The sequence below is a fragment of the Xanthobacter sp. DMC47 genome, from assembly GCF_056313845.1.
On the sequence record NZ_JBQUZM010000005.1, the window covers coordinates 331746 to 389416 of the forward strand.

Here is a 57671-nt window from a genome sequence, read left to right on the forward strand (position 1 = left end):
ATCTCGGCCAGCGGGATGCCCTGGAACAGGGTGCGCATGTCGCCGAGATGGGAAATGGGGACGCCCACCTTGCCCACCTCGCCGCGGGCGAGGGCGTGGTCGCTGTCGTAGCCGGTCTGGGTCGGCAGGTCGAAGGCGACGGAGAGGCCGGTCTGGCCCTTGGCGAGGTTGGAGCGGTAGAGCTTGTTGGATTCCGCGGCGGTGGAATGACCCGCATAGGTGCGGAAGAGCCAGGGTTTGTCGCGGACCACCATTTCCTAATCCCCATCCATCGCTTTTGGATATTTGCCGCGATTGTGCGTCGCAATGCGCGCGCCGTCGATGGGAAATTTATCCAATACCGGGCGGCCCCCGGCCGGCGCAGGACGCCGCCACCGGCCGCCATTCGCCCACGATTCGACCGCCTCCGCAGCCCCAGCGCCGATCATTATGATTGCATTATTAAATATATTCTCTTTTTAGTTGTATTGATGCTAGCCTTCCCCTGTTTCGGAACCGGCGGCAGGGAACGGGGGGCGCGGTGCGGACGGTGGTGGTCTCATGGCGGCGCTGGCGGCTGCCGCATGCGCGAAAACCGCTGACAAGGTCTCGGCGGCCTATGTCTCGCCGATGCAGTTCCAGAGCTACAGCTGCCAGCAGCTCGCACAGGAGGCCGAGCGCATCTCGGCCCGCGCCATCGCCCTCACCGGCGCCCAGAACAACCGGGCGACCAGCGACGCGGTGGCGACCACGGTGGCCGTGGTCATCTTCTGGCCCGCCGCCTTCCTGGTGGGCGGCGACGATGCGCAGACGGCGGAGCTGGCGCGGCTCAAGGGCGAGATGGACGCCATCGAGCAGGTCTCCATCCAGAAGAAGTGCGGCATCGCCTTCCAGCGCGAGGACGTCCAGAAGGCCTCTTGAGCCGCCGCGCTATCGGGCGCCGGTCCTGGCGCCGTGCCGCCCCGGACGATGGTGCAGCACGGGGCCGGCGGCGGCGCTTCGCGCTAGCGCTTCACCAGCGAGATGACGAACAGCAGGATCACCGCGCCGATGGTCGCGGAAATGATCTGGCCGATCACGCCCCCGACCAGGATCACGCCGCCGAACAGGAAGCCGCCGATGATGGCGCCGACGATGCCCACGGCGATGTTGCCCACAAGGCCGAAGCCGTAGCCCTGGAAGAGCTGGCCCGCGAGGAAGCCGGCGATCGCGCCGACGATAATCATCCAGATGATGCCCATGACCTACTCCCCATCCCCTGTATCGACGCCGGCCGTCCGGCGCGGAACACCGCCACTCTAGCGGGGCGCGCCGCCGCCGGAAACGCCAGCGGGGCCGTGGACGCCCATTCTCCAGTGCCGCAGCGCCACATGGCCGAATGTCGGGGTTGAGAATGGCTCTCGCCTTGGATTTTTTCTCTGCTACGCTGCATTGCGAGATAGGGACTAAAACGACGCGACCGAACGGTCCACACCAGGAGAGGACGACAGCCATGGCCCAGACGGCAGCCGCCAATACGAACGAGGGACCGGTGAAGGACCTTTATGAGCTCGGCGAAATTCCGCCGCTCGGCCACGTGCCTGCCAACATGTATGCCTGGACCATCCGCCGCGACCGCCACGGTCCGCCGGAGCAGTCGTTCCAGCTCGAAGTGGTGCCCACCTGGGAGCTCGGCGAGAACGACGTGCTCGTCCTCGTGATGGCCGCGGGCGTCAACTACAACGGCATCTGGGCCGGCCTCGGCCAGCCGATCTCCCCGTTCGACGTGCACAAGGCGCCGTTCCACGTCGCCGGCTCGGATGCCTCGGGCATCGTCTGGGCCGTCGGTTCCAAGGTGAAGCGCTGGAAGGTGGGCGACGAGGTGGTCGTCCACTGCAACCAGGACGACGGGGACGACGAGGAGTGCAACGGCGGCGATCCGATGTTCTCCCCCTCCCAGCGCATCTGGGGCTACGAGACGCCGGACGGCTCCTTCGGCCAGTTCTGCCGCGTGCAGGCCCGCCAGCTCATGCCGCGCCCCCAGCACCTCACCTGGGAGGAGAGCGCCTGCTACACCCTCACCATGGCCACCGCCTATCGCATGCTGTTCGGCCACCCGCCGCACACGGTGAAGCCGGGTGACTACGTGCTGGTGTGGGGTGCCTCGGGCGGCCTCGGCGTGTTCGGCGTGCAGCTCGCCGCCGCCTCCGGCGCGCACGTGATCGGCGTCATCTCGGACGAGACCAAGCGCGACTACGTGCTCGGCCTCGGCGCCAAGGGCGTCATCAACCGCAAGGACTTCAAGTGCTGGGGCCAGCTGCCCACGGTGAACTCGCCGGAATATGCGGAGTGGCTCAAGGAAGCCCGCAAGTTCGGCAAGGCCATCTGGGACATCACCGGCAAGCGCGACGTGGACATCGTGTTCGAGCACCCCGGCGAGAGCACCTTCCCGGTGTCGACGCTGGTGGGCAAGCGCGGCGGCATGATCGTGTTCTGCGCCGGCACCACCGGCTTCAACATCACGTTCGACGCCCGCTACGTGTGGATGCGCCAGAAGCGCATCCAGGGCTCGCATTTCGCCCACCTCAAGCAGGCCTCCGCCGCCAACAACTTCATCATCGACCGGCGCGTGGACCCCTGCATGTCGGAAGTGTTCCCGTGGGACCGCATCCCCGAGGCGCACACCAAGATGTGGAAGAACCAGCACGCCCCCGGCAACATGGCGGTGCTGGTGAACTCCCCCCGCACCGGCCTGCGCACGTTCGACGACGTGCTGGAGGCCCTGCCGAAGAAGTGAGGCGGGGCGCGCTTGCGCGCCCGCCCTTCCCCGCCATCGAGGACGATCTCAGGGCCGCGGCACGCCGCGGCCCTCTTCGTTCGCGAAGGACAGTTCGGTGCCATCGGCCGGCCGCGGCGCCGCAGACGGGCCGGCGCTCTCCGCGGCCATCTCGAGCGTCGCGAGGTCCGGCGCCGCCGCCACCACGCGATTGCGCCCGCCGCGCTTGGCGGCATAGAGGCCGGCGTCGCCCCGCCGGAACAGCGTCTCGATGCTGGCGCTCTCCCCGGCCGGGACGCTGGCGCAGCCAATGCTGACGCTGCAGTCGAGACGCCGGGTCGCCGGCGTCGTCAGCCCGCGGACCGAAAGCCGCAGACGCTCCGCCACGGCGACGGCCTCCGCTTCCGCCTCGGGCAGCAGCACCGCGAACTCCTCGCCGCCCACCCGGCCGAACAGATCATTGGCCCTGAGCGCGCGGCCCAGGCGTTCGGTGACGGCGGCGAGCACCTCATCGCCCGCCGGATGGCCGAAGGTGTCGTTGACGCGCTTGAAGTGATCGATGTCCACCAGCAGCAGGGAGACCGGCTCCGCCCGCTCCGCCGCCCGGGCGAGCCGCTCGCGCGCGGCCTCGAAGAAGGCGCGGCGGTTGAGAATGCCGGTGAGGGAATCGATGGTGGCCGCGCGAAACAGCCGGCGGTCCACGTCCTCCTTCAGCAGCAGCAGGAAACCGACTCCACCGCCCACGCAATAGCCGAACATCACCAGCAGCCCGAACGACTGCACGGGCGGCGCGTCCAGCACCGTCAGCCCGGCGCCGAAGCCGGCATAGGCGCGCAACAGGAAGGAGACCGCCACGAGCAGATAGAAGCCGGCGATGATGCGCTGGAGGCGCGAGCCCTCCGCATCCCCCGCCAGCACCGCGAACGCCACGCCGAACAGCGCGCTGATCACGGTGGCGGCATAGCCCACGTAGAGCCCCGGCGTGGTGGCCGCGAGGACGAAGACCACGCTGCCCAGCGCCGCAACGCAGAACAGCAGCGCCGTGACGCCGCGCCGGCGCACGCGCGCACCAATGATGGTCGAGATCTCCAGCGCGAAGCCGAAGAAGATGGTGATGTTGGCCAGATAGATCGAGGCGAGCGCGGAGATGTCGCCGCGCAGGCTGATGAGCAGGCAGGCGACGCCGTGCAGCACCCGCGCGAACACGAAGCGGCGGATGAGACGCTGCTTGGTTCCCGTCTCGCGATAGCCGAGCAGCAGCAGGCAGACCACGAGATCCGCCAGAAACATCAGGCGGAACAGGGTGCGCACGTCGAGGGTGGTGAAGAACAAGCCGGAGAGGGTCATGCCCCGCCCTCCCGGATGCCCCGCGCCGGACGCGAAGGTCGATCCCGCTGCGGTGCCACTGCCGCTGCCGTCCCCAAGACGCAAGCCCCCCGCGATGCAGGCGCCCCCCGGCCCGGCATTGCCTCGGCAGTCTATACGCAGATCACCCGGCGGCAGAAGCCGGGAGCGTCCTCATATTTCGGCGGAACGCCTTCAGGCTGCAGGCTTCAGCGACTGCAACTCTCCCGGAAGCGCGTAGGCCCAGCCCGAGATGGAGCCGGCACCGAGGCAGATCACGTAATCGCCCGGCTTGGCGAGGCCGGAGACGATACCCGCCAACTGCTCCGGCCCATCCAGCGCCGTCACCGAGCGGTGGCCGTGGGCGATGAGGCCCTGCACGAGATGGTCCCGGTCGGCGCCCTCGATGGGTGCCTCGCCGGCCGTGTAGACGGGTGCCACCACCACGTGGTCGGCATCGTTGAAGCAGGTGCAGAATTCGTCGAACAGCGAGGCGAGGCGGCTGTAGCGGTGCGGCTGCACCACGGCAATCACCTGCCCCTCGCTCGCCGCGCGGGCCGCCTTGAGCACGGCGGCGATCTCCACCGGGTGGTGGCCGTAATCGTCGAACACCGTCACGCCGTTCCACTCGCCGGTGCGGGTGAAGCGCCGCTTCACGCCGCCGAACGCGGAGAGCGCCTCGATGATCTTCTCGTCCGGCACCTTCAGTTCGTGCGCCACCGCGATGGCGGCGGTGGCATTCAGCGCATTGTGCTTGCCGGGCATGGGCAGGCGCAGGCGGCGGATCTCGTGCACGGTCTCGCCCGCGCGGTTGCGGAACACCACGCCGAACTTGGTGACACCGCCCTTGAGGTCCACGTCCACCAGGCGCACGTCGGCCTGCGGGTTTTCGCCATAGGTGATGACGCGGCGGTCCTCGATGCGGCCCACCAGCGCCTGCACCACGGGATGGTCGATGCACATCACCGCGAAGCCGTAGAAGGGCACGTTCTCCACGAACGCCTTGAACGCCTCCTGCACCTTGTCGAAGGTCTTGAAGTGGTCGAGGTGCTCGGGGTCCACATTGGTGACGATGGCGACTTCCGTGGGCAGCTTCAGGAAGGTGCCGTCGCTCTCGTCCGCTTCCACCACCATCCAGTTGCCATCGCCGAGGCGGGCATTGGTGCCGTAGGCGTTGATGATGCCGCCATTGATGACGGTGGGGTCGAAATTGCCGGCGTCGAGCAGGGTGGCCACCAGCGAGGTGGTGGTGGTCTTGCCGTGGGTGCCGGCGATGGAGACGCAGCTCTTCAGCCGCATCAGCTCGGCCAGCATCTCGGCGCGGCGCACCACGGGCAGGCGCTTGGCGCGGGCGGCCATCAGTTCGGGATTGTCGCGCTTGATGGCGGAGGAGACCACCACCACGTCCGCGTCGTCCACATTGGCGGCGGCGTGGCCGATCATCACCTTGATGCCGTGCTCGCGCAGGCGCTTCACGTTGGCGCTGTCGGCCACGTCCGAGCCCTGCACCTCGTAGCCGAGATTGTGCAGCACCTCGGCGATGCCGCTCATGCCGATGCCGCCGATGCCGACGAAGTGGATGGAGCCGAGGCCGGACGGCAGCTTCATGCGCTGTTTCCCCTGAAGGTTGCGACCGCGCCGCCGCCCGCCAGATGCCGGACGAGACCGCCCAGCCGCTCGGCGGCGTCAAGCACGCTCTGGCTTCTGGCCCGTTCGGCCATGCGCGTCAATGATGCGGGTTCGCTGGCAAAGGTATTGAGTTCCAGTGCCAGCCGGTCCGGCTCGAATTCCACCTGCCGCAGCACCAGCGCCGCGCCCACCTCGGCGAGGGTGCGGGCGTTGGCGGCCTGGTCCTGATCGAGCGCGTGGGGCAGCGGCACGAGGATAGAGGGCCGGCCCAGCGCGGCAAGCTCGGCCACCGTGCCGGCGCCGGAGCGGGAGATGACGAGATGGGCGCGCGCCATGCGCGCCGGCAGGTCGTCGAAGAAGGTCTTCACCTCGGCCCGCACGCCGAGCCGGGCATAGGTGGCGGTGACCCGCTCCAGATCCTCCTCCCGCGCCTGCTGGACGAGGACGAGGCGGGCGCGCAGATCGGCGCCGAGCCGCTCAACGGCCTGCGGCACCACATCGGACATCACCCGTGCGCCCTGGCTGCCGCCGAAGACGAGCACATGGAGGTCGCCGCCGGGAACCGGCGGCTCGTAGGGCGCGGCCGCGGCAGCGATGGCGGCGGGGCGCAGGGGATTGCCCGTCCACACCGCCTTGGCCTTGAGCGCGGGATCGGCATCCACCACGCCGGGAAAGCCGGTGGCGATGGCGGTGACGCGCCGCGCCAGCATCCGGTTGGCCCGGCCCATCACGCCGTTCGCCTCATGCACGATGCTCGGCACGCCGGAAAAGCTCGCCGCCAGCAGCGGCGGCACGGTGGGATAGCCGCCGAAGCCCACCACCGCCACCGGCTTCACGCGGCGCAGCAAGGCGAGGCTGGAGACGAAGCCGGAGGCGAGCGCGAGGCCGGTGCGGGCGAGCGAGATGGGCGAGCGCCCGCGCACCGTGTCGGCCGGCAGCACGTGCAGTTCCCGCGCCGGGAAATGCCCGGCATAGCGGGCGGCGCGGGCGTCGGTGGCGAGGTCCACCGTGAAGCCCTGCCGGGTCAGTACGGCGGCCAGCGCCTCGGCCGGAAACAGGTGGCCGCCGGTGCCGCCGGCAGCGAGAAGGACGAGATCGGTCACATTACCCTCCGGGTCGCGTGCGGCAGTGCCCCGGCAATGCGGCGGTTCCGCGTCCGCGCGACCTTCGCTCAAGCCTGCGCTCAGGCCGGGTCCGCCACCGCTGCGGGCGGCGGTGCCACCGGACGGGCGAGGCTTTCGCCCCGTCGCGCATCGCCATGCCCCTCGCTGAGCCGCGCCAGTGCGGCGGCACCGGGCCGCTTGCGCGAGAGGGCGAGCAGCATTCCCATTCCGAAGGCAATCGAGATGAGCGAGGAGCCGCCATATGAGATGAAGGGCAGCGTCATGCCCTTGGCCGGCGCGATATGGACGTTCACCGCCATGTTGATGGAGGCCTGCAGGCTGAACAGCAGCGCAAGGCCGGTGATGGCGAAGCGGGTGAAAGGATCGCTCTCCTTGGAGGCGCGCGAGAGCGAGCGCAGCAGGATGAAGGCGAACAGGGCGAGGATGATGAGGCACAGGATGATGCCGAACTCCTCGCCCGCCACCGCGAACACGAAGTCCGTGTGGCCGTCCGGGAGCATCCGCTTCATGGTGCCCTCGCCGGGGCCGGTGCCGAACCAGCCGCCGCTCCTGAACGAGTTCAGCGCCGCGTCGATCTGGTAGGTGTCGCCGGAATCCGGGTTGAGGAAGCGGTTGATGCGCTTCTGCACGTGGGCGACCGTCATGTAGGCGATGAAGCCGCCGCCCGCGCCGACGCCGACCAGCCCCACCATCCAGATCCAGCGCAGGCCGGCGAGGAAGAACAGGGCCGACCAGACGAGGCAGATGAGCAGGCTCTGGCCGAAGTCCGGCTGTTTCACCAGCGGGCCGAGCACGCTGCCAAGCAGCAGGAAGGCGAACAGCGTCGCCGGCATCTCCGGCCGCTTGGTGCTCTCGGCGAACAGCCAGGCGGCGAGGACGACGAAGGCCGGCTTGATGAATTCCGACGGCTGCAGGGTGATGCCCGCGATGGTGAGCCAGCGCCGCGCGCCCTTCACCTCCGGGCCGAACACCAGCGTCGCCAGCAGCAGGACGAAGAACACGCAGAACACCACGACGCAGGTGCGCCGGATGGTCCGCGGCGAGAGGAAGGAGGTGGCGATCATCACCACCGCGGCGGGGATGAGGAACAGCACCTGCCGGTTCACGAAATGGAACGGATCGGCGATGTTCAGGCGGGCCGCCACGGCCGGGCTCGCGGCGAGGCAGAGGATGATGCCGATCACCATCAGCCCGCCGAGGCTTGCGAGCAGGGCGCGGTCCACCGTCCACCACCATTCGCTCAAGACGGTGCGGTCGGCGCGCGACATCATGGGACGCATACTCCGGGACGGGACATTTCCCGCACCATGCCCCGGCGTTGGTTGACGGCGGATTAAGGATGGTTGCGACACCCCTAGGGCATCGCGGAACGGTGTCCGGCGCCCTATCTTTGGCTCGTGGCCAGAGCGAGCAAGGCGCGCAGCGCGACACCGTCCGGGGCATCCGCCCTTCCCGAGCCGTTCGCCGGCTGGTTCCGCGCGCGGGGCTGGACGCCGCGTGCGCATCAGCTCGACCTCATTGCCGCCGCCGAGAGCGGGCGCTCGGTGCTGCTCATCGCCCCCACCGGTGCCGGCAAGACGCTGGCCGGTTTCCTGCCGAGCCTGATCGAACTGAGCCGCCCGAAGAAGAAGACGCGGAAACCGGCCGCGCCCCAGATAGCCGAAGCTGGCGAAGCCGCCACCGGCGCGGAAGCCGTCCTCTTCGATCGCTGGCAGGCGGAGCGGCCGGCCTCGCCCCTGCACACGCTCTATATCTCGCCGCTGAAGGCGCTGGCGGTGGACATCGCCCGCAATCTGGAAGCCCCGGTCGATGAGATGGGGCTCGATATCCGCGTCGAGACCCGCACCGGCGACACGCCCGCCTCGCGCCGCCAGCGGCAGCGGCGCGACCCGCCGCACATTCTCCTCACCACGCCGGAGCAGATTTCCCTGCTGCTCGCCTCGAAGGATGCGGAGCACCTCTTCTCCGGCCTGAAGCGCGTGGTGCTGGACGAATTGCACGCCCTCGTCACCTCCAAGCGCGGCGACCTCCTCTCCCTCGCCCTCGCCCGGCTGCGTGCCATCGCCCCCGGCCTGCAATGCGTCGGCCTGTCCGCCACCGTCGCCGAGCCGGACGACCTCAGGCGCTATCTGGTGCCGCAGGACGAGGAAAAGGCCGAGCCCGCCCTCGCCGATCTCGTGATCGCGGCGGGCGGCGCGGCGCCGGACATCTCCATGCTGGAGAGCCGGGCACGGATGCCGTGGGCAAGCCACACGGCCCAGCACGCCTTCGCCGAGATCTACGAGCTGATCGGCGCCAACAAGCTGTCCCTCGTCTTCGTGAACACCCGCTGGCAGGCGGAATTCCTGTTTCAGGAACTCTGGCGCATCAACGACCTCGATTACCCCATCGCGCTCCACCATGGCTCGCTGGCCGTGGAGCAGCGACGCCGGGTCGAGGCCGCCATGGCGGCTGGGAAACTCAAAGCGGTGGTCGCCACCTCTTCCCTCGACCTCGGCATCGACTGGGGCGATGTGGACCTCGTTATCAATGTGGGAGCCCCGAAGGGTTCCTCCCGCCTCATGCAGCGCATCGGCCGCGCCAACCACCGGCTGGACGAGCCCTCCCGCGCCGTGCTGATCCCGGCCAACCGGTTCGAGGTGCTGGAATGCCGTGCGGCGCTGGAGGCGGTGAAGGTGGGGGCGCAGGACACGCCGCCGGAGCGGCAGGGTGCCTTCGACGTGCTGGCCCAGCACATCCTCGGCATGGCCTGCGCCGCGCCCTTCTCCGCCGATGCGCTCTATGGCGAGGTGCGCTCCGCCGCGCCCTATCGCGCCCTCCCGCGCGAAGACTTCGATGCCGCGCTGGATTTCGTCGCCACCGGCGGCTACGCGCTGCGCGCCTATGAGCGCTACGCCAAGATCCGCCGGACGAAGGACGGCCTGTGGCGCGTCGCCAATCCCATGATCGCGCAGGCCTACCGGCTGAATGTGGGCACCATCGTGGAGGCCTCCATGCTCAAGGTGCGCCTCGTCTCGGCGCGCGGCGCGGCGAAGACCGGGGTGGCGGGTAGGGTCCGGTTCGGCGGACGGCTTTTGGGCGAGGTGGAGGAATATTTCGTCGAGACGCTGGTGCCCGGCGACACCTTCGTCTTCGCCGGGGAAATCCTGCGCTACGAGGTGCTGGTGGAGGATGAGGTGTATGTCTCCCGCACCAGCGCCACCGAGCCCAAGGTGCCGGCCTATGCGGGCGGCAAGTTTCCCTTGTCCACCTTCCTCGCGGCCGGCGTGCGGGCGCTCCTCTCCGCGCCGGAACGGTGGGCGGCGCTGCCGCCGCAGGTGCGCGAGTGGCTGGAACTGCAGAAGGCCAAGTCCCGCCTGCCGGGCCGGGACGATCTGCTGGTGGAGACCTTCGAGCGCTCCGGGCGCTACTATCTCGTCACCTACCCGTTCGAGGGGCGGCTGGCCCACCAGACGCTCGGGATGCTCCTCACCCGCCGGCTGGAGCGCGCCCGGCTGAAGCCGCTGGGCTTCGTCGCCAACGACTATGCCCTCGCCGTCTATGCGGCCGGCGACATGGGTGCCGCCATCAGCCAGGGCCGGCTCTCGCTGGACGATCTGTTCGATCAGGACATGCTGGGCGACGATCTGGAGGCATGGCTCGCCGAAAGCGCGCTGATGAAGCGGACATTCCGCTATTGCGCAGTCATCGCCGGGCTCATCGAGCGGCGGTTTCCGGGCAAGGAGAAGACCTCGCGGCAGGTCACCGTCTCCACCGACCTCATCTATGACGTGCTGCGCCGGCACGAGCCGGACCATCTGCTGCTGCGCGCCGCTCGGGCGGATGCGGCCACTGGGCTGCTGGACGTGAAGCGCCTCGGGGAGATGCTGGCGCGCATCCGTGGCCGCGTGGTCCACCAGCCCCTACCGCGGGTGTCGCCTTTGGCCGTGCCGGTATTGCTGGAGATCGGGCGCGAGAGCGTGGGTGGCGATGCCAACGAGGCGCTGCTCGCCGAGGCGGAGGAGGAACTGGTGCGGGCGGCGACGGAATGAAGCTGGGGATTTCGCCAAGTCAGGCGTTCTCCCAGCCGCTCTCCGCGCGAATCAGGGCATCCGCCGGCGGCCGTCCGGACCGCAGCGCTCAGGCACACGAAATCCCGTCACGGCAAGCCTCTGCGGCACGCCGCGTTCCATCCCCGCGGCGCATTTCGCACCTGCGAAGACAATTCGGAGCTGTTGCATCCAAGAGACGAGCAACTTTGAACCGGCTCCAGTTCAGTCACAATCGCGTGATCGACCGGGGCACAAAAGGCCCGCGCAATCTTCCTCGGACTCAGAAGATCGTGCCCACCACGGTGGCGACCGACGCCGCGCTCGCCTCGTGCGGGGCGAAAAACGCAGCGATACCAAGGATGGACACCAGAGCCCCGGTGACAGCAAGCTTGCGAAGCATGGCTTAACTCCCAGATCCCGTAAGATCCCGTTCTGCACCGACAACGATGCAGGTGGATTAAGAGTTCCTTAACCAAGTCACCCTGAACCCTGTTTGATGCTTGCGTTAACGAAGTGTTCAGGAAAGTCACGGGTCCGTGACGCCGGACCGGCCAAAGTCACCGCCGGCCACGACTTCAGCGGTTCGTGATGTTGCGGCGCAAAATGAAGTAACGCGGATGTAACCGGCAGGAGGGGAAGCATGTCGTTGACCGGCGTACCGTCGAAGAACCGATGGCGCGATGTGGAGGCCCCCGGGCTCGAAGAACTGGAGCAGCTGGCGGAAGAGGCTTTCGCCGCTTTGCCGGGTTCGTTCCGCGCCCTCTGCCAGGGGCTGGTCATCAAGGTGGAGGACTTTCCCACCGACGAGGTGCTGGACGAACTGGGCGCCGAGACCCCCTTCGATCTGCTGGGCCTGTTCCACGGCGTCGGCCGGGCGCAGGGCGGGGCGGTGGCCCAGACCGGACAGATGCCCAACATGATCTTCCTCTATCGGCGCCCCATCCTCGACTACTGGGCGGAGAACGAGGAAACCCTCGGCGACGTCGTCACCCATGTGCTGGTGCACGAGATCGGCCATCACTTTGGCCTCAGCGACGACGACATGGAGGCCATCGAGGACCGGGCCAATTGACCGCAGGGAAAACGCCGCCTTGGCGCTGGACCCGGGCCATCCATTTTCTAGAATGACTCCAAACAGGAGGCCCTACCATGCCCGTCGATCCCAGCCTGACCCGTTACGGGCCGGCCCTGCGCGCCCTCCACTGGCTCACCGCCATCGCGGTGTTCACGGCGTTCGGCGTCACCTATCTGGAGCAGTTCTTCGCGCGCGGCACGCCGGCGCGGGGCATGGTGTGGTGGGTCCATATCTCGGTCGGCCTGCTGCTCATCGCTCTGGTGGCGGTGCGCATTCCCGTCCGCATCTTCGGGCGCAACCCGCCGGCGTCCGCACAGATCAGCCGCCCGGTGGCCATCGCCTCCCACATCGTGCACGGGCTGCTCTATCTCGCGCTCATCGCCACGCTCGTGCTCGGCGTCTACCTCGCCTTCCTGCGCGGCAACGAAGTGTCCTTCTTCTCCCTCTTCACCATCCCCTCGCCCATCGCGGTCAATCGCGATCTGGGCAAGCAGGTGCAGGAGATCCACGAGCTGATGGCCAACGCCGTCATCGTGCTGGCCGTGCTGCATGCGGCAGCGGCCGTGCTCCACCACGTGGTGCTCAAGGATGACGTGCTGAAGCGCATGCTGCCGGAGCGCCTCGCCCCCTGAACGGGCGCATGCCCGCAGGGCCAAAAGCGCCGGACCCAAGCGCCGGGCCAAGGCGCTGTGCAAGGCCGGGCGTGCCTGTTATGGATGATCGTCGCGGGCGCGCCTCATGGGGCGTGCCCGGCGCGCTATTCTATGCGGGCGGCGCCGCCGGGTTTTCGGCCACTGAACCCCGGCGGACACGATCCGGCAGACGAGACAAGGCAGAAGGTCCCATGGAGAAGTTCACGGTCCTGGAGGGCGTCGCGGCGCCGATGAAGCTGGTCAATGTCGATACCGACATGATCATCCCCAAGCAGTATCTGAAGACGATCCAGCGCACCGGCCTCGGCAAGGGGCTGTTCTCCGAGATGCGCTATCTCGACGATGGCGCCGAGAACCCCGCCTTCGTGCTGAACCAGCCCGCCTACCGCTCCTCGAAGATCCTCGTCGCCGGCGACAATTTCGGCTGCGGCTCCTCGCGCGAGCACGCGCCGTGGGCGCTGCTCGACTTCGGCATCCGCTGCGTGATCTCCACGTCGTTCGCCGATATCTTCTACAACAACTGCTTCAAGAACGGCATCCTGCCCATCGTCGTCTCCAAGGATGATCTGGACAAGCTGTTCGACGACGCCGAGCGCGGCGCCAACGCCACCCTCACCATCGACCTGCCGGCGCAGGAAATCCGCGGGCCGGACGGCGGCGTGGTCAAGTTCGAGATAGACCCCTTCCGCAAGCGCTGCCTGGTCGAGGGTCTGGACGACATCGGCCTCACCCTCCAGAAGGCGCCGGCCATCGACCAGTACGAGACCGCCAAGGGCGCCGAGCAGCCCTGGCTGTGACGCCGTGAGCCGGCCGCCCCGCTGACAGGATGGTCGGGTGATGGAGCCATCCCCGACCCCCTCCCCCAGACGCGCGGACGTGCGGCCCGCACCCTGCGCCATCGTGATCGGCGCGTCGGCGGGCGGACCTGCGGCGCTCGGCCGTCTCCTTGCCGTGCTCGGCCCCAGGCCGGATGTCGGCATCGCCGTGGTCAATCATGTGGGCGCGGATGGGCCGGACCTGCTCCCCGACATCCTCACCCGCCTCTCTGGCCGGCGCGTCGTCCTGGCGCAGGAGCGCTGCCCCCTCGCGGGTGGCCTTGTCCATGTCGCCCCTAGCGGTTACCACTTGGAGGTGGGGCGGGACCGCTGTTTTTCACTCTCGGTGGAGGCGCGGGTGTGCTATTCGCGTCCTTCAATCGACGTTCTGTTCGCCAGCGCCGCCGAGGCCTACGGCGACGCTCTGGCTGGCGTGGTCCTCACCGGTGCCAGCAGCGACGGGGCGGAAGGACTGAAGCGCATTCGCGAACTGGGAGGCCGTGCCTTCGTGCAGGAGCCGTCGGAAGCCGAGGTCGATACCATGCCGTTGGCGGCCCTGCGGTGCGCCGGCGCGGATCTCTGCGCCCCGTTGTCCGCGCTCGCCGAGGCGCTCAACGCCTTCGGCCGGACCGCCGGCATGCCCGGGCCAGCGAGGATGACCCCGTCAGCGAGGATGGCCGAATGAGCGTGGCCGACCTGCCCAAGATTCTCGTCGTCGACGACGTGCGCGCGAACCTCGTGGGCATGCGCCGCCTGCTGGCGCCGGTGAAGGCCGAGATCTACGAGGCCCATTCGGGCAACGAGGCGCTGGCGCTCTGCCTCGACCACCGGTTCGCGCTGATCCTGCTCGACGTGCAGATGCCGGACATGGACGGGTTCGAGGTCGCCTCCCTGCTCAACAACGATCCGGCCACCTGCGACATCCCCATCGTCTTCGTGTCCGCCGCCTATCACGACGACATCAACCGGCTGAAGGGCTACACCTTCGGCGCGGTGGACTACATCGCCAAGCCCATCAACGACGCCGTGCTCCTCTCCAAGGTCACGGTCTTCCTCGACCTGCACATCTCCAAGCTGCGCCTCAAGGGCGCGCTGGAGGAGCTGGAGAAGCGCAACCGGCAGCTGGAGATCGAGATCGAGGAGCGCCGCCGGGTCGAGAAGCAGATCCGCCACATGGCGACCCACGATGCCCTCACGGGCCTTGGCAACCGCATCCTGTTCGTGGAGCACCTGACCCGTGCGCGCGCCCAGGCGCAGCGCCACGGGCGGGAGTTCGCGCTGCTCTACATCGACATCGACGGCTTCAAGCAGGTCAACGACCGGCACGGCCACGGCGTGGGCGACAAGCTGCTCTGCGCCATCGCCAACCGCCTGCGCGGCAACCTGCGGCAGGAGGATTTCGCCGTCCGCCTGTCCGGCGACGAATTCGCCGTCATCATGGTGGACCTCACCGATGGCGATGCCGCCCACGCCCAGGGCCAGCGCCTGTGCGAGGTGCTGCGCGAGCCCTATGTCGTCTCCTACAACGACCAGGCCTATACGGTCAGCGTCGGTGCCAGCATCGGCATCGCGCTCTATCCGCGCCACGCCACGGACGAGACCGAGCTGATCCGCCTCGCCGATACGGCCATGTACGAGGTGAAGCAGCAGGGCAAGGACGGCGTGCGCATCGCCATCGCCCGGCCGGCGGTGCAGTCCGCCTGAGCCGATCCCCGAACGCCCGCCACGCGCCTTCGCAGCCCGACGCGGCCATGATATCCGGGAGAGCGCGGGCGGTTCGCTCGCGCGCCGCCGTTCGGGAGCTTCATGCCGAAGTCCGCCAGCCGATCCGTCGTCGTGGACCTGATCGCCGTGCTCGCCGCGGTGACGGGCGGCGAGCCGCGGGTGATGACGGTGGAGCACGGCTCCGCCCTTCCCTCTGGCCCGTTCGAGCTGGCCCACCGCTCGCTCCAGCAGGGGTTGCGCGACTGGGTGGAGCAGCGCACCCACCATCCCCTCGGCTATCTGGAGCAGCTCTACACCTTCGCCGACAAGGACCGCGCCGGAGCGGAGAGCGCGGCGCGCACCATCTCCATCTCCTATCTCGGCCTCGCCCGCGAGCAGGCCGCCACCGCCGGCGCCGCCGAGTGGCACGGCTGGTATGAATATTTCCCGTGGGAGGACCACCGCGACGGGGCGCCGCCCGTGATCGCGACGACGCTCGCGCCGGCCCTCACAACCTGGGCCGAGGCCGCCCCCTCGGTGGCCGAGCGCAGCCACCGCAAGCAGCGCTCCGCCCTCAGCTTCGGGCTCGACGGCGCGGCCTGGAACGAGGAGCTGACCCTCCAGCGCTACGAGTTGCTGTTCGAGGCGGGAATCGTCGCCGAGCGGCTGCGCCGCGAGGGGCGGGAGGAGGCCGCGGGCGCCGGGCGCGCGATGATCGCCGACCACCGCCGCATCCTCGCCACCGCCATTGCGCGGCTGAGGGCGAAGATCAAATACCGCCCCGTGGTGTTCGAGCTGATGCCGCCCACCTTCACTTTGCTCCAGCTGCAGCGCTGCGTGGAAGCGATCGCGGGGCGGACGCTGCACAAGCAGAATTTTCGCCGGCTGATGGAGCAGCAGGAACTGGTGGAGGAAGCCGGCGGCGCCACCACCGAAACCCTTGGCCGGCCTGCAAAACTCTTCCGCTTCCGCCATTCGGTGGTGGAGGAGCGGGCCTTCGCCGGAACGAAATTGCCCCTCGCACGCTCTTGACAAGACTTATGCTCAGGATAAGCATATGCCCACCATATGCTCAAACTGAGTATAGACAATGGTCGCATCCGCCCTTTCCGCCGCCCCCGTTTCGCCCACGCCGGACGCCCTCGCGGCGGCGTTCGCCCGTACCGCGCCGCTCTACGAGAAGGTCCGCCGGGTGGTGCCGCCCGCCGACTGGGCCTTTCTCGCCGAGGATGCCGAGGCCATCCTCCGGCTGAAGCGCGAGCGCAACGCCGTCATCCTCGCGCACAACTACCAGACGCCGGAGATCTTCCACTGCGTCGCCGACATCGTGGGCGACAGCCTGGCCCTGGCCCGCGAGGCCATGCGGGTGGATGCGGACGTGATCGTGCTTGCCGGCGTCTACTTCATGGCCGAGACGGCGAAGCTGCTCAATCCGGGCAAGACTGTCCTCATCCCGGATCAGGAGGCGGGCTGCTCGCTGGCCGATTCCATCACCGCCGCCGACGTGCGCCTGATGCGCGCCGCCCATCCCGGCGTGCCGGTGATCGCCTATGTGAACACGTCCGCCGCCGTGAAGGCCGAGGTGGACGTATGCTGCACCTCGGGCAATGCGGCGCGGGTGGTGAAATCCTTCGGCGTGCCCAAGGTCATCATGCTGCCGGACCAGTATCTGGCGAAGAACGTCGCCGCCGAGACCGGCATCGACATCATCTCCTGGGCCGGCCAGTGCGAGGTGCACGAGCTGTTCACCGCCGCCGACGTGCGCGAGCTGCGCGCGGCCAATCCCGGCGTCACTGTGCTCGTCCACCCCGAATGCCCGCCGGAAGTGGTGGCGGAAGCCGATTTCGCCGGCTCCACCGCCGCCATGAGCGACTATGTGAGCGAGAAGCGCCCGCCCCGCGTGGTGCTGCTCACCGAATGCTCCATGGCGGACAATGTGGCGGTCCACTATCCCGACATCGACTTCGTGCGCCCCTGCAATCTCTGCCCGCACATGAAGAAGATCACGCTCCGCAACATCCGTGCGGCGCTGGAGAACAACCTCCACGAAGTCACCATCGACCCCGAGGTCGCCGAGCGCGCCCGCGCCTCGGTCGAGCGGATGCTGGCGCTATGACCGGGGACAGGCTGGACGGCCGGCCCGTCATCGTCGGCGCCGGCATCGCGGGGCTCGCGGCCGCCCTCTTCCTCGCCCCCGAGCCGGTGGTGCTCGTCACCCGCGCGCCTTTGGGCGCGGACGGCTCCAGCCCGCTGGCGCAGGGCGGCATCGCCGCCAGCGTCGGGGCGGATGACGACGACGCGCTTCACCTCGAAGACACTCTGGCGGCCGGCGACGGCCTCTGCGATGCCGAGGCGGCCCGCCGCATCCTCTCCGCCGGGCCAGGCGCCATCGCGGCGCTTGAACGCCTCGGCGTGCGCTTCGACCGCGACGCGGCCGGCGGCCTGCTGCTCGGCCTCGAGGCCGCCCACAGCCGGCGCCGCATCGTCCATGCGGACGGCGACGGTACAGGGCGCGAGTTGGTGCGCGCGCTCTCCGAGGCCGCGCGGGCCTGCCCGTCCATCACGCTGGTTCTGGGCGAGGCGCGGCGCATCTTGATGCGCGACGGCGAAGTCTGCGGCCTGCTCGTGGCCACGGCCGAGGGCGCGCGGGTGCTCGCCACGCGCCGCCTCGTGCTGGCCACCGGCGGCGTCGGCGCGCTCTACGAGCACACCACCAATCCCGTCGCCTCCTGGGGCGTGGGAATCGCGCTGGCCGCCGAGGCCGGGGCGGAGCTGGCCGATCTCGAATTCGTGCAGTTCCACCCGACCGCGCTGGCCACGCCCGCCCGCCCGCTCCCGCTCATCAGCGAGGCGGTGCGCGGGGAAGGCGCGCTCATCGTCGACGGTTCCGGCCGGCGCATTCTGGAGGGTGTTCCGGGCAGAGAACTGGCCCCGCGCGATGTCGTAGCCCGCGCCGTCTGGCGCGAGGTGGTGGCGGGCCGCGAGGTGTTCCTCGATGCCCGCGCCAGTCTCGGCGCGCGCTTCGCCACCCGCTTCCCGCAGGTGGCGGCGGGCTGCCGCGCCGCCGGGATCGACCCGGCTACCGACCTCGTGCCCATCCGCCCCGCCGCGCACTACCACATGGGCGGCATCGCCGTGGATGCGCACGGCCACAGCACCCTCCCCGGCCTCTGGGCCGCGGGCGAATGCGCCGCCACCGGCCTGCACGGCGCCAATCGCCTCGCCTCCAATTCGCTGCTGGAAGCGGTGGTGTGCGGGCGGGAGGTGGCGCAGAGCATCGCCGGGCAGGCGGCCGGACGGGCCATCACGCCCGCCCCCTCCGCCTTGCCTCCGGCGGCGGATGCGGCGCCGGCCCGCGCCATCGTCTCGCGGCTCGTCGGTGTCACCCGCGATGCGGAGGGGCTGACGAGCGCGCTGCAACGCCTGCTGCCGCTTGCCGAAGGCACGACCCCGGCCGCCGCGCCCGCCCGTGTCGGCCTGATGATGGCGGCCGCCGCCCTCGCCCGCACCGAAAGCCGCGGCGCCCATGCGCGCACCGACTTTCCGCAGACCGCGCCGGTGGCCCGGCGCGCGCGCATCACCCTCGCCGAAGCGCGCGCCGCCGCCCGGCGCGTGCACGTGCCGGACCTCGCCTTCGCCTGATCCTATCGAACGGAGCCGCCATGGCCGCCCTCGACCCGCTCCCCGAATTGATGGTGGAGCCCATCGTCCGCGCCGCGCTGCTGGAAGACCTCGGCCGCGCCGGAGACATCACCACCGATGCGGTGGTGCCGGCCGGGCACGTCAGCCGCCTCGTCCTCGCCGCCCGTCAGGACGGCGTGGTGGCCGGGCTCGACTGCGCCCGCCTCGCCTTCCGCCTGCTGAACCCGGACGTGCGCTTCACGCCCGTGGTGGCAGACGGTTCGCGCGTGGCACCGGGCACCGTGCTGGCGGAGGTGGAAGGCCCGTCCCGCGCGCTGCTCACCGGCGAGCGCACCGGCCTCAACCTCGCCTGCCGCCTCTCCGGCATCGCCACGGCGACCGCCTCGCTGGTGGATGCGGTGGCCGGTCACAAGGCGCAGATCGTCTGCACCCGCAAGACGACGCCCGGCCTGCGCGCGCTGGAGAAATATGCCGTGCGCGCCGGCGGCGGCGCCAACCACCGCTTCGGTCTCGATGATGCGGTGCTGGTGAAGGACAACCACGTCGCCATCGCCGGCTCGGTCGCCGAGGCTGTGAAGCGCGTGCGCGCCCGCGCCGGCCACATGGTCAAGATCGAGGTGGAGGTGGACACCCTCGCCCAGCTGGAAGAGCTGCTGACGCTCGGCGCCGACGCGGTGCTGCTCGACAACATGACCCCCGCCACCCTCGCCGAGGCGGTGCGCATGGTGGGCGGGCGGATGCTCACGGAAGCCTCTGGAAGGGTGAACCGCGAGACGGCGCCGGCCATCGCCGCGTCCGGCGTGGATCTCATCTCCGTGGGCTGGCTGACCCACAGCGCGCCCATACTCGACATCGGCCTCGACTGGGTGGGCTGACGGTCGATCACACCCGCACGCCGCGCAGGCTCTGGGATGGCGCCGCGCCGAAGGTGCGGCGGAAGTCGTGGGTGAAGTGCGCCTGATCGGCAAAGCCGGCGGCGTGGGCGGCGGCGGTGAAGCTGCTCCCCGCCGCGATCTCCGCGATGGCCCGCCGCATCCGCCCCCAGGCGCGGTAGCGGCGGAACGGCACGCCCATCTCGGCTGTGAACAGGTGCTGGAGGCGTGAGGGGGAGAGGCCGACCTGCCGCGCGAGGGCGCCAAGCTCCGGCACGCGCTCCGCATCGCTCATCGCCGCCGCCACCTGCTGGATGCGGGGATCGAGCGTCGCGCAGGCACGGCGGCGGGACACATCCACCACATCGGCCAGGGCCTCCCCGGCCCAGCCGGCCGCGTCCGGCGCCTCCCAGAGTTCGCGCAGCAAGGGCAGCGCGCCGGCGTGGCCGAAAAGTGCGCCCTGCTCCTCCCGCGCATTGGCCACGAGCGGCGCCAGCGCATGGGCGCCGTCCACGCTCGGCTCCAGATAGAAGACCGCGATGGGCTCGCCGCCCACATCCAGCTCATGCACCACGCCCGCCGGCACGAGGGCGGTGCGGCACGCTCGCCATGAGCCACCTGCCACCCTGAGCCCGAACGGCCCGTAGAGCCCGGCGAGGAACACCGGGGCGCCGTGCTGGTGCGGGGCATTGTAGACGAGCGGCCCGGCGAAGAAGGTCCGGCCCGCATCCAGGAACCAGAGCGGGCCGAGGCCCTGCCCGGTCGCAGCACGTTCGTACAAGCGGGGCCGCTTGCCCATGCCTAGGCTCCTCCTGCCGGCACTTCATCACATCGCCACGGGCCGCACAAAGCCGCCCGCAGGGAGACAGCCATGGCTTCGCCATCCCGCCCGGGCACGCCCAGCCGCCGCGCCCTCCTCGCCGCCGCCCTCGCCGCTCCGGCCCTGCTGCACACCGGGCGGGCGCGCGCGATGGCGCCGCAGCGCGGCCCCCTCCCCGTCACGCACTTCCGCTTCCGGCTGGGTGCGTTCGAGGTGACCACCGTGCTCGACGCCTCGGCGATGATCGACGGCCCGTGGCCCATCGTCGGCGAGGATCGTCCCGTGGAAGAGGTGGCGGCGCTGATGCGCGCCAGCCTGCTGCCGGAAAAGCGCTTCCGGCCCGGCTTCACCCCGACACTGGTGAACACCGGCTCTCAGCTTCTGCTGTTCGATGCCGGCAACGGCGAGAACGGCTTCATCCCGCGGCCGAACGGGGGATGGCTGGCGCAACAGGTCGCCGCCGCCGGCTATGCGCCCGAGCAGGTGGACGTGGTGGTGCTCTCCCACGCCCATGTGGATCATATCGGCGGACTGGTGGAGGCGGACAAGGAGATGTTTCCCAAGGCCCGCTATGTCATCGGCGAGACCGAATTCGCCTACTGGGCCGCGCCCGAGCGCCTTTCGGCGGCGCCCGACAGCCTCGAACGCGCGACCGCGCAGGTCTTCGCGCGCAACCTCGCCCCCTTCGCCGATCGCGTCACGCAGGTGCGGCCGGGGGCCGAGATCGTGCCCGGCATCCATGCGGTGGCGGCGTTCGGGCACACGCCCGGCCATCTGGCCTTCCATCTGGAGAGCGGGGGCAAGCGGCTGCTGGTCTGGGGCGATTGCGCCCACCACGAGGTCGCCTCCCTCGCCCATCCCGAGTGGTCCGCTCTGTTCGACATGGACAAGGCGCAGGGCGCCGCCACCCGCAGGCGCATCTACGACATGGCCGCCACCGACCGCATCCCGGTGGTGGGCTATCACACCTCCTTCCCGTCGGTGGGCTATGTGGAGCGGCAGGGGAGCGCCTATCGCTGGCTCCCGCTCACCTACCAGTTGGCGGAGTGAGGCCCGGAAACGAAAACGGCCGGGCGATGCCCGGCCGTTCGCGTTCAGAAAGGAAGGAAGCTCACGCCTTCGGCCAGTTCCGCACGTCCACGAAGTGGCCGGCGATGGCCGCCGCCGCCGCCATGGCGGGGGAGACGAGGTGGGTGCGGCCCTTAAAGCCCTGACGGCCCTCGAAATTGCGGTTCGAGGTGGAGGCGCAGCGCTCCTCGGGGGCGAGGCGGTCGGCATTCATGGCGAGGCACATGGAGCAACCCGGCTCGCGCCACTCGAAGCCCGCCTCGATGAAGATCTTGTCCAGGCCCTCGGCCTCGGCCTGCTCCTTCACGAGGCCGGAGCCCGGCACGACCATGGCGGAGACGTTCGGGTTCACCTTGTGGCCGCGAGCGATGGCCGCCGCCTGCCGCAGGTCCTCGATGCGCCCGTTGGTGCAGGAGCCGATGAAGGCCCGGTCGATGGTGATGTCGGTGATCTTGGTGCCGGCGGCGAGGCCCATGTAGCCCAGCGCGCGGATCTTGGCGGCGCGCTTGCCCTCGTCCTCGATGAGCGCCGGATCGGGCACGAAGCCTTCCACGGACACCACATCCTCGGGGCTGGTGCCCCAGGAGACGATGGGCGGCAGGTTGGCGCCGTCGAGATGGATCTCGGCGTCGAAATGCGCGCCCTCGTCCGAGCGCAGGGTCTGCCAGAACTTCACCGCGGCGTCCCAGTCGGCGCCCTTGGGGGACTTCGGCCGGCCCTTGAGATACTCGAATGCCTTCTCGTCCGGCGCCACCATGCCCGCACGCGCGCCGCCCTCGATGGACATGTTGCAGACGGTCATCCGCCCTTCCATGGAGAGGGAGGTGATGCCTTCGCCGGCATATTCGATGACATAGCCGGTGCCGCCGGCGGTGCCGATGGTGCCGATGATCGCGAGCACCACGTCCTTGGCGCCGACGCCCTCGGGCAGCGGCCCGGAGACGGTGACGCGCATGTTCTTCGCCTTCTTCTGGATCAGCGTCTGGGTGGCGAGCACATGCTCCACCTCGGACGTGCCGATGCCATGGGCGAGGGCGCCGAACGCCCCGTGGGTCGAGGTGTGGCTGTCGCCGCAGACGATGGTGGTGCCGGGCAGGGTGAAGCCCTGCTCGGGGCCGACCACGTGGACGACGCCCTGACGCTTGTCGAAGCCGTCATAATATTCGACGCCGAACTCCTTGGTGTTCTCGGCGAGCGCAGCGATCTGGGCGACGCTCTCGGGGTCCGGGTTCGGCAAGGTGCGGTCGGTGGTGGGGACGTTGTGGTCCACCACGGCGAGGGTCTTCTGCGGCGCGCGCACCTTGCGGCCGGTCATGCGCAGGCCCTCGAAGGCCTGCGGGCTCGTCACCTCGTGGACGAGATGGCGGTCGATGTAGAGCAGGCAGGTGCCGTCATCCTGCCGGGAGACGACATGGTCGTCGAAGATCTTGTCATACAGCGTCTTGGGGCCGTTCACCGGGGCGTTCATCGCGTCGTGTCCTGAGGAAAGGCCGGCGCGCGTCGGGGCGGCCGGGCCGGTAACGATGGAAGGGCGGTATCCGTGGCGCCGCTTATGGGCGCGTCAGCATGCGGGCGTCAAAGCACCGAGGAGGCCGCCGTCGTGAAGCGGCCAAAGAAGCGGCCCGGCAGGCGCACATGGTCGGGCACCGCCGCGAACTCCATCGTCGTGCGCGCGAACGGACCGGCCCCGCAATGGGCCGCCCGGTCGAGGCTGTGGCGATGGTCACGCGTCTGTCGCATGGGGCGGGTTTTTAGCAGTTCCACGCTGACGCGACAATCCGGCGCGCAGGGATGTGAAAACCGGGCGCGGGACGGGGATGATCCGTCCCCCGCGACCTTGCCCTTGCCATCATCTTGGGCGAGGCGCTAGGCGGCCGGCCGTGAGGCCCGCCGCAGGAGGAGGAGTTTCGGGTGCAGTTCATCTCCAACTTCCACGGGGCGCAGTTCCTCGACACCGTGGTGAGCCTTGCTGCCGCCTTCCTGTTCGGCACGCTGATCGGCGCGGAGCGGCAGTATCGCCAGCGCACCGCCGGGCTGCGCACCAATGTGCTGGTGGCCGTGGGCTCCGCCGCTTTCGTCGATCTCGCCGCCAGCCTCGGCGGGGCGACCGACGCCATGCGCGTCGCCGCCAACGTGGTGACCGGCGTCGGCTTCCTCGGCGCCGGCGTCATCATGAAGGAAGGCATGAACGTGCGCGGCCTCAACACCGCCGCGACGCTCTGGTGCTCGGCGGCCGTGGGCGCCTGCGCCGGGGCCGACCGCATCGCCGAGGCGGCGCTCATCACCTTCATCATCATCGCCGGCAACACGGTGCTGCGTCCCGTCGCCCGCGCCATCGACCGCGCGCCCCTCGACGCCCGCCGCTCGGAAGTCAGCTACGAGGTGCGCCTCACGGTGGATTCCGCCGCCGCGGCCGACCTGCGCGACGTGCTGATCGACACGCTGGAGGGCGAGAAATACCTCGTCCGCGACGTGGACGAGGAGCCGGGCACCGACGGCGCCGTGGTGCTGGTGGCGAAGCTCGTCACCACCTCGGTGGTCCCCGCAGAACTGGACGCCATCACCGACCGCCTCGCCCGGACGCCCCGCAGCCGCCACGCCACCTGGGAGAGCGTGACGGAGGAATGAGGGCCGTGATCGGCACATCCTCCGCAGAACCGTCATCCCCCGGCTCGTCCGGGGGATCCACTCCGCCGTTTGTCCCGCCCGCGCCCGACCGACACCCCTCCCCGCCGCACCGTGGATCGCCCGCACAAGGCGGGCGATGACAGCCGGAGGGGCTGGCGCACTTTCGTTCGAAGGGAAGCTCGGTCGGGACCAGCCGAAGGGGTGGCACCACGCACCGGCGCACTCACAGCGCCCGTTCCCCCGCCTCTATCGCCTCGATCAGCGCGGGCACCACGGTGGCGCGCATCTTCCGGCCGTAGAACAGCCCGAAGTGGCCGGCACCCGCGACGCTGACGCGGCGGCGCAGGGCATCCGGCACAGCCCGGCACAGATCGTGCGCCGCCTCCGTCTGGCCGGGGGCGGAAATGTCGTCGTCCGCGCCCTCCACCGTGAGCAGCACCCCGCGCAGCGCCTCCGCCCGCACCGGGTGGCCGCCGATGGCGAGCGTGCCATGGGCGAGCGCATTGTCGCGGAAGATGGTGGAGACGTTCTCCATGAAGAATTCGGCCGGCACGTCCATCATGGTCCAGCACAGCCGGGAGAGCGGGAAGCACAGGGGATCGGCGCCCTCGTCGAACAGCAGCCGCATGGGCAGCTCGCCGCCGCTCATGGATTGCCGCCAGAGGTAGAGCGCGAAGGTATCGATCTGCCGCCACGCCGGGAACACGCGGCGCCCGGCGCCGGGCAGGCTTTGCGGCACCTCCTCCATCACCTGCGCCTCCAGCGCCTCCAGCGAGCGCTGCTGCAGCATGGTCCACAGGCGGGTGGGATTGCGCGCGGGGTCCATGGGGCCGCCCACGAGGCTGAGGCTCGCCACCGGCTGGCCTTCGTCCGCCAGGAGGCAGGCGGCGGCGAAGGCGGGCAGCGCGCCCTGGCACACGCCCACCAGATGCACCGGCCCCGTCACCGCGAGCGCGCGGGCCATCTGCGCCGTCTCCAGGCAATTCTCGGCGAAGCCGAAGCGGCCGGCGTCGAGCGGCAGGTAACGCGCATTCGGCCATTCGGTGATGCCGACGCGCCCGGCGGCGGGCAGAAGCGCGGCGATGAGATCGCGCATCAGGAAGGGATAGCCGCCGGCGATGGGCGCCACCACCAGAACGTTCCGGGCGGGCGCATCCTCGCGGGAGAACAGCCGCAGCCGGCCGAACGGGAGGCTGGCCGGCACCGCGTCGTACACGGTGGCGCTCGCCAGCCCGAACGCGCGATAGGCGTCCTCGGTCGCGCAGGGGGCCGGATCGGCCTCGGCGGGACGGAAGGGGCGCAGATCGTCAAGCCACATGAGGCGCGGTCCGTCCTTTGCGGTCCGGGTGGGGCGACGGCCCATCATAGCCGAACGCCCCCGGCGCACCATGCCTGCGCGGCGGATGTGACGTTACGTCAGAGAGACGCGGCGGCGCGGGCGGCCTGATCGTAGTGGCCGGAGAGGGTGCGCATCAGCGCGGCGATCTCGGACAGCCGGGCCGGATCGATGCCGGTGGCGGCCACCGCATCGGCCAGCAGCGCCTCGCGCACCTCGCGATAGCGGGCGCAGACGGCGCGGCCGGTGTCGCTGGCGGACAGCGTCTTCTCCTTGCCGCGGCGGCCGCCTTCGACGAGGCCGAGGGCCTGCAGCTTCTTCGCCGCATAAGTGACGAGGTGGGTGTCCTCCACGTCGAGCACGAGGCAGAGGTCGGCGATGGTCTTCGGCCGGTCGCGGTGGACCACGTGGTGCAGGATCAGCACGTCCAGCGCCGAGAGGTCCGGCACGCCCGCCGCAGCCATGCAGCGCACCATCCAGCGGCCGTAGGCGTGGGTGAGCATGTTGAGCCCGAACTCGAACTCGGACAGCGCCGGCAGCGCCCCGTCCGCGAGATGGGCGGAGGAGACGATGGAGGGGCCGCTTTTTCGGCGGGCGCCCTCAAGCGCCTTCGGGGGAGTGTCCTTGGTCACGGGATCGATCCTGTGGGGCGGCCGGGGGAAAAGCACCCCCCCGGCCGCGGGTCACGTCGGGCTCACTTCTTGTAGGCGGCGATGACCTCCTGGCCCGCGGCGCCGGCCTTCGCGAGCCACGCCTCGGTGAGGGTGCTGCCGATCTTCTCGAAGCCGGCCTTCAGCTCGGGCGAGGGCGGGGCGACCGTCATGCCCTTGGCGGCGAGGATGTCCATATAGGCCTTGGTCTTCTCCTCGGAGAGCTTCCAGCCGCGCGCCTCGGCGGCGGCGGCGGCCTTCAGCACCGCGTCCTGCGTGGGCTTGTCGAGGGCGTCGAACGCCGCCTGGTTCACGAAGATGACGTTCTTCGGCAGCCAGGCCTGGATGTCGTAGAAATAGGGGATGCTCTCCCAGATCTTCACGTCGTTGCCGGTGGCGGACGAGGTGATGAGGGCGTTGACAACGCCGGTGGCGAGCGCCTGCGCCAGTTCCGCCTGCTGCACGGTGACGGGCTGGGCGCCCACCGCCTCGCCGATGCGCGAGGTGCCGGCATTGTAGGCCCGCCACTTGGCGCCCTTCAGGTCTTCCACCTTGGACACGGCCGTCTTGGAGAACAGGCCCTGGGGCGGCCACGGCACCGCATAGAGCACCTTGATGCCCTGGGAGGCGAGCTTCTTCTCCACCGCCGGGCGGGACGCGTCCCACAGCTTCTTGGAGGCATCGAACGAGGTGGCGAGGAAGGGCACCACGTCCACGCCGAAGATGGGGTCCTCGTTCTCGTGGATGGAGATGAGCACCTCGCCCGCCTGCACCTGCCCGGTGGCGACGGCGCGCTTGATCTCCGGCGCCTTGAACAGGACGGCGTTGGGCTGGAGCGTCACGGCGAGCTTGCCGCCGCTCGCCGCCTCCACGTCCTTGGCGAACTGGGCGAGGTTTTCGGTGTGGAAATTGTCCGCCGGATAGGCCGAGGCGAGGTTCCACTTGGTCTGCGCGGCGGCCGGCGCGGCGCTCGCCAATGCGGCGATGCCGGCGACGAGGAGCGCGGGAGCTAGGGTGCGGAAAGGCGCCATGTCGGGTCTCTCTCTGGTTCGGTGTGAACGACGCGTACTCGTTTTCCTCTCAGCCGCCGGGGAACACCCAGCGCGGCAGCACCAAAGCAATCTCGGGAAACGTCGTGATGATGATGACCGCGATGTTCAGCAGAATGAAGAAGGGAAACGCCGCCTTCGCCACCGAGAAGGTGTCGCGCCCGCTCATGTTCTGCAGCACGAACAGGTTGAAGCCCACCGGCGGGGTGATCTGCGCCATCTCCACGTGGATCACGAGGTAGACGCCGAACCACACGAGGTCGAAGCCCGCCTGCTTCACCATGGGCAGCACGATGACCGCGGTGAGCACGATCATGGAGATGCCGTCCACGAGGCAGCCCAGGATGATGTACATCACGGTCAGCGCGAGGGCGAGCTTGCCGGGCGTCAGGTTCAGCCCCTGCACCCACTCCGCGAGGGCCATGGGAATGCCGGTATAGGCCATGGCCGCGGTGGTGAAGGCGGCGCCGGCGATGATGAGCATGATCATGCAGCTGAGCCGGGTGGCGCTCATCACGCTTTCGATCAGCGTCTTCCAGGTGAGCGTGCCGCTCCACCATGCCAGCGCCAGCGCTCCGGTCACGCCCCAGGCGGCGCATTCGGTGGCGGTGGCGATGCCGAGCACCAGCGACAGGAACACCGCCGCGATGAGCAGCAGGCAGGGCACGAGCTTGGCCGACTGCCGGAGCTTCTCGGCGAGCGGCATGTGCGGATCGCGGGGCGGCGTGCGGCCGGGATTGAGCAGCGACCACAGCATGATGTAGCCCGAATAGAGCCCCATCACGAGAAGACCCGGCAGGAAGCCCGCCAGAAACACCTGCAGCACGGAGACGTTGGCCGTCACCGCATAGACCACCATGGGAATGGAGGGCGGGATGAGCAGGCCGAGCGTGCCGGAACCGGCCAGCGAGCCCAGACTCATGCCCTTGTCGTAGCCCCGCTTGTCCAGCTCTGGCAGGGCGATCTTGCCAATCGTGGCGCATGTGGCGGCCGAGGAGCCGGACACCGCCGCGAAGATGCCGCAGCCCACCACGTTCACATGCAGCAGCCGGCCGGGCAGCCATTGCAGCCACGGGGCGAGGCCGCGGAACATCTCCTCCGACAATCGGGTTCGGAACAGGATTTCGCCCATCCAGATGAAGAGGGGAAGGGCGGCGAGGGTCCAGGAGGCGCTGGCGCTCCACACCGTGGTGGCGAGCACCTGGCCGATGGGCACCGGCGTCGTCAGCACCATGGCCAAAAGGCCGACCAGGCCGAGCCCGAGGGCGATCCACACGCCGGAGGCGAGAATGGCGATGAGGAAGACGAGGAGGACCAGCGAAAGCTGGATGAGATCGAGGTGCGGCATGGCTCAGACGCCGCCTCCTGATGCGATGCGCTCCACCAGTTCCTCGGGCGAGGAGACGGGCTCCTTCTCGTAGCGGGGACGATTGCCGCGGGCGACATTCACGAACTCGTCCACCATGGCGATCAGCAGGATGGCGAGGCCGGCGGCGTAGCCCGTCTGCGGGATCCACAGCGGTACGGCCACGACACCTTGGGACATGTCATCGAAGCGCCAGGAATCATAGGTGAGGCGGCCGGCGTTCCAGGTGAAATAGGCGAGGAAGGCGATGCCGACGGTGAGCGCGAACAGCTCCAGCGCCTGCCGCCGCCGCCCGGTAAGCTGCTCCAGCAGCAGGCCCACGCGGATCATCTCGCCATAGCGGAAGGTGTGGGCGAGGCCGAGAAAGGCCATGGCGGCCATGGACCAGGCGGCGAAGTCGTCGCCGGAGGAAATGTTGAGGCCGATTTGCCGGCCCACGGAAAGGCCCATCATCAATAGGAAGATGATGATGAGAAACCCGGCGGCCACGACGCCGGAGGCGAAATAAAGGCCATCGAGCAGCTTGCGGATCATCGTGGCGCCCCCGGGGAGCAAGCCGGGGCCGGGACGCGGGTCCGCGCGGCCCCCGTTCGGTGACGGAATTCTTCGCTGGTCATCGGAACCCCTCTGGAGACCGGCGCCATTGTTCTGCCCGCCAAGAAGAACCGGCATTCAGGCGCTCTTGGCAGGATGTTCTCCCGCCTTCGATATTTCGTCAACAAATTGTTGACGTTTTATCGCCCCCATGACTTCCTTATTCGCGAGTGGAGCCTTGTGCTTCGCCGGCGCGCCATTGCCGCGCCAGAACAGGGGAGCAGGAAGCCTGCCAACCCCGCCTGCCACCATCCAGACGGGAAACGGGGCCGATGTCGAGCGACGATGTGAAGACGAGCGCAGCCGCCGAAGCCGACGCTGCGGCAGCCCCCTCTCCGTCAGCCGCCGCACCCTCTCCCGCGCCTTGGGAATTCTGGATCGACCGGGGCGGCACCTTCACCGATATCGTGGGCAAACGGCCGGACGGCAGCCTCGTCGCCCACAAGGTGCTGTCGGAGAATCCGGAGGCTTATCGCGACGCCGCGGTGCATGGCATCCGCGAGTTGCTCGGCCTTCCCCCCGGAGCGCCGATCCCGCCCGGGCTCGTTTCTGCCGTGAAGATGGGCACCACGGTCGCCACCAATGCTCTTCTGGAACGCAAGGGCGACCGCACCCTCCTCGTCACCACCCGCGGCTTCAAGGACGCGCTGAGGATCGGCTACCAGGCCCGGCCGAAGATCTTCGCCAAGAAGATCGTGCTGCCGGACATGCTGTTCGAGAGCGTGCTGGAAGTGGACGAGCGGGTGCGCGCCGACGGCACCGTCGAAGCCACCCCCGACCTCGCGACCGTGCGCGCCGCGCTGGAGCGGGCGAAGGCGGACGGCATCGCGGCGGTGGCCATCGTCTTCATGCACGGCTACCGCTACCCCGAGCACGAGCAGCAGGTGGCGGCGCTGGCGCGGGACATCGGCTTCCCGCAGGTCTCCGTCTCCCATGAGGTCTCGCCCCTCATCAAGCTGGTGGGGCGCGGCGACACCACGGTGGCAGACGCCTATCTCTCCCCCATCCTGCGCCGCTATGTGCGGCAGGTGGCGGAGGAGCTGTCGGGCGGCCCGGAGGAGACGGAAAGCGCGATCCGCCTGATGTTCATGATGTCCTCGGGCGGCCTCACCGCCGCCGACCTGTTCCAGGGCAAGGACGCCCTGCTCTCCGGCCCGGCCGGCGGCGTGGTGGGCGCGGCGGAAACCGGGGCGCTCGCCGGCTTCGACCGCATCATCGGCTTCGACATGGGCGGCACCTCCACCGACGTCTGCCATTATGACGGGGAGCTGGAGACCGCCTTCGATACCGAAGTCGCCGGCGTGCGCATCCGCGCGCCCATGATGCGCATCCACACGGTGGCGGCCGGCGGCGGCTCCATCCTGCACTATGACGGCGCGCGCTTTCGCGTCGGACCGGATTCGGCCGGCGCCAATCCCGGCCCCGCCTGCTATCGCCGGGGCGGGCCCTTGGCCGTCACCGACGCCAACGTGATGCTGGGCAAGCTCATTCCCGATTACTTCCCGAAGATCTTCGGCCCCGCACAGGACCAGCCGCTGGATGCCGAGGTGGTGCGGGAGAAATTCTCCGCCCTCGCCGCCGAGATCGGTGGCGGCCGCACCCCCGAGGAGGTGGCGGACGGCTTCGTCACCATCGCGGTGGAGAACATGGCCAATGCCATCAAGAAGATCTCGGTGGAGCGCGGCTATGACGTGACCCGCTACGCCCTGAACTGCTTCGGCGGCGCCGGCGGCCAGCACGCCTGCCTCGTCGCCGACGCGCTGGGCATGACCAAGGTGCTGCTGCACCCCTTCTCCGGCCTGCTCTCCGCCTATGGCATGGGCCTCGCCTCCGTCCGCGCCCAGCGCACCCGCGCGGTGGGGGAGGAGATGACCGCAACCCTGATTCCCGCTCTGGCTGAGGTGACCGCGGAACTGGCCGCCGCCACCTCCGCCGAACTCGCCGCGCAGGGCATCCGGACCGACTCGATCCTGACTGATGCCAAAGCCCACCTGAGATATGGTGGAACCGATACCGGAATCCCGGTGCAACTCGCCGATATACCGGCCATGACCGCCGAGTTCGAGACGAAGCACCGGGCCCAGTTCGGCTTCGTCTCACCGGAAAAAACCATTGTTGTGGAAGCACTTGAGGTGATCTCGGCCGGCGGCGGCGCGGGGATCGCCGAGCCGGACCTGCCACTTCACGCCGAAACCCCTTCTGATACCTCCCAAACCCGCTTCTTTGCCCGTGGCGCATGGCATGACGCGCCCGTGGTGAAGCGGGAAAACTTCAAGCCCGGCATGGGCTTGCAGGGCCCGGCCATTGTCATCGAGCCGAACCAGACCGTGGTGGTGGAGAAGGGATGGCGGGCGGAGGTCTCCGCCAAGAACCACCTGATCCTCACCCGGACCGAAAAACTCCAACGTTCAGAAGCCGTTGGCACCCATGCCGACCCGGTGATGCTGGAGGTCTTCAACAACCTCTTCATGTCCATCGCCGAGCAGATGGGCGTCACCCTCCAGAACACCGCCTACTCGGTCAACATCAAGGAAAGACTGGACTTTTCCTGCGCCGTCTTCTCCGCCGAGGGCGATCTCGTCGCCAACGCGCCGCACATGCCCGTCCACCTCGGTTCCATGGACCGCTCGGTGGAAACCGTCATCCGAGAGAACGCCAGCAACATCAGCCCCGGCGACGTCTTCGCCCTCAACGCCCCTTACAATGGCGGCACGCATCTACCTGATATTACAGTGGTAACGCCGGTTTTTGACGACGCTGGCAAAGCCATCCTGTTCTGGGTCGCCTCCCGGGGACACCATGCTGACGTGGGCGGCGTCGCCCCCGGCTCCATGAGCCCGCTTGCCACCCATATCGAGGAAGAAGGCGTCTATATCGACAATTTCAAGCTGGTCGCGGAAGGCACCTTCCGCGAGGCCGAGCTGCGCGACCTCCTCACCACGGCCCGCTATCCCGCCCGCAATCCGGTGCAGAATATCGCCGATCTCAAGGCGCAGATCGCCGCCAACGAGAAGGGCGTGCGCGAACTTCTGAAGATGATCGACACCTTCGGCCTTGATGTGGTGCAGGCCTATATGGGTCACGTGCAGGACAATGCCGCCGAAAGCGTGCGGCGTGTTCTGGATCGTCTTGACGACTGCGCGTTCCATTACGAGATGGACCAGGGCACCATCATCAAGGTCAAGATCTCGGTGGACAAGGAGAAGCGCGAGGCAACGGTGGATTTCACCGGCACCTCGCCCCAGCAGCCCACCAATTTCAACGCCCCCGCCCCCGTCACCCGCGCTGCGGTGCTCTATGTGTTCCGGGTGATGGTGGAGGACGAGATCCCCATGAATGCGGGGTGCCTCAGGCCCATCCGCATCGTGGTGCCGGAAGGCTGCATGCTGTCACCGGTCTATCCGGCCGCGGTGGTGGCGGGAAATGTCGAGACTTCGCAGGCAGTTACCAACTGCCTGTTCGGCGCCTTGAAAGCCATGGCCGCCTCGCAGGGCACCATGAACAACCTCACCTTTGGCAACGACATCTACCAGTATTATGAGACCATCTGCTCCGGCTCCCCTGCCGGTCCCGGCTTTGACGGGACGGATGGCGTGCATGTCCACATGACCAATTCGCGCCTCACCGATCCGGAGGTGCTGGAGACGCGCTTTCCCGTTCTGCTGGAGGACTTCCACATCCGTCCCGGCTCCGGGGGACGGGGGCGTTGGCATGCGGGATCAGGGACTTACCGGCGCATTCGCTTTCTGGAACAGATGGATTGCGCGCTGCTCTCCTCGCACCGCCGCGTCCACCCCTTTGGCGTGGATGGGGGCGAGCAAGGCCAATTGGGAGAAGGGTTTGTGCGGCGCCTCGATGGCTCGACCGAGATCCTCCAGGGATGCGACCAGAAGATTCTGGAGGCGGGGGAGGCGGTCATCATCGTCACCCCGACAGGGGGTGGATATGGGGAGGCGAAGCTGAGAGGGCGGTAACAAAACACCCCCCTCGCCAACAAAAAAGGCGCCCGACGGGCGCCTTTCTGCTGCGGTGCGGCAAAATGTCAGTAGGCGAGCGCGCCTACCTTTTCCACCTGGATGGCGTCGCCGACGCGCACGATGCGCAGCGAGGTGCCGTCACGGCCGACCGGGCCGGGGAGGGAGACGATCTGCTCGTCGCCGGGCTGCTGGAGCACGGTAGAGACGCGAACCACGGCCGGCGCGGCACCGGGCTCGCCGGCGGCGTCGAGGGTGGTCACCACCTGGTAACCCTTGGTATTGCGGACAAAATAGGTAACAGCGGACGCCTTGCCACCCAGATTGGTCACGATGGCCTGACGCTCGGCGGGGAGGGTCTCACCGGCGAAGGCAGGGGCGGCCGCGATCACAGAGGTCGCGGAAAGGAGGCCGGCAACGCCGGCGAGGAGGATGTTCTTCATATCAGCCTCGCTGCGCTCCGTGCGGCCCGCGGCCAAGATCTCGGTGCGCTTTAGCTGTGGTGCACCATAGCGGACTTGCTGCGATGCAGCACGCATATTTTCCGCATTCCAGAAATGCATTCCACGCAAATCTCCACCTACCTCGATACCCCATCAGCCCGGAGGCCCGAAAAGAACGCGCAGGCGGGCCCTGACTCCGCGGCTGACACCCCACTGCCGGTACATGTCCACCCAGGTATTCGCGACGATTCGGATGGGGTTCAGGCTCGATTCCACACCGGCCACGCCGAACACCAGCGGCTCCCCCTTCGGCGCCTCGGCGAAGGTGCCGAACATGCGGTCGAAAATAATCAGCACACCGCCGAAATTGCGATCGAGGACCGCGCCGTTCGCCGCATGATGCACCTGATGGTGGCGGGGCGTGTTCAGCACCCATTCCAGCGGCCCGAGATGGGGCGGGGCGGCGAGGTGGAGGAAGAACTGGTAGACGAGGCTCGCCCCCAGCATGCCGAACACCGCCAGCGGCGGGAAGCCGATCAGCACCAGCGGCAAGTAGAAGACGAACCCGCCGGTGAGTTGCCCGCCCCAGCCGAGCCGCACCGCCGCGGAGAGGTTGAGGCGGGTGGCGGAGTGATGGACGGAATGGGTCGCCCACAGCCAGCGCACCTTGTGCATGGCGAAATGGTGGACGTAGTAGCTCAGCTCCACCCCGAGGAAGAGCGCGATCCAGGCCGCCGCCCCGCGCATGGGAATGTCGAACAGACGGTGCGCGTACGTGAAGAACAGGGGCACCGCGACGATCCCCGCGGTGAGCACAGCGATCACCTTGTTGCCGACCGCGATGGCGAGGGAGGCGGCGGTCTCTCGCGCGTCGTAGCTGTCGTGATGGTTGAGCCTGTGAAACAGATACTCTGCCAGCATCAGCGAAAGCGCGATGAGCGCGAAGGCGAGGGGATGGGGCACGCCGGTGCCGGCGAGAATGGCCAACATGATGAGTGGTCCCGTGTGGAGCCCCCTGCCCCGCCGCTGGAGACGAGAAGAGTCAGCCGGGCCGCGACCTGGGGCGGAGGCCGCGACCCGGCTTTCCGAGCCTTCGCGGCCCGGAGCCTGAGATCAGGTCAGTAGCGGCTCACCGAGCCGGAGCGTGACACACTGTTGCCGGCAGGGCCGGTGGTGGTGCGCTGGTAGTCGTAGCTGCCGGGCCCCGTCCGGGTGACGCTGCCGGTGCGGGAGACGCTGCCCCCATAGGGGCCGGTCGCCACGGCGGCGCGGCTGCACGTGCCGCCAGCGCAACTGCCAGCGGCTGCGCCGTGATAGGTACCGCGCGGCGTCGTCACGCTGCCGGTCCGCGTCCAGGCGGCCGCCTCGCCGATGCCCGACAGCATCGTGAAGCCGGCGACGGTGATGATGGCGGCGGAACGGGAGAAGGGGTTCAGGCTGGGCATCTCGGTCTCACTCAGGCGCCATCCCGAGGGCATGGCCGGTTGCGATGGTGAGAGCGTCGCGGATGCCCGTTGCAACGCGTTTGCCTGCCGGTGAGGTGCTGTAACGTTTTGTATCCTCGACATGGGCGCGCATTGATGGCGCCCTTCCGTCCGGCGAAACTCGCCCCGTCCCAGCCGAGACCCACACCGCCTCCAGGAGACCCGCTTTTGGCCCAGCGCACGCTGCTCATCGTCGAGGACGACCGCGAGATCCGTGCCCTGCTCGCGGACTTCCTCGGCCGCGAGGGCTATGGCGTGCTGGCGGCCGAGGACGGCTCCGCCATGGACCGCATCCTCGCCACCGCGCGGCCGGATCTGGTGATCCTCGACCTCATGCTGCCGGGCGAGGACGGACTTTCCATCTGCCGCCGCCTGAGGGCGCGGGGCGGGGTGCCCATCCTCATGCTCACCGCCAAGGGCGACGACGTGGACCGCATCGTCGGGCTGGAGATGGGGGCCGACGACTATCTGCCGAAGCCGTTCAACCCGCGCGAGCTGCTCGCCCGCATCCGGGCCGTGCTGCGCCGTGCGGAGGGTGCGCTGGCCGAGCCCCCCGTCCGCAACCGCCGCGTCGCCTTCGCCGGCTTCGTGGCCGACCTCGACGCGCGCAGCGTCGCCGAGGCCGATGGCCCGCTCCTCGACCTCACCTCCGCCGAGTTCGAGCTGCTCGCCTGCTTCCTCGAACGGCCGAAGCGCGTGCTCTCCCGCGACCAGTTGCTGGACTGGACGCGTGGTCGTTCGGCCGACCCGTTCGACCGCACCATCGATGTCTCTGTCAGCCGCCTGCGCCGCAAGCTGTCCGGCGTGTCGGAAGACGCGGCCAGCCTCATCAAGACCGTCCGAAATGGCGGCTACCTGCTCACTGTCGATGTCCGCCAGCTCTGATCCGGCGGCGGCGCGCCCCCACCGCCGGTTCGGGCTCGGCACGCGGCTGGCGCTGATCGTCGTCGCCGGCCTGCTGGCGGTGCAGCTGCTGATGCTCGCCGCCTATGTGCTGGAGCGCCAGCGATCCTCCTCGCCAGTCGCCGTGCTGGTGGTGATGCAGCGGATCGCCGCGCTGGCGCAGTTGCTGGATCGGCTGCCCCCAGCCGAGCGCGATCTCGCCGTGCACGCGGCCGCCGGGCCGGGCTTCCTCGTCGCCATCCGGGCCGAGAAGCCGGACATCGAGACACCGCGCCTGCTCGGCTTTGCCGAGCGCCGGCTCCGGCTGCTCGCGGGCCTGCCGCCGGACCGCTTCATCGCGCTTTCGCTCGCCGGGGATGGTCAGCCCCACGGCCTCGTCGAGCGCCTGCGCGACCTGCGCGGTGCGAGGCTCACCGTGGCCTTTGCGCTGGCCGACGGCAGCTATCTGGAGATCGTGGCGGGGGGAGACGTGACGGTGCGTTTCCTCGGCCTGCCGGTGGGACTTCTCGGCGGCATCCTCGGCTTCCTCGTGGCGCTCCTCGCCCTCCTCGCGGTGCGGCGGGAGACGCGCCCCCTCTCCGATCTCGCGGCGGCGGTGGAGCGGTTCGGCGCCCAGCTCCAGCCCTCGCATGTGAAGGAGCGCGGCGCCGACGATGTTCGCCTTGTCATCCGCACGGTGAACGCCATGCAGGCCCGCATCTCGGAGCTGGTGCGCATGCGCACCCTCGTGCTGGGGGCCATCAGCCACGATCTGCGCACCTATCTCACGCGCCTGCGGCTGCGGCTGGAACTGATGCCGCCCGGCGATCAGGTGGAGAAGGCACAGGCCGATCTCGACGGGATGCAGGCGCTGGTGGACGACGCCCTCGCCTTCGCCCGCGCCTCCTTCGCGCCCGCCTCTGGGGAGACCGTGGATCTCGCCGCGCTGGCGCGGGCCGAATGCGAGGCGCGGCGGGCGCAAGGGGCGGCCGTCACCCTCCATGGCGCCGACGCGGAGCGGATGGTGGCCGGACATCGCGGCGCGCTGGCCCGCGTGCTCGCCAATCTCGCCGGCAACGCCATCGCCTATGGCGGGTGCGCGGACATCTCCCTGCACGATCGCGGCGATGCGGTGGACCTCGTGGTGGAGGATCGCGGGCCGGGCATTCCGGCGGGCGAGCGCGAAGTGGTGTTCGAGCCTTTCTACCGGCTGGAGCCCTCGCGCAACCGCGACAGCGGCGGCGCCGGGCTCGGCCTCACCATCGTGCGGCAGATCGCCGAGGGGCACGGCGGCGACGTCACCATCTCCGACCGCCCCGGCGGCGGCGCGCGCCTCACCGTCCGGCTGCCGAAGCCGGCACAGAACGAGCGCATGGCCTGAGGGGGGACCTCAGTCCTTCAGCGCCGCCTCGACGCCAGCGGCCACGGCGAAGAGCGCCGCATCCGCTCCCGGTGCCCCGGCGAGCATGAGGCCGGCGGGCAGCCCGCCTTCGCCGGTGAGAGGCAAAGAGATGGCGCAGCCGTCGATCATGTTGATGAGGGTGGGGTTGCGCAGGGCCATGATGTTGGCGCGGCCATAGGCGTCGTCGTCCGTCAGAAGGTCGGCGATGCGCGGCGGGGCGATGGCGACGGTGGGCAGCGCCAGCGCATCAAAGCCGGCGAGCCGCGCGGCGGCACGGGCGACGAGGCCGGCGCGGGCCGCGACCAGATCCACATAATCCGCCGCCGACTGTTCCGACCCGCGCCGCACGCGGACGGAGACGCGCGGGTCGTAGCCCTCGCCCTTCTCGGCCAGCAGGTGGCGGTGGACCGCATAGCTCTCCGCCGCCGCGAAACCGCCCTTGGCATTGAGGGTGGCGATCTCCCCGAACTCCGGGAAGGGCGCGGAGACGATGTGCGCGCCGGCCTTGGCGAGGCGTCCGAGCGCAGCCTCGAAGGCGGCGGCGACCGGCGCGTCGAGCCCGTCGAGAGCGACCGTGGTGGGCACCAGAAGGCGCAGGCCAGCTACGGGACGGGCCGGCAGCGGCGCGTCTCCACCGGAGAGGATGGCGTCGAGCGCCGCGCAGCAGGCCACCGAGCGGGCGATGGGGCCGATGGAATCGAGCGTGGTGGAGAGCGGAAACGCCCCCTCGCGCGGCACCCGGCGCGCCGTGGGCTTGAAGCCGACGAGCCCGCAGAAGGCCGCCGGGATGCGGCAGGAGCCGCCCGTGTCGGTGCCGAGCGCCGCATGGGCCATGCCGTCCGCCACGGCCACCGCGCCGCCGGAAGACGAGCCGCCGGAGACGCGCGGCGTCGTCGCCCGCTCGAAGGGGGCCGAGGGATTGCCGGTGTGGGGGTTCATGCCGAGGCCGGAATAGGCGAACTCGGTCATGGTGTTGCGGCCGACGAGCACGAAGCCGACCCGGCGCAGGCGCGCCACGGCCGGTGCGTCTGCCCTGGCCGGCGGGGAATCGCGCAGCACCTTGGAGCCCGCCGCCGTGACCTCGCCGGCGACGTCGAACAGGTCCTTGATGCCGATGGGGATGCCGGCGAAGGGCGAGGGCGCGGCCCCGGCCTTGCGCAGCAGGTCCTGCGCATCGGCAGCCGCGCGGGCCGCCTCCCGGTTCACCCGCACGAAGGCGCGCCCGCCTTCCCCGTCCGGATCGTCGATGCGGGCGATGCAGCCCTCCACCAACGCCCGCGCCGTGGTGCGGCCGGAGGCGAGATCATCGGCGAGGGCGGCGAGGGTGGGCTGCATGGGGGCGTCCGCGAAGAAGAGGAATCAGGCCGGATCGAAATAATGGATTTCAAACAGGATGCAGCCCTTTTCCGACTTGAACGGCCCATGCACGGCGCCCGGGGGACGCACCGCATAGGTGAAGGGCGGGAAGCTCTCGCCGCCCTCGCCCTTCTCGTCATTGCCGACAGTGAGGTCGCCGGAGACGAGGAACACCTCTTCCCAGTATTCGTGGACGAAGGGCTTGGTGGTGAACACGCCCGGCTCGAACTTCAGGAGGCGCGAGCGCGAGCCGGCCCGGTTCTCCTCATCGAGGGCGCCGGCGAGGATCTTCTGCTGGATGCCCGCCGGATACCCCGGAGGCACTTCCCACCCGGTCGTCAGGTCGAGCGTGTGGAACTCGTCGTGGATCTTGTTGATGGCCATGGCTGTGGTCTTCGCTGTGCTTTCGGTGGAACGGATCACTCGGCCGCGCGGGCGGCGGCGAAGGGCTTCACCTCGTCGGAGAGGGCGTAGGAGGAGAGCATGTCGTTGAGCAGCTTCTCCGCGCCCGCCCAGTCGTAGGTGCGGAAGGAGTGGCCCTTCACCACAAAGGAGGCGCCCGCATAGAACATCTCGTACTGGGTGTGGCGCGAGGCGAATTCCGAGCCCACCGCGTCCCAGGCGAGCTTGTAGAACTTCACCTTCTCCTCGGCGCTGGCGGCCGGCGACTGCTGGGTCTTGCCGATGAGGCGGGCCAGCTCCGTGTTTTCGTAATCATGCACCGAGGAGGGCAGCATGATCATGCCGCCGCCGGCCAGCTCGCGCAAAGCGGTGATGAACTTGCCGTAGAGCTGCTGGGCCAGGGTCTGCGCGGCATAGAGCGTGTGCCGGTCGGGCACGAAATAGGGGCCGTAATGGCTGCCCTTGGCCTCCATGGCGGCGACGAAGGCGTCCACCATGCCGGCCTCGGCGGCGAGCTGGCCCAGCGTCTCGCGCACCTGCGGGAAATTGGTGGTGCCGTTCACCTCGGTGATGCGGCGGGCGATGCCGAGCAGAAACTTCAGCTTCACCGAGAGGCGGATCTGCGCCTGATAGTTCTGGTAGACGTGGGCCGGCGTCGCATGGAACTGCTTGTTGGTCATGGCGATGTCGCGGGCGATGAAGATGCGGTCCCACGGCACCTTCACGTCGTCGAAGTAGAGCACCGCGTCGTTCTCGTCGAAGCGGCTCGACAGCGGGTTGTCGAACACGCTGGGCGAGGCCGCCTCATAGGACTTGCGGGAGAGGATCTTCAGGCCCTTCGCATTCATCGGAATGCAGAAGGAGAGCGCATAGGGCTCCTCACCCTTCTGCAGGGGCTGGATGCAGGTGACGAACACCTCGTTGGCCATGATGCCGCCGGTGGCCAGCATCTTGGCGCCGCGCACGGTGATGCCCGTGGTGTCCTCGTCCACCACGGCGGCGGAGAGGAAGGGGTCGGCCTGCTCGGCCGCGTTCTTGGAGCGGTCGGCCTGCGGGTTGATGATGACGTAGGTGAGATAAAGATCGTTGTCGCGGGCGTAGCGGTAATAGTCCGCCAGCGCGCGGGCGCGGGCCGGGTCGTACAGCTCGAACTGGTCGAGGCCCATGTACATGCCGGAGATGCAGGAGGCGACGTGATCCGGCGCTCGGCCGAGGAAGCCGCCATGCAGCTCGGTCCAGGCCTCGAGGCCGCGGCGGCGGGTCTTCAGCTCCTCATAGCTGGTGGGCAGCTGCCAGATGCGGTTGGCGCGGGTGCCGGTGTCGGTCTCGAAGGTCATCAGCTCCCGGTTTTCCGGGGCGCTGTGGAAGTCGAACATCTTCCCGACGGAGGCGATGGAGCGGCGGAAGGCGTGGTGGGTGGTGGCATCGCCCACCTGTTCGCCATCGATGAAAATCTGACGGCCGTCTTTCAGGCTCTCGATATGCTCGGCACCGGTCTTGATCATGGCAGGGTCCTCAAGTTCGGTTCAGCCGGCGACGGCCGCGAGCGTGCGGTAGCGTCCGGCATGGAAGATAAGCGGCTCGGCCACGGCCGAGCGATGGGCGACGACGCGGGCGATGAAAACTTCGTGATCGCCCCCGTCGTGGATGGCGTGGGGCACGCATTCCAGATGCGCCGCCGCGCCGGCGAGGAGCGGCGCCCCGCCATGGCCGCGCAGGTGATCGACGCCGGTCCACTTCTCGCCCTGGGCCCGGGCGAAGCGGCCGGAGAGGTCCTGCTGGTCGTGGGCGAGGACCGAGATGCCGTAAGCCGCCGCCGTGCGCAGGGCCGGCAGCGAAAGCGCCGTGCGGGCAACGGAAAACAGCACCAGCGGCGGGTCCAGCGAGACCGAATTGAAGGAACTCATGGTCATGCCGACGAGCGTGCCGTCGGCCGCCTCGGCCGCCACCACGGCGACGCCGGTCGCGAACGCCCCCAGCGTCTGCCGAAAGGCGCGCGGATCGAAATCGGCGACGCGGGGCGCGTCGGGAGACGGTGCGAAGCTGGGCGAGGATGTGGGACCTGGCGAAGACATGGGGCAATGTCCACAGCGCGATATAGCTTTGTAATAAAGCTATTACAAAATGGCTGATGGACGTCAAGCCCCCTGCCCGGCTAAAAACATTCCCGCGTGCCGCCCCTCTGCAGGGAGAGGGTCCACGGTGCGCGGGAGCAGACGTTCCATGCCTCAGACGAAGAACGGGCGGGGCCGAAGGCCGCTGCCTTTGACAGCCTCTCGTGCCGCCTTGCTCATCGACGGATCGGACACCGAATTCCGCGAGCTGGTCCACGACATGCTGGCGTTCGCCGCCGCCATTCAGGAAGTGCGCAACCGCCTCGGCGGCCTCATCGGCCTGTCGGGGACGCAATATTCTATCCTGATGTCCATCGCGCGCCTGAGCGGCAAGGTGCCGGAACTGGGCGTCGCCACCCTGGCCGAGCACCTGCATCTCTCGGGCGCCTTCGTCACCATCGAGGTCAACAAGCTGGTCGCCGCCGGCCTCGTCAGCAAGACCACCAATCCGGGCGACCGCCGCCGGGTGCTCCTCGCCGTCACGCCTGAGGCCGAGCAGCGCCTCGCCGAGCTGACCCGTGTGCAGGCGCCGGCCAACGACACCCTGTTCGGCCCGCTCTCGGCCAGCGAGTTCCGCACGATGCGCTCCGTCGTCGCCAAGCTCGCCGGCACCGGCGAGCGCACCCTCAAGCTGATCGACTATCTGGCCCCGGACGGGAAAATCGAGACCGCCCGCGAGCAGGTCTCGCCGCTGGTGTGAGGGGCGGCGCAGTGGGCACCACCCTCGCGCCCCGGACGCATGCAGCGACAGCGGAATGCGAGCCGGGGCCCAGCGCAAGGGTTCGCCGCAGGCGGCTCAACGGAGGGTCTCGGAGTATCGCCGGCTTCGCCGACTTTTCCCCTGGGCCCCGGCTCGGCGCTGCGGCTGCGCCGTCGCTGGTCCGGGGCGCGCCGCCCTCTACATATGCCCCGCCACACCCCCCGCCCGCTCCGACACCATCCGTCCGTCGCTCATCTCCACGATGCGGTCGAAGATGTCGGACCAGCGCGGATCGTGGGTGACGACCCCCACCGCCACCCGCCGCTCGTCGGCGAGCGCGCGGAACACCTCCATCACTTGCCGGCCGCGCGTGCCGTCCAGCGCCGCCGTGGGCTCGTCGGCCAGGAGCAGCACGGGGTCGTTGGCCAGCGCCCGGGCGATGGAGACGCGCTGCTGCTCGCCGCCGGAGAGCTGGGTGGGGTAATTGTCCTCGCGCTGGCCGAGGCCGAACTGGTCCAGCAATTCCCGCGCCCGCTCGCGGGCCGCCTTCGGCCGCACGTCGTTGATCTCCAGCGCGATCTGCACGTTCTCCACCGCCGTGAGGAAGGGGATGAGGTTTGCCTTCTGGAAGATGAAGCCCACGTGGGTGCGGCGAAAATCGCGCAGGCTGTTGAGCTTGGTCTGCGGATCGGCGATGGGCCGGCCGCGGAAATAGACCGTGCCGGTGGAAGGCGGCTCCAGGAGCCCGGCGATCATCAGGAAGGTGGTCTTGCCCGAGCCGGAGGGGCCGACGATGCCGGTCAGTTCCCCGGCGTTCAACGCCAGCGTCATGTCGGAGAGCGCCGCCACCGCATTGGGGCCGGAAAGATAGATCTTGCTGGCGCCCCGCACCTCCATCACGGCGTCGGCGGAGACCGGCTCGGCGACGGGAAGCGCGGGCACGGCTCCGGCAACGGCGCTCATGCCAGCACCTCCTGCGCCCTGACCCGCATGGCGCGGCGGATGGCGAACCAGCTGGCGAACAGGCTGATGAGGAAGAGAGAGAAGGCGATCCAGGCAAGGTCGTCCGGCAGCAGCAGCACCGTGCGCGGAAAGTTGGGATAGAGCGTGAAGGAGATGGCGAGGGCGACCGAATAGCCCAGCACGCCGATCCACAAAGCCTGCTGCACGATGAGGCCGATGATGACCCGGTCCCGCGCGCCGATGAGCTTCAGAAGGGCGATCTGATTGATCTTCTCCAGCGTCAGCATGTAGATCGTCAGCGCGATGATGGAGCCCGCCACCAGCAGGGTCATGGCGGTGAAGGCGAGGATCTGGACGCGCAGCCGCCACAGGCGGCCGTTCAGCAGCATGTCGCGCTCCTCGTCCTGGGTCAGCACCTCCACGTCGCCCCACGCCTTGATGCGGCGCTGCACCTCCTTCACGTCCGCATTGGGCTTCAGCTCCACCATCACCGCCGCGATGGAGCCGCCATCCCCGAGCCCCATGCGCGAGCGGCCCTTGGCGAGGCGGTTTAGGAGCACGGCCTCGGAGGGCAGCACGCGGTTGATGGATTGTGCATCGGGAATGGTGACGAAGAACATGCCATCGCCACCCATGTCCACCTGGCCCTTGGTGAGACCCACCACCGTGTAGTCATCATGGCCGAGGCGGATGACGTCGCCCACGAGGAGCCCCGTGGACTGGTCGGCGATGGCCTCGTAGCGGGTGGAGCGGAAGGCGCGGCCGTCGATGAGGGGAATCCAGGCGGCGGAATCCTTGGGGTAGTCCACGCCGGTCACGGCGAGGCGCACCGGCTTGCCGTCGATCGTGTATTGCTGGTTGTACTGGATGAAGCGGCGGGTGGAATCCACCCCCGGCACGCCCTCCACCCGCCGGTCGAGATTGGCGGGCACGGCGGACGTCTCCGCAAAGGGGCCGGAGCGGCCCCCTTCCACCACCCAGAGGTCGGCGCCGATGTCGTTGATGATGAGCAGCGCCTCGTGGACGATGCCGCGATAGAGGCCGATCATCCCCATGGTGGCGCCGAGCAGCATGCCGATGCCCACTGCCGTCAGCGCGAAGCGCAAGGCGGAAAAGCGCATGTCCCTGAGCGCGATGTTCATCTCGAACCCTCAGGGCAGCTTGGTGCCGAGGCTCACCGGCTGGAAGGCGTAGCGCCCGGCCGGGGCCAGCACCACGTCGCCCTCCTTCAGCCCGCGCGTCACCACCACGTTGGAGCCGCTGATGTAGCCGAGGGTCACCGGCGTCCAGGTGGCGCGGCCGCGCTGCGCCAGCCAGACGCCGGCGCGCCCGTCGCGGCGCATGACGAGGGATTCCGGAATGCCGATGACCTGCTCGGGCGACTGCGCCTCCACCGCCACGTTGGCGCGCTGGCCCATGGCCCAGCTCTCGGGCAGGGAATCGAGAGTGATGTCGGCGGTGAACTCGCGCGTTTCCTGGTCCACCTGCCGCGACAGGCGCAGCACCTTGCCGTTCCACACCCGCCCCGGATCGGCGGCGAAGGTGACACGCGCCGGCTGGCCGGCCTTGATGGTGGCGCGGGCGGATTCGTCGAAGCGGGCCGAGATGATGATGGAGGACAGTTCCACCACCTGCATCAGGTTCGCCCCCGGCAGCAGCAGGTCGCCGGGATTGCGCTCGCGGGAGATGACCACGCCGTCCAGGGGCGCGCTGATGGTGGCCTCGCCGAGGCGCGCCTCCAGCACCTTCACATTGGCTTCCTGCGAGAGGAGCTGCGCCCGCGCCCGCTCGATGCCGGCCTCCGAGCGCGCCATGTCCGCCTCGGCCTGCTTGAAGGCGGCTTCCGTGGTGGTCAGCTCCGCCTGCGAGGCGGCGTTCAGGCGCACGAGGGTCGAGCGGCGCTCGTATTCGATCTTCGTCTTGTCGAGGACGGCCTGCGCACGGGCGCGATCCGCCTGCGCTTCCGTCACCATGCGCCCGGCGGCGCTCGCCTCCGCCTGCGCGGCGGCGAGCTGGTTCTGGAGATCGACGGATTCGAGGCGCGCCAGCACCTGGCCGCGCTTCACGCTGTCGTTGCGGTCGGCCTCGATGACCTTGAGAAAGCCCTGGATGCGGCTCGTCACCACCACCCGGTTGATGGCGTCGAGGAGGCCCGGGCCGTTGATCTCGAGGCTCATCATGCGCAGGCGCACCTCGTGGTACGCCACCGGCACCGGCAGCACATACCACCAGAAGCCGGCGCCGCCGGCCGCGAGGAGGAGGAGCATCACCACGGCGAAGCGCCGCCACCCGGCCGAATGGTCGGGCTTGAGGTGGACGGGCTGGACACGCTCCGGCTTCACGGGCGCCCCCTGAGACGGGCGGCCTTATCGGACAGACAGTCGTCGCTGACACTCACGCGGGCTGCTCCTCGTCCACATCGACGATGGCGGTGCAGCCGTCGCCGCCGAGTTCCATCCGGTCCAGCACCTCTTCCAAGAGGCCGCGCGCTTCGGCCGGAGTCAAGGCGGTGAGGTCGAAGCCGAGGCGGTAGGCGAGCCCGTCCGCACTCTGGAAGGAGCGCAGGTCGAACTCGTTGATGGCGTAGCGCGTCAAGGGCAGGTTGGCCCACGGCGAGACCTTGATGAGGCCGAGGTCCAATGTTTCCCCCTTGCCTTGCCGCTGCAGCGTCGAGGTGGTGGCGCCACGGGCGAAGCGGTCGGGGCTGTGCATGCCGCTCTGGTACAAAGCGAGGTAGGAGCCGGCGGCGATCACCTCGTCGTGCACCGCCCCGTCCAGCGCCGCATATTCAAACGGCACGTAGGGCATGGCCCGGTTGAGCTGGTCGGCGACGCTGCCCGCCAGCGGCTCCAGCCGCGGCATCGCCCGCGCCGGCACCCGGAGCAGGGCCGAGCCGGCGACCCAGGTGATGAAGCCGTTGAGCCGCCGGTCCGTGCGCATGGCGGCGGGCACGTTCAGCATCACGTCGTCCACCCCGCCCAGCGCCGCCACCGACTGGCCGACCGCCGCGATGAGCAGCGCCGTCTCGGTGACGCCGGCCGCCCGCGCGCGGGCCTGGAGCCGCTGCTGCCCGTCGGCGCTGAGGAAGGCGTACATCTCGCCCGCCGGCCCGCCCTGGGTGAGGTCGAAGTTCGGAGCGAGGCCCTTGGCCCGGCGCCCGAAGTTGGGCACCGGCGGCGGGTCCACCGCATAGAGGCTGCGCAGATAGGCGTCGCGCTCGGCCATGAAGGCCGGATCGGTCGCCCGCTCGAACGTGTTCACATAGGTCGCGACGTCCATCTCCGGCGGCGGCAGCGGGATGCCGAGGAAGGCCTGGAACAACTCTTCCACGAACAGGCCGAGGGACCAGCCGTCGAACACCGTGTGGTGCCCGTGCGCCACCACCACGTCGCCCTCCGGCCCGCAGCGCAGGACGGTGATGCGATAGGGCGGATTGGTGAAGGGGTCCATGGCGTCGCCGATCAGCTCGACGACGCGGGCCTCCATCTGCGCCTCGGTGGCGTCGGGCATGTCCTCCACCACCAGCGAGGGCTCGCCCGGGGGCAGGATGAAGACGCGCGGGCGGCCGTCGTCGCCGACGACGAAGCGCGAGCGCAGCGCCTCCTGCCGCTCCTCCACCAGCTTGAGCGCGCGGCGCAGGCGCTCGATGTCCATACGCGGGGAAATGCGGAAGGCGCGGTTCACCGTCCAGGCCGCGCGGCAGGCATGGCCGGTCTCGGGCTTCAGGAAGGAGCGCAGCAGCAGCCCCTGCTTGAGGGAGAGCGGCACCTCCCGCTCGCCGCTCACATGCGCCGGGGCGGATGTCGCCGCCACCGGCTCGGGCGCCGCCGCAGCCGTGCGGCGCAGGGCCTCGGCGGGGGCATGCCATTGGGCATCGCAGACGCTTGCGGGGCTGCCGCCGAGCGCCTCCAGCGTCGTGGCGAAGGCATCGAGGAAAGGCCGCGCGGCCCCCGCGTCGAAGGCCGCCGTATCTACGGCGAGGACGAGGCGCACGCCGTCTCCCTCCGCCATCGCATCGAGCCGCAGTTCGTTGAACGGATCGGCCAGTGCGGCCAGCGGATCGGCGACGCCCAGCGCGGCGAGCGCCGGGGCGGAGGCGGCATCCACATAGGAGAAGCCCAGTTGCCGGAGCGCCGCCCCGGCCGCATTGAGCTTGCCGCCGAGGGTCGCCTCCAGCGCCGCCGTGTCGATGGCGCGGTGATCGCGCGCCATGGCGAGCCGCTGGCGGGTGCGGCGCACCAGCCGGTCGGCTTCGCACAGCCGGTCCAGCAGCAGCGGCACGGAGGTGGCGACCGGGCCGATCAGCCCGCCGTGCCGCGCCGGATCGTGGCACTCGATGGCGAGCCCAGTCACGCCATGCCGGGTGGCAAGGGTGCGTGCGAGGGCCGACACCAGCAGCGCCTCCTGCTCGGCCGCCGGAAGGGCACCGAAGCCGGGCATGGCGAGGCGGGCGGCGAGGCGCCCCACCGGGCCGCGATTGATGCCGAAGCCGGCCGGCGCCAGCGCCAGCGAGCGCACGCCGGTCTTCAGCGCGGGCGGCACGGCGCGCAGCACTTCCTTCCAGAAGGCGAGATGGCGCCCCTGCTCCGCCGAGCCATCGGCCGGGCGCCCCTCCGCCGCGAAGGCGGTGAAGGGCGCACCGGGCGCGGGCGCCGTTTCCACCGCCGAAAGCAAGGCGGCGAGCGCAAGATGGGGCGAGAGCGCATCGGCCGCCGCGCGATGGGCGCGGGCGTGGAGCGTCAGCGCGCCATCATCGCCCTTGGAGACGCCGAACCGCCACAGCGGCCCCGGCTGCGTCACCGGCGCGAGGGCGCCGGCGGAAGCGACCCATTCAAGGTCCGGCGCACCGTTGAGCACGATGGCGCCGGTCTCGGTGGCGGTGAGGCGCAAAGCATCCTGCGCCGCCGCGAGGTCCGCCAGCGCCTGCGCCAGCTGTTCAAAGGCGAGGCCGGCCGGGACGGCGCGGGAGGCCGCCACCTCAAGCGCGCCGCGCACGGCCTGCGTGGTCATGGGCCGGGTGGCGAGGGCGATGAGCCCTTCCTGCCGCACCAGTGGGCGGAAGGCGAGCGGGCCGGCGCTTCCAGCCGCCCCTTCGCCGCCTGCCGCGAGGGCTTCCGCGCTCGCAGCGCGCGCCTTCTGCGCCGCCTCGAAGGTGGCGGCCACCACGCCGGAGAGGCCGGTGATGGTGGGCGTCTGCAGGAACTTGGCCACCGGGATGTTCACATCCACATGGGCCTCGATGCGGTTCTTCAGCTCGAAGGAGGAGAGGGAATCGAGCCCCAGCTCCGACAGCCGCCGGTCGGGCGGGATGTCGGCAGCCGCCACCTTCAGCACCTTCGCCACCTCGCCACGGATGAGATCGGCGAGCATCGCCTCCCACTGCTCGCGGCGAGCGGCGAGGAGATCGGCCTGGATGCGGGAGCGGCCGGCGGAGCGCTGCGCCAGCAGCGGCTTCACCCGGCCGGTCGCGGCGGTGCGGGCGAGCGCGCGGGCGATGGCGGACCAGTCGGCGCGGGCGAAGGCCGGGTTCTCCCCCTCCGCGCGCAGCAGCGTGCCCAACGAGGCGGCGGCCTCCGTGTCCGGCACCGGCTTCATGCCGATGCTTTCGAGATAATTGCCCAGCGCCTCGGAGCGGGCGACGAAGCCCGAGCCGGCGATGGAGCCCCACGCCACCGACGAACCGGCGACGCCCCGTCCCTTGCGGAACGAGCCCAGCGCATTGAGGAAAGCGTTGGCCGCCGTGTAGTTCGCCTGTCCGGGGCTGCCGATGACCTGCGCCAGCGAGGAGAAGCTGACGAAGAAATCCAGCGCCACGCCATGCTTTTCCACCGCGCGGTGCAGGCTCCAGCCGCCACCCACCTTGGGGCGGATGACGCGGCTGATCTGCGCCGCATCGAGTTGGGCGAGGAAGCCGTCCTCGATCACCGCCGCGCCGTGGACGATGCCCTTCAGCGGCTTGTCGGACGCGGCATGGGCGGCGATCACCGCCTCCACCGCTTCCGGATCGGTGACATCGAGGGCGAGGGGCACCACTTCGGTCCCGCGCGTCCGGATAGCTGCGATGGCCGGCGCGGAGTCTTCGTCCGGCGTGCCGTTGCGACCGGCAAGGAGCAGACGGCCAGCCCCGGCGCGGCTCAGATAGTCCGCCACCGCGACACCGAAGCCGCGCAGGCCGCCGGTGACGAGATAGCTCGCGTCCTTCGAGAGCTGCATGGGCTGGGCGAGGTCGATCTCGACCTCCACCTCCGGCTCGTCGAAGGTCAGCACCACCTTGCCGATGTGCTGCGCCTTGGCGAACAGGCGCATGGCCTCCGCCGCCCGCGACACCGGGAAGCGCGTCGCCACCAGCGGCCGGTAGGCGCCGCGCGCCACTTCCGCCTCCACCGCCCGCAGCAAGGAGGAGAGCCGCGCGGGCCGCTCGTCGGCGATGGTGGAGAGGTCGATGACGGAATAGGAGTTGTTGTAATAGAGGGACTTGAGGCCGATGGGCTTGTCCTGCGCGAGGTCGCGCTTGCCGATCTCCACGAAGCGGCCGAACGGCGCGAGGCATTCCAGCCCCTTGTCGATGCCGGCGCCCGACAGGGCGTTCAGCACCACGTCCACGCCGCGCCCGCTTGTCGCCGCGCGCACGTCCTCGGCGAATTCGAGGCTGCGCGAGTTCATCACATGGACGATGCCCAGCGCGCGCAGATGGTCGCGCTTGGCGTCCGAGCCGGCGGAGGCGAGGATGTCGGCGCCGATGTTGCGCGCCACCTGTATGGCGGCAAGGCCGACACCGCCGGTGGCGAGATGCACCAGCACCTGCTCCTCGGGGAGCAGGCGGCCGATGTCCACCAGCGAATAGTGCGCGGTCATGAAGGCGGCCGGCAGGGTGGCGGCGTCCTTCAGATCCACCGTATCCGGCACGTGCATGAGGAAGCGGGCATCGGCGGCCGCGAAGCGGCGCAGGAAGCCCTTGCCCATGCCCATCACCCGGTCGCCGGGCGAAAAGCCGGTGACGCCTTCGCCCACCATCTGGATGGTGCCGGCGAATTCGAGACCGAGATTGCGCCACCACGCGCCCGCCCCGTCCTGCTCGTCCGGCAGGATGGAGGTGGCGGCCATGATGTCGCGGAAGTTGAGGCCCACGGCCGCGACTTCCACCACCACCTCGCCCGCCTTGGGGGCCGGACAGGGGCACTCGCGCAGCACCACATTGTCGATGACGCCGGGCTGGGTCATCGTCACGGTGAAGTTGGAGCGATCCGCCCCCACGGCGATCACGCGGTGCTTCGGCGCCTGGGCGGAAAGCTCGCTCTGGCGCAGGCGGGGCACGAGGCGACCGGCGCCGCGCAGCACGATCTCCGCCTCCGCGCTCTCCTCCGCCACCGCCTGGGCCAGCGTCGCCCCGGCCGCGAAGGCTGCGGCATCCGCATCCACATGGCGGACGGCGAATTCCGGGCACTCGTTCCCGATGGTGCGGGTAAGGCCGAGCAGCGGCGCATCCGCGAGGCCGTCCGTGCTCATGGCGCCATCGCCCGGCACCCGCCGCCCGGCACGGCCGAGCACCACGAGGGTCGGCCGCAGCGGCGCGGTGCGCAGCAGGTCCAGCGCCTTGCCCACCGTGACGAGGCCGTTGGCAGCCGGCTCCACCGCCGCCAGCAGCGCCTCGGTGGAGAGCGCTTCGGCGTCGGCGAGATGCGTGCCGGCGGTGGCGGCATAGATGATGCCGGCGAGGCCCTCCGGCGCCGCGAGCATCGCCTCCACCTGCGCGGTGAAGGCATCGGCCTCCATGGCGAAGAGCGGGGCCGGGTCCATGGTCTCCACCGTGGAGCCCTGCGCCTCCAGAGCCGCGACAAGCGGGGCGGTCTCGGCGGCGTCGCCGGTCACCAGCAGCCAGCGGCCGGTGCGGACGGGGGCCGGGGTCGTGTCGGCATCGCTCTCATAGGTCTCGTCGATGACGACGGCGCCCTCGCCGGTCGCCGCCTTCAGCGCGCCCAGCGTCTTCACCTGAAGGTTCTCCACCGCCAGCAGCGGCGTGCCGTCCAGCGCGTAGACGCGGTAGATGCCGGTGTCGTCGCGCGGATCGGTGAAGAACTCGCAGATGACTTCGCTCGGCAGCGGGCCGGTCACCATCACCTTGCGGATGCCGATGGGCAGCATGAGGCGATACTTGCCGCCCACCTCTTCCATCTCCGGCAAGGGCTCGCCGGGAATCCACAGGCCCGCGTCCACGTCGTCCACGACAAGGCCGGCCTGCAGCACGGAATCGAACAGGCCGGGGAAGGCGATGAAGCCGGTGCGCTTCTCCGCCTCGGTGCTGACGATGCGCGCCACCGCATGGCGCGGCCCGGGCAGCCACAGCGCCTCCACGGCCTGGAAGGTGGGGCCGTAATCGAGGCCATGGCGGGCGGTGAGGCGGTAGAAATCCTCCCGCGTGATGGCCGGGGTGCCGGAGAGCACGACGGGGTCAAACTTCGCCTTCGGCAGCGTGAAGGCGTGCTGCCAGCCATAGGCCTCCACGCGCAGGCGCCAGTCCTCGTCCGTATCGCGCTTGAGCGAGGAAATGCGCAGGCGGCTGGTGACCGGATCGTAAGACGTGCGCAGCAGCACCACGTCGTCGGGGCCGATGGAGAGCGCCTCCATGATCTTGAAGTCGCGCAATTCCACCGGCGCGGCGCCGAACAATTCGCGCAGCGCCGCCGTCATCATCTCCACATAGCCGACGGTCGGGAACAGGCAGTCGCCGCCGGGGCGGTGATCGGCGAGATACTTGAGGCTTTTCAGCGTGATCTCATTGGTCCAGGCCGGCTCCGGCCCGCTCTCGCGCCAGCCGAGCAGCGGGTGGCGGTCGGTGTCGAAAAGGAAGTGCTTCGCCTCCAGCGGCAGCTGCACGAGGCGCTCATTGGCCCACGGGCGGCGCGGCAGGGCGAGATGCTCCGCGCGGGCAGGCGCATCGGCCTGCGCATCCTTCGCCGCCTCGGTCCAGTCGAAGGCGACGCCGTTCACATAGAGGCTCGCCATGGAGCGGGCCATGACGAGGCGGTCGTCGCCCTGCCGCTCCAGCGAGGGCACGGCCACGACGGACGCGTTGCGCTCCTGCGCGATGCCGTGGATCAGCGGCGTCACCGTGCGGTGCGGGCCAAGTTCCAGGAAGGCGTCGATGCCGAGGTCGAGGCAAAAATCGATGGCCTTCTTGTAGTTCACCGGCTGGCGCAGATTCTGCCACCAGTATTCACTGTCGAACCGCGTCTCCAGCATGGCGGTGACGGTGGAGACGATAGGGATGGACGGCGGCTTCCAGTCGATCTCGCCGAGGCCTTCGCGGAACTTCGCCTCGCAATCGTCGAGGTGGGGCGAGTGCCAGCCGAAATCCATGGTGAGGCGGCGGGCGGTGACATCCGGGAACAGCCGGCGCACCTCGGCGAGCACGGCATCCACTGGGGCTTCCATGCCGGAGATGGTCTGCGCCGTGGGGCCGTTATAGGCCGCCACCACCACGCTGCCGTCGTCCGGCAGCAAGGGCGCGAGCTGGTCATAGGTGACGCCTAGCGTCGCCATGGCGCCGCGGCGCGTGCTGCCGTGGGGGATGAGGCCGCGGTGGTAGATGATCTTGGCGCAGGTTTCGAGATCGATGCAGCCGGCGATATAGGTGGTCGCCACCTCGCCGAAGCTGTGGCCCACCAGCAGTTCAGGGGTGAGCCCGCGCTCGCGCCACATGCGATAGAGGCCGACCTGCATGGTGAAGATGGAGGCCTGCGTCACGTCCGCATCATTGATGCGGGTCTTGCCCTCGTCCTTCAGCACCTCCTCCACCACGGACCAGCCGGTCCATGGCTTCAGCACGGCGTCGAACTCCTCCACGAAGGCGCGGTAGGTGGGCTCGGTGGTCAGCAGCTTGCGGCCCATGGCCCACCATTGCCCGCCCTGCCCGGAGAAGGTGAAGGCGAGCCGGCGCGGGCGGGCACGGCCGGTGATGATGTAGGGGGCGACCGCCTCCGCCTCCTCGGCCGGCGCGTCGGCCCCGAGCGCCAGCATGCGGAGCTTGTGCGGCAGATCCTGCGCGGCGCGGTCGGCGAGGATCACGGCGCGCTCGTTGAGATGGTCGCGGCTGGTCTTCAGCACCTGCGAGAGGCTGTCATAGGAGACGCCCGAAAGCGCCCCGCCATCGTCCACCGCCTCGGCCAGTTCCTCCGCCCAGAGCGCGAGCGCCGGCTTGCCGTTGGCGGAGAGGGGAATGAAGGCGGGATCGTCGGTCGGCACCGCCCGCGCGGGCACGGCCTTCGCGGCCCGTCCGCCGCCGTGCCAGCTCTCCACCGCCACCGAGGCATTGGTGCCGCCGAAGCCGAAGGAATTGACCACGCTGAGGCGCACCCCGTCCTCGGCATCGTAGGGGGTGGGCTCCACCGGCACTTTCAGGCCGAGGGCATCGAACGGGATATTGGGGTTGGGCCGCTCGAAATTCAGGTTGGGCGGCACCACGCCATGGTGGGCGGACAGCACGATCTTGATGAGGCCGGCGATGCCAGAGGCCGATTCCAGATGGCCGAGATTGGGCTTGAAGGAACCCACCAGCACCGGCCGGTCCACCCGCCCCGCGCCGAACACGCGGCCGATGGCGCTCGCCTCGATGGGGTCGCCCACCGGCGTGCCGGTGCCGTGCGCCTCCACATAGCCCACGTCTTCCGGATCGATGCCGGTCTGCTCCAGCAAGCTGTTGAGCATGGCCGTCTGGGCCACGTCGCTGGGGGCGGTGAGGGTCGGCGTGCGGCCGTCCTGGTTCACCGTCGAGCCGCGCAGCACCGCATAGATGCGGTCGCCGTCCGCCACCGCGCGGGCGAGGGGCTTCAGCAGCACGAGGCCGCAGCCCTCGCCGCGCACGAAGCCGTCGGCGCGCGCATCGAAGGTGTAGATGGCGCCGGTCGCGGACAGCATGTTGGCGCTGGAGAAGGCGACGAAGGGGCCGGGGTCGAGCATCATGTTGACGCCGCCGGCCAAGGCCACGTCGCAGGTGCCCATGGAGAGGTGGCGGATCGCCTGGTCCACCGCCACCAGAGCCGAGGAGCAGGCGGTGTCGAGGGCAATGCTCGGGCCGTTGAGGTCGAGCCGATGGGAGATGCGGTTGGCGGCGATGGAATAGGCCGAGCCGGTGCCGGCGAAAATGTCGGTGGCGACGCGCCGGTAGCGCTGGGAATAGCTGAAGTCGGAGGTGGAGATGCCGACGAACACGCCGGTGCGCTTCTTCTGCAGCGTGCGCAGCGTGATGCCGGAATCCTCGACGGTCTCGAACGCCACCTGCAGCAGCAGCCGCTGCTGCGGGTCCATGGACATGACTTCGCGCGGGGCCATGTCGAAGAAGGCGGGATCGAAGCTGAACACGTCGCCGGTGAGGAAGCCGCCCCATTTGGAATAGGAGCGCCCGGCGCATTCGGGGTCCGCGTCGTAATAGTTGCGGTAGTTCCAGCGATCGGCCGGGATTTCCCGAATGCCGCAGCGTTTGCCAATGAGGAAGGACCAATAATCGGACCCGCCGGAGATCCCGCCGGGGAACCGGCAGCCGATGCCGACCACGGCGACCGCCAGAGGTTCGGTGGCCTGCGGTTCGGTGAGAGAGTGGGAGATGACGGTCTTCAAATCACCGTCGAGCAGATCGACACTGTCCATCGGAAGCGCCCCCTTCCGTGTGATCCCGCACCGCAAAATAGGCGCATACCAAAAATGTTGTCATCACCAATTCTTGAGATTATCGGCAAATACTTTAAAAAGGTATTATAATACGAACACTGTCTACCAGATTACCGGTCGATCCGCCTTTTTTCCGGGCAACGTGAACAAGCCGACGCGCAATACTAAAGCTTGTCCGCAGCGATATCTCCCTGCGGTTGTGCAGACGCCGAAAGGCCGCCGGCACGCAACGCGCCGGCGGCCCCTTTTGGTCGCGTGAGAGGGGTGCGGCTTCAGCCGTCCTCTTCGGCGGCGAGCAGCACCAGATCGCTCAGGGTGAAGCGGTCGAAGTCGCGCGGCTCGCCCGGCGCGAGGATGGAGGCGTCCGAATGGCGGGTCAGGGTCCACAGGGCCTCGGCCACGATGCGGCTGCCCACCGGCCCCAGATGCTTGCCCGCCGGCCCGGCCGGATCGCCCGCCTCGGCGAGGATGTAGAACCAGAGCGGCGTCGCCTCGCAGAATGGCAGGGCCGCGACGCGCTGGGCTTCCGGAAGGGCGGCGAGCAGCGTGTCGTCCCTGAGCGGCTTCAGGCCGAGATGCTGCGCCACCGCCTGCCCGCTGGGCAGCCCCAGCCGGTAGCCCCGCGACAGGTGCCGGAGCGCCGCCGCCTCCACCGTCTCCGGCGCGCCGGCCAGGATGGTGTCGAGCCGCCGGGCCCGCTGCGGCGCCTCCGCCTCCAGCGGCAGGAAGGCTTCCCAGGCGATGATGCGATCCGCCGGAAGGCCATCCGGCCCGCAGCCGGAGGGGCCGAGGGCGGCGCGGGTGGACAGCGCTGCGGCCTCCGCATCCCTCAGGTGGCGGTTGTAGTCGTAGCTCGGCCGGGCGAGGCTCGGCGCGATGGCGAAGGCCGCCGCCCAGAATTCCACCGGAATGAAGATGTCCCCCGCCCGCTCCTTCCGCCACAGACGCGGCCCCTCGCTGAGCACCTCCTCCACCACCGCCGGATCGGCGATCTTGGGCAGGAGATCGAACAGCAGCATCCATTGATAGCGCTGGCGCAGGGCGCGGCGCGCCACCTCAAAGGAGCGGCCGGTGGCCACCAGCGCATTGTGCGCCTTGAGGAAGGCGACGTGGAGCTGGCTGAGCGGCAGGCTGGAATCGTTGCGCGCGTCGCTCATGCGCGCCGCGCGGTCGCGGGCGGGATCGAGCGCGCGCGGCTGGCGCGGCAGGTCGTTGCGCGGACTCTTCCGCGGCGGCAGCGCCGGCTCGCCGAGCGGATTGCGCCACACCTCGCCCAGCAGCATGCGGCGCACGGCGGCGGGATCGCGCGGCGCGTCATAGACGGATTCGAGGTCGAGGCAGCCCGAGCGGCGGTTGAACAGGGTGGAGAAGCTGCCCACCGGTGAGAACGCGGTCGCGCCGGCGAGCTGCGTCTCCTCCACCGGACGGCGCTCCCAGACGAGATCATTGAGCACGAACTCGACCAGAAAGGCATAGGCGGCGGGAATGTCGGCATCGCCTTCGGCGCGGCGGCGCGGCGGCCGGCCGCTGGGCGCCTCGGCGCACGCGCCCATGGCGGCGGCGAGGCGGGCGAGGTCCTTCAGCGTCCGTGTCCCGGCCGGAATGCCGCAGGCAGGCGCCGCCAGCGTCGGGAACATGCGGCCGAAGCCATGGTCGCTCGGCCGCGCCCCCGCCTCGATGGCGAGGGTCCGGACGCGCGCGCTGATGGCCTCCCGGGTCGAGGGACGCTGCTCGTCGCTTCCGGTGGTCATCTCAAGGGGCCTTTCGACACGCATTCTCAGGGCACGCTCCTCTGATGCCCCCGCCCCGGGGCTCCCCCTTACGTCACCATTTCAACGGTTCGGTCAGCATCATCCGAATGGGGGATGACCGACCTTGGGACGTCTTGCAGCCTGAGGTGGTTGTGCAATGCTGCGCTCACGATCTCCCGTGGGCATCCGCCGATATCGGCAGGCATCAAGGCAGACACCAAGTCGCCGTCCGGCCCTCGCGGGGTGGGCCATGGCGGCCCATCGGATCATGGCGACGTGATGCGCCGGCCCGGCCGGACCATCGCCTCGCGGGAAATGGGACGGACATGGGCGAACTCGATCACTACTCCCGCCTCGTCGGGGACGTTTACGAACTCTCCGGCGATCCCCGGCAATGGGGCATCCTGCTGGAGGGCGTCACCCGCTTCATCGACGGCCGGGTCGGCCAGCTCGCGGTCTTCAGCCTCAAGCAGCAGACCAAGCCCACCTGGCGCGTGTGGGGCCACGACCACAACGATTACAAGACCTTCCTCTATCGCCACGCGACGGAAGACCCCCGCCTCTCCTACATCCTCTCCAATCCCGGCCGCGTCATCTGCGGCGAGGATGGCGTGGACCCCGACCAGTTCCGCGCCTCCGCGCTGTTCCGCGAGGTGGTGGAGCCCATGGACATCGAGCATTCGCTCGTCTCCTACTTCGCCCAGGAAGCCGACGTGATGGCCACCATCTGCGCCATGCGCGGGCGGGCGCAGGGGCCGTTCGGGCAAACGGAGCGGCAGAAGCTTGGCCTTGTGGTGCCGCATCTGCGGCGCGCATTCGAGCTTTACGCGCTGCTCGACGAGGCCAAGGCCAAGGTGGGTGACATCGCCGCTGCCCTCGACATCGTGGATGCCGGCATCTTCCTGGTGGATGCGGAGATGCACGTCGCCCACGTGAACCGCGCGGGCGAGACCATGGTGAAGTCCGGCGACATCGCCGTGCGGCAGGGCCGGCTCGCCTTCCGCGATGACCGCGCCTCCCGGCAGGTCGCCTCCGCCGTCGCTCTGGCTCTGGCGGCGGCGCGGGGCGAGACAAACATCACCCATGCCGAGCACATGGAAGTGCCGCGCGCCGGCGAGGATGCCGGCCCCTACCGGGTATCGCTGCATCCCCTGCCGGCCGGCGAGGGGAGTCCGCGCCTCGCCACCCGCTCGCAGATCGCGGTGGTGGTGCGCCAGCCGGGACGCGGCGGGGCCGACGTGGCCAGGCGCATCCAGACCACCTTCAAGCTCACGCCCTCCGAGGCGGCGCTGGCGGCGGCGCTGGCGGTGGGGGCCTCCCTCGCCGACTTCGCCCAGCAGCGCAACGTGGCGCTTTCCACGGCGCGCAGCCAGCTGAAGGCGCTCTACGAGAAGACCGGCAC

The 57671-nt window shown here is 69.5% G+C and carries 45 protein-coding genes (2 of these 45 cut by a window edge); 19 read left to right on the top strand and 26 right to left on the bottom strand.

The annotated features are described in order from the left end of the window. Window positions 1-254, bottom strand: the 5' portion of a protein-coding gene (locus ACT54R_RS21705) for a methylmalonyl-CoA mutase family protein (protein WP_476329915.1). It extends 1720 nt beyond the left edge of the window; 254 of the gene's 1974 nt are visible here — the first part of the coding sequence; it begins with the start codon at window positions 252-254; its stop codon lies off the left edge, out of view. 286 nt (window positions 255-540) lie between these two features. Between ACT54R_RS21705 and ACT54R_RS21710 the strand changes: the two genes are divergently transcribed. Continuing rightward, the gene (locus ACT54R_RS21710) at window positions 541-900 is read left to right on the top strand and encodes a hypothetical protein (RefSeq protein ID WP_476329919.1); all 360 of its coding nucleotides are present in this window, start codon (window positions 541-543) and stop codon (window positions 898-900) included. A gap of 83 nt (window positions 901-983) precedes the next feature. Here the strand turns inward: ACT54R_RS21710 and ACT54R_RS21715 are convergent, their stop codons facing one another. Further along, window positions 984-1220: a GlsB/YeaQ/YmgE family stress response membrane protein gene (locus tag ACT54R_RS21715; protein WP_168457361.1), complete on the bottom strand. Its 237-nt coding sequence runs from the start codon at window positions 1218-1220 to the stop codon at window positions 984-986. Between the two features lie 251 nt (window positions 1221-1471). Between ACT54R_RS21715 and ccrA the strand changes: the two genes are divergently transcribed. Continuing rightward, window positions 1472-2755 (top strand): crotonyl-CoA carboxylase/reductase, encoded by a 1284-nt coding sequence (gene ccrA / locus ACT54R_RS21720; RefSeq protein ID WP_168457360.1) that lies wholly within the window; start codon window positions 1472-1474, stop codon window positions 2753-2755. A 48-nt stretch (window positions 2756-2803) separates the two neighbouring features. Here ccrA and ACT54R_RS21725 read toward each other — a convergent pair whose 3' ends face one another. The 4 genes from ACT54R_RS21725 to ftsW all read right to left on the bottom strand — a co-directional run bounded on the left by ACT54R_RS21725 (window position 2804) and on the right by ftsW (window position 8102). After that, the gene (locus ACT54R_RS21725; RefSeq protein ID WP_476329924.1) at window positions 2804-4081 is read right to left on the bottom strand and encodes a GGDEF domain-containing protein; all 1278 of its coding nucleotides are present in this window, start codon (window positions 4079-4081) and stop codon (window positions 2804-2806) included. Between the two features lie 192 nt (window positions 4082-4273). Further along, a complete protein-coding gene (gene murC / locus ACT54R_RS21730; protein WP_476329927.1) occupies window positions 4274-5686 on the bottom strand; it encodes a UDP-N-acetylmuramate--L-alanine ligase in 1413 nt (470 codons plus the stop codon). Continuing rightward, window positions 5683-6810 (bottom strand): undecaprenyldiphospho-muramoylpentapeptide beta-N-acetylglucosaminyltransferase, encoded by a 1128-nt coding sequence (gene murG, locus ACT54R_RS21735; RefSeq protein ID WP_476329930.1) that lies wholly within the window; start codon window positions 6808-6810, stop codon window positions 5683-5685. Before murG ends, murC begins: the two co-directional genes overlap by 4 nt. 80 nt (window positions 6811-6890) lie before the next feature. Continuing rightward, a complete protein-coding gene (ftsW, locus tag ACT54R_RS21740) occupies window positions 6891-8102 on the bottom strand; it encodes a putative lipid II flippase FtsW (protein ID WP_476329933.1) in 1212 nt (403 codons plus the stop codon). 126 nt (window positions 8103-8228) lie between these two features. On the opposite strand from ftsW, the gene ACT54R_RS21745 reads away from it, so the two are divergent. From ACT54R_RS21745 to nadC, 10 genes are all read left to right on the top strand, one after another. Next, window positions 8229-10862 carry a ligase-associated DNA damage response DEXH box helicase gene (locus ACT54R_RS21745; protein ID WP_476329936.1) on the top strand — a complete coding sequence of 878 codons (2634 nt, stop codon included), beginning with the start codon at window positions 8229-8231 and terminating at the stop codon, window positions 10860-10862. Between the two features lie 640 nt (window positions 10863-11502). Further along, entirely contained in the window at window positions 11503-11934 is a 432-nt protein-coding gene (locus ACT54R_RS21750) for a metallopeptidase family protein (protein WP_168457354.1), read from the top strand. 77 nt (window positions 11935-12011) lie between these two features. Continuing rightward, window positions 12012-12569 carry a cytochrome b gene (locus ACT54R_RS21755; protein WP_476329940.1) on the top strand — a complete coding sequence of 186 codons (558 nt, stop codon included), beginning with the start codon at window positions 12012-12014 and terminating at the stop codon, window positions 12567-12569. A gap of 212 nt (window positions 12570-12781) precedes the next feature. Beyond that, entirely contained in the window at window positions 12782-13387 is a 606-nt protein-coding gene (leuD, locus tag ACT54R_RS21760; protein WP_476329943.1) for a 3-isopropylmalate dehydratase small subunit, read from the top strand. A 40-nt stretch (window positions 13388-13427) separates the two neighbouring features. Then, window positions 13428-14090: a chemotaxis protein CheB gene (locus ACT54R_RS21765; RefSeq protein WP_476330130.1), complete on the top strand. Its 663-nt coding sequence runs from the start codon at window positions 13428-13430 to the stop codon at window positions 14088-14090. Then, window positions 14087-15109, top strand: coding sequence for a diguanylate cyclase domain-containing protein (locus ACT54R_RS21770; RefSeq protein ID WP_168457351.1), 1023 nt, complete (start codon window positions 14087-14089; stop codon window positions 15107-15109). Before ACT54R_RS21765 ends, ACT54R_RS21770 begins: the two co-directional genes overlap by 4 nt. Window positions 15110-15211: 102 nt before the next feature. After that, on the top strand, window positions 15212-16141 hold the full coding sequence (locus ACT54R_RS21775; RefSeq protein ID WP_476329948.1) for an NUDIX hydrolase: 930 nt from the start codon (window positions 15212-15214) through the stop codon (window positions 16139-16141). 58 nt (window positions 16142-16199) lie between these two features. Continuing rightward, complete coding sequence (gene nadA, locus ACT54R_RS21780) at window positions 16200-17225, top strand: quinolinate synthase NadA (RefSeq protein ID WP_476329951.1); 1026 nt, start codon at window positions 16200-16202, stop codon at window positions 17223-17225. Further along, window positions 17222-18751, top strand: coding sequence for an L-aspartate oxidase (locus ACT54R_RS21785; protein WP_476329954.1), 1530 nt, complete (start codon window positions 17222-17224; stop codon window positions 18749-18751). The genes nadA and ACT54R_RS21785 overlap by 4 nt, the downstream gene beginning before the upstream one ends. A 20-nt stretch (window positions 18752-18771) precedes the next feature. Beyond that, entirely contained in the window at window positions 18772-19626 is an 855-nt protein-coding gene (gene nadC, locus ACT54R_RS21790) for a carboxylating nicotinate-nucleotide diphosphorylase (protein WP_476329957.1), read from the top strand. 7 nt (window positions 19627-19633) lie between these two features. Here the strand turns inward: nadC and ACT54R_RS21795 are convergent, their stop codons facing one another. Next, entirely contained in the window at window positions 19634-20422 is a 789-nt protein-coding gene (locus tag ACT54R_RS21795; RefSeq protein ID WP_476329960.1) for a helix-turn-helix domain-containing protein, read from the bottom strand. Between the two features lie 72 nt (window positions 20423-20494). On the opposite strand from ACT54R_RS21795, the gene ACT54R_RS21800 reads away from it, so the two are divergent. Further along, a complete protein-coding gene (locus tag ACT54R_RS21800) occupies window positions 20495-21493 on the top strand; it encodes an MBL fold metallo-hydrolase (RefSeq protein WP_476329963.1) in 999 nt (332 codons plus the stop codon). 61 nt (window positions 21494-21554) lie between these two features. Here ACT54R_RS21800 and leuC read toward each other — a convergent pair whose 3' ends face one another. Further along, entirely contained in the window at window positions 21555-22967 is a 1413-nt protein-coding gene (gene leuC, locus ACT54R_RS21805; protein ID WP_476330132.1) for a 3-isopropylmalate dehydratase large subunit, read from the bottom strand. Window positions 22968-23086: 119 nt separating this feature from the next. Next, a complete protein-coding gene (locus tag ACT54R_RS21810) occupies window positions 23087-23251 on the bottom strand; it encodes a hypothetical protein (RefSeq protein ID WP_155982206.1) in 165 nt (54 codons plus the stop codon). A gap of 171 nt (window positions 23252-23422) precedes the next feature. On the opposite strand from ACT54R_RS21810, the gene ACT54R_RS21815 reads away from it, so the two are divergent. Further along, complete coding sequence (locus tag ACT54R_RS21815; RefSeq protein WP_476329966.1) at window positions 23423-24139, top strand: MgtC/SapB family protein; 717 nt, start codon at window positions 23423-23425, stop codon at window positions 24137-24139. Window positions 24140-24362: 223 nt separating this feature from the next. Here the strand turns inward: ACT54R_RS21815 and ACT54R_RS21820 are convergent, their stop codons facing one another. The 5 genes from ACT54R_RS21820 to ACT54R_RS21840 form a co-directional block, all read right to left on the bottom strand. Next, window positions 24363-25457: a hypothetical protein gene (locus tag ACT54R_RS21820; protein ID WP_476329969.1), complete on the bottom strand. Its 1095-nt coding sequence runs from the start codon at window positions 25455-25457 to the stop codon at window positions 24363-24365. Window positions 25458-25555: 98 nt separating this feature from the next. Continuing rightward, entirely contained in the window at window positions 25556-26107 is a 552-nt protein-coding gene (locus ACT54R_RS21825; RefSeq protein ID WP_168457342.1) for a winged helix DNA-binding protein, read from the bottom strand. Window positions 26108-26169: 62 nt separating this feature from the next. Beyond that, a complete protein-coding gene (locus ACT54R_RS21830) occupies window positions 26170-27156 on the bottom strand; it encodes a TRAP transporter substrate-binding protein (RefSeq protein ID WP_476329972.1) in 987 nt (328 codons plus the stop codon). Between the two features lie 49 nt (window positions 27157-27205). After that, window positions 27206-28522 (bottom strand): TRAP transporter large permease, encoded by a 1317-nt coding sequence (locus ACT54R_RS21835; RefSeq protein WP_476329974.1) that lies wholly within the window; start codon window positions 28520-28522, stop codon window positions 27206-27208. Between the two features lie 3 nt (window positions 28523-28525). After that, window positions 28526-29074, bottom strand: a complete 549-nt coding sequence (locus ACT54R_RS21840; RefSeq protein ID WP_476329977.1) for a TRAP transporter small permease — start codon at window positions 29072-29074, stop codon at window positions 28526-28528. 332 nt (window positions 29075-29406) lie between these two features. Between ACT54R_RS21840 and ACT54R_RS21845 the strand changes: the two genes are divergently transcribed. Further along, window positions 29407-33108, top strand: a complete 3702-nt coding sequence (locus ACT54R_RS21845) for a hydantoinase B/oxoprolinase family protein (RefSeq protein WP_476329980.1) — start codon at window positions 29407-29409, stop codon at window positions 33106-33108. A 68-nt stretch (window positions 33109-33176) separates the two neighbouring features. On the opposite strand, the gene ACT54R_RS21850 is transcribed toward ACT54R_RS21845, so the two are convergent. The 3 genes from ACT54R_RS21850 to ACT54R_RS21860 all read right to left on the bottom strand — a co-directional run bounded on the left by ACT54R_RS21850 (window position 33177) and on the right by ACT54R_RS21860 (window position 34996). Then, on the bottom strand, window positions 33177-33671 hold the full coding sequence (locus tag ACT54R_RS21850; protein ID WP_229645218.1) for a hypothetical protein: 495 nt from the start codon (window positions 33669-33671) through the stop codon (window positions 33177-33179). A gap of 33 nt (window positions 33672-33704) precedes the next feature. Continuing rightward, window positions 33705-34541 (bottom strand): sterol desaturase family protein, encoded by an 837-nt coding sequence (locus ACT54R_RS21855; protein WP_476329983.1) that lies wholly within the window; start codon window positions 34539-34541, stop codon window positions 33705-33707. 128 nt (window positions 34542-34669) lie between these two features. Further along, a complete protein-coding gene (locus tag ACT54R_RS21860) occupies window positions 34670-34996 on the bottom strand; it encodes a hypothetical protein (protein ID WP_476329986.1) in 327 nt (108 codons plus the stop codon). Between the two features lie 207 nt (window positions 34997-35203). Here ACT54R_RS21860 and ACT54R_RS21865 point away from each other — a divergent pair, with 207 nt between their 5' ends. Then, window positions 35204-35920, top strand: coding sequence for a response regulator (locus ACT54R_RS21865; protein ID WP_168457336.1), 717 nt, complete (start codon window positions 35204-35206; stop codon window positions 35918-35920). Continuing rightward, window positions 35904-37298, top strand: coding sequence for a sensor histidine kinase (locus ACT54R_RS21870; RefSeq protein ID WP_476329989.1), 1395 nt, complete (start codon window positions 35904-35906; stop codon window positions 37296-37298). Before ACT54R_RS21865 ends, ACT54R_RS21870 begins: the two co-directional genes overlap by 17 nt. A gap of 9 nt (window positions 37299-37307) precedes the next feature. On the opposite strand, the gene ACT54R_RS21875 is transcribed toward ACT54R_RS21870, so the two are convergent. Genes ACT54R_RS21875 through ACT54R_RS21890 form a run of 4 tightly spaced genes read right to left on the bottom strand, consistent with a single transcriptional unit; the run spans window position 37308 to window position 41152 of the window. Continuing rightward, the gene (locus ACT54R_RS21875) at window positions 37308-38654 is read right to left on the bottom strand and encodes an amidase (RefSeq protein ID WP_476329992.1); all 1347 of its coding nucleotides are present in this window, start codon (window positions 38652-38654) and stop codon (window positions 37308-37310) included. A gap of 24 nt (window positions 38655-38678) precedes the next feature. After that, window positions 38679-39059, bottom strand: a complete 381-nt coding sequence (locus ACT54R_RS21880; protein ID WP_476329995.1) for a cupin domain-containing protein — start codon at window positions 39057-39059, stop codon at window positions 38679-38681. A 35-nt stretch (window positions 39060-39094) separates the two neighbouring features. Next, complete coding sequence (locus tag ACT54R_RS21885) at window positions 39095-40582, bottom strand: 4-hydroxyphenylacetate 3-hydroxylase family protein (protein ID WP_476329998.1); 1488 nt, start codon at window positions 40580-40582, stop codon at window positions 39095-39097. 21 nt (window positions 40583-40603) lie between these two features. Next, on the bottom strand, window positions 40604-41152 hold the full coding sequence (locus ACT54R_RS21890; RefSeq protein WP_476330000.1) for a flavin reductase family protein: 549 nt from the start codon (window positions 41150-41152) through the stop codon (window positions 40604-40606). 190 nt (window positions 41153-41342) lie between these two features. On the opposite strand from ACT54R_RS21890, the gene ACT54R_RS21895 reads away from it, so the two are divergent. Continuing rightward, the gene (locus tag ACT54R_RS21895; RefSeq protein ID WP_476330003.1) at window positions 41343-41891 is read left to right on the top strand and encodes a MarR family winged helix-turn-helix transcriptional regulator; all 549 of its coding nucleotides are present in this window, start codon (window positions 41343-41345) and stop codon (window positions 41889-41891) included. A gap of 198 nt (window positions 41892-42089) precedes the next feature. On the opposite strand, the gene ACT54R_RS21900 is transcribed toward ACT54R_RS21895, so the two are convergent. The 5 genes from ACT54R_RS21900 to ACT54R_RS21920 form a co-directional block, all read right to left on the bottom strand. After that, window positions 42090-42854 (bottom strand): ABC transporter ATP-binding protein, encoded by a 765-nt coding sequence (locus ACT54R_RS21900; RefSeq protein ID WP_476330006.1) that lies wholly within the window; start codon window positions 42852-42854, stop codon window positions 42090-42092. Then, window positions 42851-43996 (bottom strand): ABC transporter permease, encoded by a 1146-nt coding sequence (locus ACT54R_RS21905; protein ID WP_168457328.1) that lies wholly within the window; start codon window positions 43994-43996, stop codon window positions 42851-42853. The genes ACT54R_RS21900 and ACT54R_RS21905 overlap by 4 nt, the downstream gene beginning before the upstream one ends. A 9-nt stretch (window positions 43997-44005) precedes the next feature. Next, complete coding sequence (locus ACT54R_RS21910) at window positions 44006-45196, bottom strand: efflux RND transporter periplasmic adaptor subunit (protein WP_476330011.1); 1191 nt, start codon at window positions 45194-45196, stop codon at window positions 44006-44008. A 52-nt stretch (window positions 45197-45248) separates the two neighbouring features. Then, window positions 45249-54497, bottom strand: coding sequence for an SDR family NAD(P)-dependent oxidoreductase (locus ACT54R_RS21915; protein WP_476330014.1), 9249 nt, complete (start codon window positions 54495-54497; stop codon window positions 45249-45251). Between the two features lie 293 nt (window positions 54498-54790). Further along, a complete protein-coding gene (locus ACT54R_RS21920; protein ID WP_476330017.1) occupies window positions 54791-56269 on the bottom strand; it encodes a peroxidase family protein in 1479 nt (492 codons plus the stop codon). 326 nt (window positions 56270-56595) lie between these two features. On the opposite strand from ACT54R_RS21920, the gene ACT54R_RS21925 reads away from it, so the two are divergent. Next, window positions 56596-57671: the 5' portion of a helix-turn-helix transcriptional regulator gene (locus tag ACT54R_RS21925; RefSeq protein WP_476330020.1), read on the top strand. It continues 61 nt past the right edge of the window; 1076 of the gene's 1137 nt are visible here — the first part of the coding sequence; its start codon is at window positions 56596-56598; its stop codon lies off the right edge, out of view.

Bases quoted from the DNA above. Each gene is read 5' to 3' on its own strand.
- ACT54R_RS21710 (WP_476329919.1), top strand. From the start codon at position 541: ATGGCGGCGCTGGCGGCTGCCGCATGCGCGAAAACCGCTGACAAGGTC.
- ACT54R_RS21715 (WP_168457361.1), bottom strand. From the start codon at position 1,220: ATGGGCATCATCTGGATGATTATCGTCGGCGCGATCGCCGGCTTCCTC.
- ccrA (WP_168457360.1), top strand. From the start codon at position 1,472: ATGGCCCAGACGGCAGCCGCCAATACGAACGAGGGACCGGTGAAGGAC.
- ACT54R_RS21725 (WP_476329924.1), bottom strand. From the start codon at position 4,081: ATGACCCTCTCCGGCTTGTTCTTCACCACCCTCGACGTGCGCACCCTG.
- murC (WP_476329927.1), bottom strand. From the start codon at position 5,686: ATGAAGCTGCCGTCCGGCCTCGGCTCCATCCACTTCGTCGGCATCGGC.
- ftsW (WP_476329933.1), bottom strand. From the start codon at position 8,102: ATGATGTCGCGCGCCGACCGCACCGTCTTGAGCGAATGGTGGTGGACG.
- ACT54R_RS21750 (WP_168457354.1), top strand. From the start codon at position 11,503: ATGTCGTTGACCGGCGTACCGTCGAAGAACCGATGGCGCGATGTGGAG.
- ACT54R_RS21755 (WP_476329940.1), top strand. From the start codon at position 12,012: ATGCCCGTCGATCCCAGCCTGACCCGTTACGGGCCGGCCCTGCGCGCC.
- leuD (WP_476329943.1), top strand. From the start codon at position 12,782: ATGGAGAAGTTCACGGTCCTGGAGGGCGTCGCGGCGCCGATGAAGCTG.
- ACT54R_RS21765 (WP_476330130.1), top strand. From the start codon at position 13,428: ATGGAGCCATCCCCGACCCCCTCCCCCAGACGCGCGGACGTGCGGCCC.
- ACT54R_RS21770 (WP_168457351.1), top strand. From the start codon at position 14,087: ATGAGCGTGGCCGACCTGCCCAAGATTCTCGTCGTCGACGACGTGCGC.
- ACT54R_RS21775 (WP_476329948.1), top strand. From the start codon at position 15,212: ATGCCGAAGTCCGCCAGCCGATCCGTCGTCGTGGACCTGATCGCCGTG.
- nadA (WP_476329951.1), top strand. From the start codon at position 16,200: ATGGTCGCATCCGCCCTTTCCGCCGCCCCCGTTTCGCCCACGCCGGAC.
- ACT54R_RS21785 (WP_476329954.1), top strand. From the start codon at position 17,222: ATGACCGGGGACAGGCTGGACGGCCGGCCCGTCATCGTCGGCGCCGGC.
- nadC (WP_476329957.1), top strand. From the start codon at position 18,772: ATGGCCGCCCTCGACCCGCTCCCCGAATTGATGGTGGAGCCCATCGTC.
- ACT54R_RS21795 (WP_476329960.1), bottom strand. From the start codon at position 20,422: ATGGGCAAGCGGCCCCGCTTGTACGAACGTGCTGCGACCGGGCAGGGC.
- ACT54R_RS21800 (WP_476329963.1), top strand. From the start codon at position 20,495: ATGGCTTCGCCATCCCGCCCGGGCACGCCCAGCCGCCGCGCCCTCCTC.
- ACT54R_RS21810 (WP_155982206.1), bottom strand. From the start codon at position 23,251: ATGCGACAGACGCGTGACCATCGCCACAGCCTCGACCGGGCGGCCCAT.
- ACT54R_RS21820 (WP_476329969.1), bottom strand. From the start codon at position 25,457: ATGTGGCTTGACGATCTGCGCCCCTTCCGTCCCGCCGAGGCCGATCCG.
- ACT54R_RS21830 (WP_476329972.1), bottom strand. From the start codon at position 27,156: ATGGCGCCTTTCCGCACCCTAGCTCCCGCGCTCCTCGTCGCCGGCATC.
- ACT54R_RS21835 (WP_476329974.1), bottom strand. From the start codon at position 28,522: ATGCCGCACCTCGATCTCATCCAGCTTTCGCTGGTCCTCCTCGTCTTC.
- ACT54R_RS21840 (WP_476329977.1), bottom strand. From the start codon at position 29,074: ATGATCCGCAAGCTGCTCGATGGCCTTTATTTCGCCTCCGGCGTCGTG.
- ACT54R_RS21845 (WP_476329980.1), top strand. From the start codon at position 29,407: ATGTCGAGCGACGATGTGAAGACGAGCGCAGCCGCCGAAGCCGACGCT.
- ACT54R_RS21850 (WP_229645218.1), bottom strand. From the start codon at position 33,671: ATGCATTTCTGGAATGCGGAAAATATGCGTGCTGCATCGCAGCAAGTC.
- ACT54R_RS21855 (WP_476329983.1), bottom strand. From the start codon at position 34,541: ATGTTGGCCATTCTCGCCGGCACCGGCGTGCCCCATCCCCTCGCCTTC.
- ACT54R_RS21860 (WP_476329986.1), bottom strand. From the start codon at position 34,996: ATGCCCAGCCTGAACCCCTTCTCCCGTTCCGCCGCCATCATCACCGTC.
- ACT54R_RS21870 (WP_476329989.1), top strand. From the start codon at position 35,904: ATGTCCGCCAGCTCTGATCCGGCGGCGGCGCGCCCCCACCGCCGGTTC.
- ACT54R_RS21875 (WP_476329992.1), bottom strand. From the start codon at position 38,654: ATGCAGCCCACCCTCGCCGCCCTCGCCGATGATCTCGCCTCCGGCCGC.
- ACT54R_RS21880 (WP_476329995.1), bottom strand. From the start codon at position 39,059: ATGGCCATCAACAAGATCCACGACGAGTTCCACACGCTCGACCTGACG.
- ACT54R_RS21885 (WP_476329998.1), bottom strand. From the start codon at position 40,582: ATGATCAAGACCGGTGCCGAGCATATCGAGAGCCTGAAAGACGGCCGT.
- ACT54R_RS21890 (WP_476330000.1), bottom strand. From the start codon at position 41,152: ATGTCTTCGCCAGGTCCCACATCCTCGCCCAGCTTCGCACCGTCTCCC.
- ACT54R_RS21900 (WP_476330006.1), bottom strand. From the start codon at position 42,854: ATGAGCGCCGTTGCCGGAGCCGTGCCCGCGCTTCCCGTCGCCGAGCCG.
- ACT54R_RS21905 (WP_168457328.1), bottom strand. From the start codon at position 43,996: ATGAACATCGCGCTCAGGGACATGCGCTTTTCCGCCTTGCGCTTCGCG.
- ACT54R_RS21915 (WP_476330014.1), bottom strand. From the start codon at position 54,497: ATGGACAGTGTCGATCTGCTCGACGGTGATTTGAAGACCGTCATCTCC.
- ACT54R_RS21920 (WP_476330017.1), bottom strand. From the start codon at position 56,269: ATGACCACCGGAAGCGACGAGCAGCGTCCCTCGACCCGGGAGGCCATC.